This window comes from Archaeoglobus neptunius, assembly GCF_016757965.1.
In the GTDB taxonomy this organism is placed as follows: Archaea; Halobacteriota; Archaeoglobi; order Archaeoglobales; family Archaeoglobaceae; genus Archaeoglobus; species Archaeoglobus neptunius.
In genome coordinates this window covers 1-52,958 of record NZ_JAEKIW010000017.1, presented here as the reverse complement: position 1 = coordinate 52,958, position 52,958 = coordinate 1, and the positions used below count along the sequence as shown (strand labels likewise).

The window sequence follows — 52,958 nt, the reverse complement described above, 5'->3', positions numbered from 1 at the left end:
ACAGCGGCTATTTCCTTTACTGGAGTCCCCTTGTCGAGTTGTCTGATTATCCATCTGATCTTCTTGTTCGTTAGCTTTCTCACAAGAGTTGGATGTTGGGTTGTGAAATAATTTTGGGATACTACAATTATGAAATGCCAGACAAAAACTTAAAAAGATTCAGTTTTAGACTTTGAATCGATGGACAGAGACGAAATTAGGGTGGCGGTTTTAAGGATGGAAGGTACCAACTGTGAGGATGAAACTGTTAAAGCCTTCAGGAATGTGGGGGTTGAATGCGAACCCGTTCACATCAAGCAGTTTTACAGCGACATGATACGGTGGGAGGAACAGAGGAGCATATTTGACTATCACTGTCTGGTGTTTCCCGGAGGATTCTCGGCAGGAGATTATATAAGGGCAGGAGCAATTTTTTCTGCAAGAGTAAAAAGTGTTCTGAGAAGGGATCTTGAAGAGTTCATAAAAATGGGTTTTCCGGTGCTCGGAATATGCAACGGTTTTCAGGTTCTTGCTGAACTTGGTGCATTGCCGGGTTTCGATGAGGACAGGCCGATTTCGGATAAACCGGAGATGGCCCTCAGCATCAACGACTCAAACAGATTTGAATGCAGACCAACCCTGCTGAAAAAAGAGAGCGAAAAATGTATCTTTGTAAGGAGAGTGAACAGGGATATCGTCATGTTTCCTGTCGCCCATGCTGAGGGAAAGGTGGTATTTCCCGCCGGTAGGGAGGATGAGTACGTTGAAATGCTGAAAGAAAACGAGCAAATAGTCTTCAGATACGTGGATGATGCAGGGGAATATGCAGGATATCCGTGGAATCCAAATGGGAGTTACTACAACATTGCCGGTATATGCAATGCTACCCACACAGTATTCGGTCTTATGCCACATCCCGAAAGGGCATTTTTTGGATATCATGTTGGGGAGAAGAAGGGATATGGCGATGGCTACTGCATTTTCAGGAGTGTGGTTGACTATCTCGAAAAACTTTAGCAAAGATTTTTAGCTCTCCCTGTCTTTTCCTTTTCAATGAACATTAAGGTTAAGGAGTACATGACCAGAAACGTTTACACACTCAAACCTGAAAACACAGTTGAAGAAGCCATCCAGCTTGTTAAAGAGACCGGTCATGATAGCTTTCCTGTTGTGGATGACAATATGAGGGTTGTTGGCTATGTTTCGGCTGTTGATCTGCTGGGAAGGGACGGAAAGGTTAGAATCAGAGACATAATGTCAAAGGAACTTTACGTTGCGAGGGATTTTATGGATTTGAGGGATGCTGCGAGAGTCATGTTCAGGACGGGACATTCAAAACTCCCGGTTGTTGATGAGGACAACAGACTAGTGGGGATAATTTCAAACGCAGATGTTATCAGGAGTCAGATTGAGAAGGTTGATCCGGATAAGGTTGAAAAGCTGAAAAACACGATAGAGAAGGTCCATGGTGTCAAGACGACGGTAAGCAGGGGTAAGGTTGAGACTGCCCTGCTTATCCCAACTCAAACCAGAATTTACGCTGACGAGCTTAAGGGGAGGATACACGAGCTGAAAAGGGGACTGGCGGAGCCAATAGTCGTGATCAAAAAGGATTCGAGATACTATCTTGTGGACGGTCATCACAGAGTTGTGGCCGCTGCAAAACTGGGAGTGAAGGAACTGGATGCCTACATTATAGAGGTGCCCCACGAAGTTGAACTGGGTATAGAAAAGCTTGTAAGAAAGAAGGGGCTAAAATCCGTGAAAGACGTGGAGATAATAGAGGACGTTCCTCACCCTCTGGTTGAGATAACATTCAGAAACATGAGGTGAAACGTGAAGGAGTGTGTTATCTGGACGGTAAATCTGGACAGCAAAAAATCAAGGGCTGAAGGGAGGAGAATACCGAAGAGATTTGCCATCCCCAATGTGAAGTTGAACGAGCTGGTTGAGGCTTGCAGTGAGCTGGGCATCAGGTTCAGGGTGGAGGAGAAAAAATATCCCAAGTGGTGGTGGGAAGAAGGAGGACGGGTTGTGGTTGAGAAGACTGACACAAAGACCAGCATAATGATTGAGCTGGCGAAGAAAATTGCTGAAATCAGGTCCAGGAAACGAGAGCAGAAACAAAAGAAAAAGAAGAAATGAAGTTTCTGTTTTATCTATCTGCCGACAATCTCCCGCTGGCCCGAATGGAGATTACAAGGCTGGCAGAGAGTTACGGGAAGGTCAGGAGTATTCTCCATGAAGGCAGAATAACCACTGTCGACTATGATGGAAAGGAGTTCTTTGAGAGACTTGCATACACAAACGAAGTATCACAGCTTGTTGGGGTATCCAGTGTGGAAGAGATTGAAACATTCTTCAGGAGTGTGCCGGTTTTCAGGGGAAAATGCTGCGTGAGGGTTGGAGGATTGAAGAAGGGTGCAAACGAGCTTGAAAAGAGGCTTGGTGCGGTGCTGTGGAAAAGAGGGGCTAAAATCAGTGTTTCCACACCCGAAGTGGTTTATAAGGTCTATGTCCAGGGAGAGAAGTGCTACACGGGAATTCTGAAGTATGTCAGGGACAGGAAGCAGTTTTACCTGAGGAGACCAGACAGGAGACCATTTTTGATGCCGTTCGCAATAAAGCCCAAACTCGCCAGGGCCCTCGTAAATCTCACCGGCAGCAGAGAAGAGGAAAACTTTCTCGATCCCATGTGCGGGACGGGGTCTTTTTTAATCGAGGCCGGGTTGATGGGGTTAAACGTCATGGGTATCGAGTTCTTTAAGAAAATTGCGGATGGATGCAGATTGAATCTCGATCACTACAGGATTGCGGGGGATGTAATTCGTGGAGATGCAAGAAGGATGCCCTTTAAAGATGAAACTATAGATGGAATTGCCACTGACTATCCCTATCTTCGATCGACAAAATCTGCAGTGAGTCTTGAAAACCTTTACATCGAGAGTGGGGAGGAGCTGTACAGAGTGTTGAAGAAAGGCGGGTACGTTACGGTGGTTACAAACATTGATGCGGAAATGTACTTCGACAGCTTTGACATAGTATTCAGGACCAGCGAGAGGGTGCACGGCAGCCTTACGAGAAGGATATACCTGATGAGGAAAGCATGAAGTAAAATTTATATTTTTTAAAATGAAGTGGGGTAGGGGTATCATGGAAAGGAATTTGAAGCCACGCATATTGGTGGTTGAGGACGATCTGGCTGTTCTAGAAGCTCTGAAGCTTATGCTTGAAGAGCGTTATGAAGTGGTTGTTGCTGTAAATGGAAAAGAAGCAGTAGCTCTTTTTGAGAGGTTCAAGCCTGACATAATCCTGATGGACATTGCGATGCCCGAGATGGATGGGGTGGCGGCCACGAAGGAGATACTGAAAAGGGATCCCGATGCGATTGTGCTCTGCATAACTGCCTTTAAGGCCCACAGGGGGAAAGAAATGCTTGAAGCAGGGGCTAAAGAGATAATCGAAAAACCCTTCACAAGAAGGCAACTCATAGAAAAAATAGAGCATTACCTCCAAAAACAGAAAGTTTAATTAATTCCCTGATAAGTAAAACGCCAGTATGAAACATCTTCTCTCAATCTCCGACCTCACCAGGGATGAGCTCTTCGAAATACTCAAACTTGCTGAAAAGCTAAAGGAAGAGAGGTACAGGGGGATAGTCACGGATTATTTAAAAAATAAGAGCCTTGCAATGATTTTTGAGCTGCCATCGACGAGAACGAGGGTATCGTTCGAAGTTGCAATGAGCGATCTCGGTGGGCATGCGCTGTATCTGGGATGGAACGAGCTGCAACTTGGCAGAGGTGAGCCCATTAAAGATACAGCAAGGGTTCTCAGCAGGTATGTTCATGCGATCATGCTGAGAGTCAGAGATCACAGCACGATTGAGGAGTTCGCCAGATATTCATCCATACCGGTGATAAACGGTTTGAGTAACCTCGAGCATCCCTGTCAGGTTATTGCGGATTTGCTCACGATATATGAGTACAGGGGAGACTTCAGGGATGTAACCCTTGCATGGGTTGGTGACGGTAACAACGTTTGCAACTCGCTGATTCTGGCATCGGCCCTCACAGGAATGAGGATGATCGTTTCCACACCTGAAAACTACGAACCTGATAGCGGGATAATGCAGAAGGCCAGAGAGCTTGGTGGAGAGATAATCTTTGAAAGAGATCCGGTAAAGGCTGTAGGTGAGGCAGACGTGATTTACACAGATGTGTGGACGTCAATGGGTCAGGAAGGTGAAAAAGAGGAAAGATTGACAGCGTTTAAGGGATATCAGATTTCTGATGAGCTGCTTAGCAGATCAAAGGATGATGTTGTGGTGATGCACTGCCTTCCTGCCCACAGAGGTGAGGAGATCACCGATGAGGTTATCGAGGGAAAGCACTCAATAGTCTTCGACCAGGCAGAAAACAGGCTTCATGCTCAGAAAGCCATCCTTCTCAAGCTCATCGGAAAGGAAAACGAGGTTTACTGATCTTCCTCTTTTAATGGCAGGTACATGTCACACTCATAGTAGGGAGCCACTATTTTGAACCCCAGCTTTTTGTAAACGTGTATCGCCCTTGCATTGGTTCTTTCAGTTACGAGCATGATTCCATCAAATCCCGCTTTTCTGCAGTAGTCTATAATCAGTTTCATCATCAACTGCCCCAGTCCGCGATTCTGATAGTCCTGATGGATGAAAATGGTGAGGTCGACCTTATTGTCTTCAGTCGGTACAATCACGAGATGACCGACTATCCTGCCATTCTTTTCGGCGACAATTGCAAAGCCGTACTCAGCGAGGTAATCCACCCAGTTCTCTATCGCCCTCCTGCTTATAGGGGGCAATCCGAGACATCTGTATTCTGGATCGAACGTTTCGTACATCTCTATCAGTTTTTCTCTGTCGTTTTTGTGGTCATACTGCCTGATCAGGATTTTCTCTCCGGTTTTGTCCTCAACATAAACAGAATCAAAGTCCGGGAACTCGAAGTGCACCGGTTTTTCACTGGCCATGACCATCTCTCACACCTGATTTTAATTAGGAGATGGAAGTATTTATTATTTTCTGAAGAATATTAATCATTTATATAATGATAAATCCCTACTCGATCTCGACCTTTTTTATCTCTTTTCTTGCTCTGGCTATCTCCTCCACCGCCTCAACCTTGTCAAGTCCCGAATCTATCAGGCCCCTCAGAGCGAGCAGAATCTCTTTTGTGGCTTTCAGCATGTGTTCCACAAATTCATCAGAGAGCACATCTTCAAGCTCGGGCACAACCAACTTTACCTCCCGCATCTCGATCACCATGATACCATACGCCCAAGCATAAATAACCTTTTCCTGTTTTCAAATGAAAAAGTTTTTTTATTAAGGTTATCAACCAGCAGCATGACCAGAATCAAAATTGTAGACCTTACTCTCAGAGATGGGCACCAGTCATTGCTCGCAACGAGGATGAGGACAAGAGATATGCTTCCAATTCTCGAAACTTTTGACAGCAGCGGGATTTACTCCTTCGAAGTGTGGGGAGGGGCCACATTCGACTCCTGCCACAGATTTCTTAACGAGAACCCCTGGGAGAGGTTGAGGGAGATAAGGAAGAGGGTTAAAAATGCGCAGCTTCAGATGCTTTTAAGGGGGCAGAATCTCGTAGGCTACAGGCATTATCCCGACGACGTGGTTGAAAAATTCGTTCAGAAAACGATTGAAAATGGTCTGGACATATTCAGGATTTTCGATGCTCTCAATGATGTAAGGAACCTGGTCTCGTCAATTAAGGCAGCCAAAAAGTACGATGCCAATCACATACAGGGTTCCATCTGCTACACGATTTCTCCGGTTCATACGATTGAGAAATACGTTGAGATCGCCAACGAGCTGGCAGAACTTGAGGTGGACTCCATATGCATCAAGGATATGGCGGGACTGCTATCACCAAAGGTTGCCTATGAGCTTGTAAGAACTCTTAAGAAGGAAGTCGGATTGCCGATAAACGTGCATTCCCACTATACGAGCGGTATGGCTTCAATGGCTCTGCTGAAGAGTGTTGAGGCTGGCGCTGAGATGATAGACACCTGCATGTCCCCGCTGAGCGGCGGAACATCCCATCCTCCAACTGAAAGCATGGTCTACGCTCTGAACGAGCTGGGTTATGATACAGGTGTGGATCTCGATGTGCTGCTTGAGGTCAGGAACTACTTCATGAAACTCAGAGATAAGTACTCCGGCTACCTCAACCCCCTGTCAACGATACCCGACACAAGGGTCCTCGTCTATCAGATACCGGGTGGAATGTTTTCCAACCTTATCGCACAGCTTCAGGAGCAGAATGCTCTGGACAAACTGGAAGATGTCCTTCGGGAGGTGCCGAGAGTAAGGGAAGACCTCGGCTATCCACCCCTCGTAACACCAACCAGTCAGATCGTGGGTGTGCAGGCCGTCATTAACGTTCTCGTTGGAGAGAGGTACAAGGTGGTTACAAGGGAGACAAAGGACCTCGTTAAGGGTATGTACGGCAGAACACCCGCACCGATAAGGGAGGAGATAATCAGGAAGATACTTGGTAATGAAAGGCCAATAGACTGCAGACCTGCAGATCTGCTTGAGCCTGAGTTTGAGAAAAGGAAAAAAGAGCTTGAGGAAATGGGTGTCGAGCCAAGCGATGAAAACGTCCTGCTTTACACACTATTCCCCCAGACTGGGTTGCAGTTCCTGAAGGGCGAGCTGAAGGAGGAACCATTCCCTGTTGGTGGTGGCAGGATAGAGGGCAGCTTTGAAGTCGAAATTGATGGATCGAAGTACGTTGTAACGGTCAGGCCAGAAAGCTGATATACAACCATTCACATAATTTTTTCATGGAGCTTGAAACCGAGATAGTTGTAGACAGGGTGGACGTTGAAAATCCGGTTCTGATAACGAGCTTTCCAGGCATAGGTCTTGTGGGTACAATCGCAACGGCCCACTTCATCCTGGAACTGGATCTGGAAACCATAGGGGTTGTGGACTCCAGAATGTTACCTCCTGTAGCGTCCCTCTTTGAGGGGGTGGTTTTACCGCCGATAAGGGTTTATCAGAGCCGTGATATGGGCTTTGTGCTTATCCATTCTGATGTGCCGGTCATTCCACAGGCTGCCGTTGATATGAGCAAGAGGATAGTTCAGTGGGCAGCGGAGATAAACGCCAACCGAATTTACTCTTTTGCCGGAGTCGCAACGTTTGAGGACAGAAAGAGGGTTTTTGGAGCTGCAACAAGAAAGGAACTGCTTGATGAGATAAAGGATCACATTGAGATCTTTAAAACTGGCACAATCTCTGGAATTGCTGGCAGCATAATGAACGAGTGCGTTGCTGCAAAGATGCCGGGCATTGTCCTGCTTGGGGAGACTGTTGGGTTTAACCCTGATCCGAGAGCGGCTGCAAGCCTGATAGATGCCTTTAACAAAATCATGGGCTGGAATGTAAGTGTGGAAAAACTCATAAAGGAGGCAGAGATGATAGAGGCTCAGATGCAGAGACTGGCTGAACAGGCGAGGATGCAGGAGGCGAAAAAAGAGGAATTTCCGATGTACGGGTGATAGCATGAGGTGTTATGTCCTTACCGGCATATCGAGGAATGTTATTGAAGAGCTTTTGAGGAGAAACATCCGGACAGTGGAGTTGAGAAGTGCCCACAATGTTGCAACAGCCCTGAGAGCCGAGATTGGAGATTGCGTGTTTCTTACCCCTGCGAGGGTTAACGATCTGGGGAGGGGTGTGAGCGGGCTTATTGCGGAGATAACGGGCAAGGAGATAATGAGTCAGTCCCTGTTCTACTCCTCGCCTGGCTATATGGAGGAGTGTGAGCTCACAGTGGTCAGGCTGAGGCTGAAGCCGAAGGGGGTGGGCAGGATGGTTCAGGTTAGCAGAGGAGATGTGCTGGACACCACTGAGGCTGATGTGGTGGAAACTTCGTATTTTGATGCGAGGTGATTGCTGAGGAAAGCAGAAATGGATTTCGAGTTCCATGAGGGTGAGTGGGATTGCGAGTCTTTAGGGTGTCAAAAATTTTATGCAAGTCAGGCTACATTTTCCAATGAAAATCGGAATCTTTATCTCAACGCCCGCTCAGTATCACTTTTACAAAAATATTGTGATGAAGTTAGTCGAGAGAGGAAATGAGGTTAAGATTCTATACAGGGACTACGGAGAAACCCTTGAGGTTTCAGAGGTTAAGGGTGAGGTGTTCTCAAGGGTTAAGACGAACTGGGACAGGATAATCAAACTTCCGGCTGACATTCTGAGGGCGAGAAAGCTGCTCAAAAACTTCAGGCCTGAGGTCATAACGGGGTTCGAGATATACGCCCCGTACACCGCAAAAGTTCTCGGGACGAAAAGTTTTGTTTTCTACGACTCAGAGCCGAGAACGAGCAAATTTCTCGCCCTTCAGATGAGGGCATACATGCCCTTTGTCGATGCGATTTTAACCCCCTACTGCTATCTTGATGATCTCGGGGGGAAGCATCTCAGAATTGACTCCTTTAAAGAACTTGCCTACCTCCATCCAAAGTACTTCCAGCCTGATAAAGGTGTTCTCGAGGAACTGGGAGTTGAGGAGGGGGAATATGCGGTTTTGAGATTCAATGCTTTTGATGCTGCTCATGACATAGGCGTTGGCGGGTTCAGCTATGAGGATAAGGTTGAGATGGTTAAAAAATTGAATAAGAACCTTACAGTGTTCGTTTCGGCTGAAGGCGAGGTTCCCAAAGGTATTGAGAATTACCTGCTACCTGTGTCCAAAAAAAAGATTCATCATGTTCTCTATTTTGCAAGACTGCTGGTTACGGATACGCAGACCATGGCTACAGAGGCGGCGATTCTTGGGACACCAACAATCAGATCAAATAGGTTTGTGAACAGCAAGAGGGAGATGGGCAACTTTATCGAACTCCAGAGGCTTGGTCTTCTCATGAATTTCGAAAACACAAGAGAGGCTATGGAAAGGGCGTTTGAGATTTCAGTGGACGATAGCTATAAGCGAGAGTGGAAAAAGAAAAGAATGAAATTAATCGAAAATAAGGTGGATATCTCGGAATTTATGTGCTGGTTTATAGAAAGCTATCCGGAAAGCCTTGATAGGTTTAGAGAGAAACCTGAGATACAGTACAGGTTCAGGTGATCTCATGAAGGTCGTCTCTATCGTAGGAGCGAGACCAAATTTCATAAAGCTGGCTCCACTGTCAAAAGAGATTAGAAAGGAATTTGATGAGGTGGTTGTGCACACAGGTCAGCACTATGATTACGAGATGGACAGGGTGTTTTTCGAGCAGCTCGAAATTCCAGATCCCGATTACCATCTGGGGGTTGGTTCTGGAACTCATGGATACCAGACGGGTGAGATGGTCAAAAAAATCGAGGAAGTTCTGTTTAAGGAGGAGCCAGATCTGGTAATTGTATTTGGCGACACCAACTCCACTCTTGCAGGAGCTCTGGCAGCGGTGAAGCTCCACATCAAAGTCGCGCATGTCGAGGCAGGATTGAGGTCTTTTGATAGAAAGATGCCAGAGGAGATAAACAGAGTGCTGACCGACCACTGCTCCGATCTGCTTTTCTGTCCAACTGAACGGGCGGTTGAGAATTTAAAGAGGGAGGGTATAGTTAGGGGCGTGCACCTGACCGGAGACGTTATGGTTGATGCTGTAAAGCAGAACATTAAGATAGCAGAGGAAAAGTCAAGAATTCTCGATCAACTCGGTTTAGAACCGGAGGAATACTTTTTGGCGACTGTCCACAGGGCGGAAAACACTGACAATGCTGAAAGACTGAAACACATAGTAGAAGCCTTTTGCGAAACAGAGAATCTCGTGTTTCCATGCCATCCAAGAACCGAGAACAGGCTGAAGAATTTCGGCCTCTGGGAAACGGTCGTAAAGAATGTTAACGTTATAAGGCCTGTTGGTTACCTCGATATGCTTGTTCTGGAAAAGAACGCTAGGAAGGTAATCACTGACAGCGGTGGTGTGCAGAAGGAGGCATACATACTCAGAGTGCCGTGCATCACGCTGAGAGAGACAACTGAATGGGTAGAAACTGTAGAGGATGGGTGGAACGTTCTTGTGGGGGCAGACAAGAGCAGGATACTGAACGCAGTTGAAAACTTCGAGCCGGAAAGAAGACACTACAGCCAGAGGTTTGGGGATGGTAAGGCGAGCAGAAGGGTGGTGGAAATTTTGAAAGAACTGAATGGTAAACCAGAATGAGAAATGGGGGTTAGTATGGATATCCTGGTAATATCTCCACATTATCACACTTTTGTGAAAGGATTGGTCGATGCAACAGCCAAATACGTTTCCAGTATTTCAATTTTTGTCCATCATAATTTTTTATCTGAATTGGCACGATACTTGCCATTTTCGTATTTTAAAAATATAAAAAAATTTTCAAGAAAAGAATTAATATATTTAGAAAACAGTCCAGAGAACGTCAGGGTCAACACTGTCTCCACACTTTATTTTATCCCGGATGGAAAAAACACGGGTTTGGGGGATATGTTATTTAAAAAATTCAGTAGGTATATTATTGAACATGAAATTGAATTCAGTTTGATTCATGCCCATTTCATCTGGCCTTGTGGGTATGCTGCTGTGAAACTCGGGGAAGAGTTCGGGGTTCCTGTTGTGGTTACCGCTCATGGTTACGATGTTTATGATCTTCCGTTCAGAAGCAGAAAATGGTTTAATAAGGTAAAATTCACTCTTGAAAATGCCAGCCATATCATCACAGTAAGTAGGAGAAATTACGAAATTATAGTTCATAAAATCGGAATTCCGGAAATGAATGTGTCCGTGGTTCCCAATGGCGTGGATCTTAAACTATTTAGACCAGTAGAAAAACACGTTGCAAGGAATAGGCTGGGAATTCCTCAAAATAAAAAAGTTATCCTGAATGTGGCAAATCTTGTTCCAGTAAAGGGTCATAAATATCTTGTAAAAGCCATGCGAAAAATATCCGAAAACAGTGATGATGTTATTCTATATATTGTGGGTGATGGTAACCTAAAAAAAGAACTACAGAAAGAGGTTAAAAAGTTGAATCTCGAAGGAGTGGTCAAGCTCGTTGGTGCTAAGCCCCATAGCGAGATACCGCTGTGGATGAATGCTGCAGACATTTTCGTTTTGCCGAGTCTGAACGAGGGGAACCCAACAGTAATGTTCGAAGCTTTAGGTGTTGGTTTGCCGTTTGTGGGGACTAAGGTGGGGGGAATTCCTGAAATAATAACTTCGGAAGATTATGGATTCCTCAGCGAACCGGGTAATGCAGATGATCTGGCAGAGAAAATTTTAATTGCAATTAAGAAGGAGTGGGACAGAGGGAGGATAAGAAGATATGGGGAGCAGTTTAGCTGGGAGAATATTGCAAAATGTATTGTGCAGATTTACGAAAGAATAGTTTGACTGTTGTTTTAAAGGTGGAAGAAATGTACACTATCTATATCACCGCACCGAATGTGTTGGATCCATACTTAGGCCCTTCAGTTGTAGCACACAACACACTTAAAGGATTTCTCACCATTAAAAATGAGCTTGAAAGAGAGAATATTGCTCTAACCTTTATCTCCATACCGTCCTGTGATAGGAGAGGGGTTGTGCAACTGGACGAGTGTATAAAAGTCATTAACATGAAACTTTATCCACCCGTCACTTTTACGGGGGAATTACAAGCTTTCTTGAAAATGCACAGGCTGAATAACCCGAACTTGGTACATTCTCACGATATATATAGTATTTTTCCGTGGATTAACAAGACTAAAACTGTGTTTACCCTGCATGGGATTTTATGGAAAGAGAGAATGTATAAGGGGCCGTATATGAGAACGTCACTGTGGTTAAATGAGAGAAGGTTTAGGAGCTTTTACAATCTTTTGACAAGGTTTACTGCAATTTCTCCGTATGTTTTGAAAGAACTTTCTCAGAAAGGTTTTGATCTGTCTAAAACGGTAATCATTGAAAACCCCATATCAGATGAATTCTTTAATGTCGAGAAAAGCGAAGATAGTGTTATACTATATCCTGCTACGATAACTGCACGGAAAAATCAGCTCGGTTTTTTAAGGAGTGTGGCAGTAGCCAAACCTGAACTGTCAGATTTCGAGATTTGGATTGTTGGGGGAATTGGCGATAAGAGCTATTTCGAAACTCTTACGGAATTCGTCAGGAAGGAGGATTTACGAAACGTTAAGTTCCTCGGGAAAGTCCCGTACGAAAAATTGCTTGAACTCTACTCCAAGTCATCAATAGTGGCTCTGACATCTTTTCAGGAGACGACCCCAATGGTAATTGCTGAGGCAATGGCTACAGAAACTCCGGTGATTGCTTCGAGAGCTGGTGGAATGCCATACATGGTAAAACATTGCAAAACTGGCCACATAGTAAGCCCGAGCAATCCAGAGGAGATTGCCGAATCTCTACTAATTCTGGCATCTGATGTTAGGCTCAGAAAGAGGATGGGTAAATTGGCTAAGAAAGAGGCTTTAAGGAGGTGGAGGGCGGAAGTAATTTGTAAAAAACTTATACGACTGTACGTTTCAACAATTCAGGGTACTGACAGTCAGTTAGAGGTGTGTTAATGATGGCAAAAAGAGTCTCGGTGATAATACCGACCTACAAGAGATATGAGGATCCACTCTTAACGCTTCAGTCACTGAACACCCAAACGATTCTACCTGATGAGGTTATAATATTTGATGAATCTCCTGATGACAGGTTACGTCAAATTTTAAAGGTTGTAAATATGGGCTATCCTGTGAGGTATGTTTGGGCCCCCTCAAAGTTCCCGTCTTTAGCCCGTGTGAGAAATAAGTCTACAAGGTTGGCTAAAGGGGACATAATAGTATTCCTCGATGATGATGTAATTCTCCATTCAGAGTATCTGAAGAACATGCTGAGTTTTTTAGAAGACCATCCCGAAGTTCTTGGAGTTACCGGATGTATAACAAATATTAGGCTCCCCAGGTTATATCGGATGTTCAGTTCATTGTTTTTACTTTTTCGCCAGACTAAAAGACCTAAGGTGCAGCGCTCTTTCATACCAACAATGTCTAGTTGTAAAGAACATGTTCCGACACAGTGGCTTTCTGGATGCAATATGGCGTATAGGCGAAAGGTCCTTGAAAAATTTGATTTTGATTGGAAACTATTGAAATACAGTTATTCAGAAGATGTTGATTTTTCTTACCAGATATACAAGAAATATGGTAGCAATAGTCTTTATCTCGTTAGAGGATCTCTGCTGATCCACAAAAAATCACCATCTGGAAGGTTGCTTGGATATTCCCTCGAAGCCCATAGATGTGTAACGAATCTTTATATGCTGTATAAACATTTTGGAGATACTAAGCTTAATATTCTGGTGTTTTTATGGCGAAACTCAGGAGAAATACTAACTCATTTTGTAAGCGGCATAATTCATAAAGACCTAAAAACAGAAATAAGAAATATATTGACAATACTTCGCGCCATAAAATTTGCTCTAAAGAACTTAACACGGATAAAGAAAGGTGATATAATTGAGTTGCAAAAATACCATTAGAGTTGCTGCTGTGGTCGTCACGTTTAACCGGAAGAAACTTCTGCTTGAGTGCCTAAAGGCCCTTAGAACTCAGACAAGACCTCCTGATGCGATTTTTATTATTGACGGCCCATCTACCGATGGTACCCCAGAAGCTCTCAGAGATCAGGGATATATTAAAAAAATTCCTCCACATGAGTCCAAATCCCATTCTTGGACAACTGGACACATCATCGTTTCAGATTCTGGAAAGCCAATTAGGGTGATTTATGTGCGTCTTTACGAAGATGTAGGTGGTGCAGGTGGATTTCATGAAGGAATCAAGCGAGCATATTCAGAAGGTTATGACTGGATATGGGTGATGGATGATGATGCGGAGCCCAAAAAAGATGCTTTGGAACAGTTGTTAAATTATGTTGATTTACCTAATGCAGTTGTTGTCACGCCTTTAAAATTAAATGTTAATGGTAAATTTGTAGGTCACAGAGGTACTTTTGTCGATGGAAATTTTTTGAAATTCAGAGTTGCGCTATGGAGCCAAGCTCAAAAATATATTAGTATACATCACTCCTCTTTTGTCGGCCCGTTAATAAAAAAAGATGCGATAGATAGTATAGGCTTTCCACTACGTGAATTCTTTATATGGTATGATGATGTTGAGTACTTTTTACGATTAATAAAAATTGGTGCTGTGTATATGATTCCGTCATCGGTAATAGTCCATAAAGAAGAGACTAAAATTTCTGAGGTTAAGCAAATAGGTCCCTTAAAACGGAGAGTTATTCCTTATGGGAAATTCTGGAAATTATATTTCGAGTATAGAAACTGGGCGTATCTCGGATATAGGTACGCTCCAAGAATACAATTTTTCAAAAAACTGATTACTAATTACCTATTAATAATTGGTGGAATTCTTCTTTTTGACGATCACAAGCTGAGTAGGATTTTTTTCGTAACATCAGCTTATCTGGATGGCCTGAGAGGTATTTTTGATAACGATAAGCCTAAGAGAATACTGTATGGGGGGAACAAGAATGGGTGACCGTCCCAACATCATCTGGATTGTATTGGATACTCTTAGAGATGACTACTCTGGGCCTATCTGGGACGTATTAAAGAAATACGGATTTGTCAGGTATGAGAACGTTATAGCTCCTGCTCCGTGGACAATACCCAGTCATGTATCTATGTTTACTGGAATGTATCCTAGTGAGCATGGAGTTCACGAGCCTTTTTTTGCATACCAAGAGCCAATTGAATTTAAAATATATCCTTGTAAAATACAAAAGATTAATAAAAAAACAATTTTTAAGACACTCTCAGGATATAAAATGGTTCTTGTTTCTGCAAATCAGTGGATATCTCCGGAAATGGGATTTAATTTTTTCAATGAATATTACAACATATTACCTATCGGAAAAGTGTTTTGTCAACGATTAAAATTTAATGTTATTTCGAAAGGCACTACCCATTTATATAGAAAATTTTTTGTTAGATTTAAAAAATGGCCTCTTAATAAAGGAGTTGATGAGTATCTTAAGGCTAGTGTACGTGTATTTAAGGATATAAATGAACCAATTTTCATGTTTGTCAACCTGATGGAAACTCACGAACCGTACAGAGGTGTTGATTTCGCAACATTAAGATTAAGAGTTTTAAAACAAAATACGAAAATTCCTTCAAAATTAGCCATAAAGCTCCAAAATGAATACCAAAATGAAATAATGTATCTTATACCTAGACTCGAAAAAACTCTAAAATGGCTTGTAGATAAAGGATTAATTTTAAAAAGTATCGTTATAATAACTAGTGATCATGGCCAATTACTGGGAGAACACAATCAAATAGGTCATGGGGTTTTTTTGCACGATGAATTAATTAAGGTCCCACTTTACGTTAGAGTGCCAAAAGATGGTAGATTTGAGCGAGATTCTAGTTCTTATTGTTGGATCTCACTGAAAGATGTTTTTTACACACTTAAAGCTTTTATAAACTCAAATGTATGGAAATTTCAATATTCATACGGTCCGGTCTATTCTGAAGTATTCAGTCCAGGATATGTTGGAAAAGTTAACACGGAAGAAGAACGCCGCAACATTGAGCATCTCGAAAAGCACCGCATAGCTGTATACCACGGCCCATACAAAGGCATATACAACGTCAGAGATGGTGTTCTTGAATACGTAAAATCTTACGATCCAGAGATTGAGATCGCAGAAGATGTCAAGGAACTTTTAATTCGTGATGTCAAAAAATACCTAAAACAGGTAAAACTCAAAAGTACTGTTAGAAAGATTAGTTCCAAACTTTAATTTTCCCTTTAATTAAGTTGTAAGTTCAAATTGTCATAAAGTCCTTTATGAAACTCGCTAACTCTGTCTTTGGCTCGAATCCCAACGCTCTGGTCTTAGAAATGTCTGCACAGCTCCTCATTATGTCCCCCTCCCTTTCCTTATCGAACACCGGTTCCTCATCAATTCTGAAAGCTTCCATGACCATTTTCGCCAGCTCCAGAATTGATGTCTCCTTTCCCGTTCCGATATTGTAGACCTCTCCGTTTCTCCCCTCATCCAACACAGCTTTAATTGCCATCGCCACATCCCTTGCATGTATGAAATCTCTCGTCTGCTCTCCATCTCCGTAGATCACCGGAGGCAGCCCCTTCTTCGCTCTTTCGATGAATTTGGCTATAACGCCGGAGTATGGGTTTCTCGGATCCATTCTTTCTGAATAGACATTAAAGGGTCTGACGATGTTCACGTGCATTTTTTCAATGTAAATTTTCACGTAGTGTTCTCCTGCCAGTTTACTCACACCGTATGGAGAAATTGGATTTGTTGGATGGTTCTCATCAATCGGCACATACAGTGGATTGCCGTAAACTGCTGCTGATGAAATGTAGATGAATTTTTTCACTTTGCTTTCAGAACTCGCTTTAAGGAGGTTTATCGTCGAAATTATATTGTTTTTAGCATCATAAACCGGATCCATCCAGCTTCTCTCAACAGAAACCTGCGCAGCCAGGTGAATCACAGCATCCACCTTTTCGACCATTTCTCTGACAGTAAAGTAACTCCTCAAATCCCCCGTAACCACCATATCCACAAACTCCTCTCCAAATGGATAGTGCTTCAGATCCACACCCACCACGTTGTGCTCCTCTGAAAGCAGTTCCAGGACATACGAACCTATCTGTCCTGATGCTCCTGTGACCAGCACATTCATCTTTCAAAGTTTAAATATGCAGCATTTAAAAGGATATTGCCTCTCATTTCTCTCTCTTCGCTACCCCATTTCTCATCTGAAAACATCTTTTAAGAACTCAACATCCTCTTTGCTCACACCTTTGATAAGAAAAATCACCGCAGTATACACGCATACCGCTAAAGCAATCTCTACCAGCCCGTATATCAGCGTCTCAGGTTTCGGAAATGCGTACAGCACAGCGAACATAACAGATGCAGCAAACAGAGGCTTTAGGGTTGCCCTGAAATTCGGGACAATCCTGAACACTGTGTGGAGTAGGAAAATGGTGGCAAGCAGAACAAAGAACCTCGAAACAACTGTTGCAATCGCCGCTCCGGCGATACCTATTGCAGTTATCAGAACATAGTTCAGGATGACGTTGAGCACCATGCTTACCGTAATCAGCGTGGCAGGAATCTCGGGCCTTTCTTTGGCGCTGAATATGGACCCGAGATAACTGAAGGCGCCCGGAATTAGTGCAAGAGCCAGTATTTTCATCGGCAGATCGGCGGGAAGGTAATCAACACCATAGACGACTGTTACAATCTGTTCGGATAGATAGGCAATTGTGACCATCAGGGGAAAGGCGATGATGGATGTATACCTCAAAATCCTGCTGAAAGATGCTCTTATCTCCTCAAGTCCCATCTGGGTGTAAGTTGGAAACATGACACCCCCAAAAGATGAGATCATTCCAACAACAGCAAAAACCGGAACGTAAGCTGCCCGGTAGTAGCCCACATCCGTTGTACCCAGAAAGTATCCTATCATGATGCTGTCCACATATGCGTAAATCATTCCGGATATATTCGCCAGAGTCATAAAACCCATGAAAACGTTGACTCTTTCATCCCTGACGGCAGTTTCACCGCAAACGTATTCTCTGTATCTGGAACTCAAAACATAGAGCAGAAATATAAACGCCATGGCATATGCCATGGAAAATCCGGCTAAAGCTCCGGCAGCAAGATAGGCAATGCCCAGTGGTAAAACAAACGCCCATCTGGAAATCTCATAAACCACCTGTCTCAGAAAGCTGTATTTGAATTCCTGCAGACCCATAAAAAAAGCGTTCAGAATATTCGTAAACGAGGCAAAAAGGACGATCACTCCTGCAAAGGCAATTGGTAGAGTCAGACTCTCATTTCCGAAGAATGAGGCGATCTGCCCGGAAAGAGCGGCCAGTAATGCAGAAATTGAAAAGGCCAGAACGGTCTTGATCTTGAGAAAGTACCTGAAGTTCCCCCTGATTTTGGCCAGATCCCCTCTACCTGCGTGATATGCAGTATACCTGACAACACCCGCATCAACACCGAGGTTTGCAAGGGCGATTGAAACCATGGCGATGGACAGTGCAAGGCTGTAAATACCAAACTGTTCGGGTTTCATAACCCTTGCAAGAATGATGGTGAGGAAAAGGCCCGAGACACTCCCAACTATCAAGGCTGAAGTGTTGTATATTGCGTTTCTTGCCACCTTTCTCGCAAGTTTCACAAAAACGGTAAATACAGTATGTTATAAAGCATTGCTGTCCAGAACGGTTATCATGTCGGTCGGGTAGCATTAAATCAAATTAGAAAAACCTTTATTAATTCCCCTCACGAAACGCCATGCATGAGCGAGAGAACAATCAGCATACCCGAAGACGTTTACACCAGAATCGAAGAGAGGATAAAGGACACGGACTTCGGCTCCGTGGACGAATACGTAACCTACGTTTTGAGAGAGGTTCTGGCGAGTCTGGAGGAAGAGGAGGAAGAGGAGGTTTTCAGTGAGGAAGAGGAAGAGAAGGTTAAGGAGAGGCTGAGAGCTCTGGGATATCTCGATTGACATGAAGCTTTTCATCATCGGTCTCGATTCTGCACCACCGGAACTTCTCTTTCACGAGTTTATTGATGACCTGCCAAACCTGAAAAGGCTGCTCTCTGGATCAATCATGGGTCCGATGAAAAGCTGCATACCTGCCATAACCATCCCGGCCTGGATGTGCATGGCTACCGGAAAAACACCGGGTGAGCTCGGTCTGTATGGTTTCAGGCATAGGAAGAAGAACAGCTACAGGGATATCTGGATTGCTCACAGCCTGATGGTCAGGGAAAGGGCTGTGTGGGATTATCTTGCAGAGAAAGGGTTGAAGTCTTTTTTGCTGGGAATACCTCCATCCTACCCACCCAGGAAGGTAAATGGCTGGATGGTCGGCTGCTTCATTACTCCTGACTCTTCCGTAAATTACACCTATCCATCAAGTCTCAAGTCCGAGATCGAGAAGGTTGTGGGGGAGTATATCTTTGACGTTGTTTTTCGCAAGGAGAACAGGGGAGAGGTTAGAGACAGGATATGGGAGATGACCGAGAAAAGATTTGAAGTGGTAAGGCACATGATCGAAACCAAGGACTGGGATCTGTTCTGGTTCGTCGAAATAGGTCTTGACAGGATTCATCACGCCTTCTGGAAGTATTTTGACGAGAACCATCATCTGTACGAGCCTAACAGTTCCTACAAAAACGTTATTCGCAATTACTACAGGCTGCTGGACAGGGAGATTGGCAGAACTCTGAAGCTGCTTGATGAAGAGACGGCAGTAATGGTGGTCTCCGATCACGGTGTAAAAAGGATGAAGGGTGCCTTTGCCGTGAACCAGTGGCTAATTCAGGAGGGCATGCTCAAAGCCAGCTACGAGAATGGCAGGATCGTAAGATTCGAACAGCTCGAAGTGGACTGGAAAAACACCACTGCCTGGGCATGGGGTGGATACTATGCCAGAATTTTCCTGAACGTCAGGGGCAGAGAGTCCAGGGGTGTTGTGAGCTCTTCAGAGTATGACATGGTTAGGGATGAGGTGGCTGAGGCAGTAAAGTCGATCAGGGGGCCGGATGGGGAAAAATGGGAAACGAGGGTTTACTATCCCGAGGAAATTTACCCGGTTACAAATGGGGATAAGCCGGATATGATGGTGTACTTTGATAATCTGTACTGGAGGGCTGCGGGAACACTCGGATGGGAGAGCAACTACCTGCTGGAGAATGACACCGGCCCGGATGACGCTGTCCACTCCGAATACGGAGTTTTTGCCCTGCACACGCCGGAAATGAAAGGGAGCAGGATTGTTGAGTGCAGCATATACGATGTCGCCCCCACGATTCTTTCCCTGTTTGGTCTGAGCGCAGAAGGTTTAAGAGGCCGAAGTTTGATAGTGTAGTGATGTTCGTGGTGTGGCTTACCGGCCCGAGCGGGGCTGGGAAAACGACCCTTGCAAAGGCTCTGGCGGAGGAATTTCAGTCGCTGGGTTATGCAGTGGAGGTTCTGGATGGAGATGGGATAAGGAGCAGGCTTTATCCCGACCTGGGATTCAGCAAAGAGGAAAGGGAGATGCACAACAGAGTGGTTGTGGAGATGGCGAAACTGCTGGCCAAGAACGGCGTCATAACCATAGTGGCAGTAATTGCCCCTTACAGGAGATGGAGGGAATATGCAAGGAAAGAGATAGGAAAATTTGTTGAAGTTTACCTTAGATGTTCTCTGGAGGAGAGGATAAGAAGGGACCCCAAAGGTCTGTACAGAAGAGCTCTTAATGGGGAAATAAAGGGCTTGACCGGGCTTGATGGCGAGTACGAGGAGCCCGAAAATCCTGAGCTTGTTCTGGATACGGACAGACTGAGTGTTGAGGAAGAAGTGGGGGCAGTTATTGAGAAAGTTAGGGAGATGGGGTTAATCTAGCATCGGTTTTCAAATGCAATTTTAAAGCCTGATGTCCTTTTTTATAATCTCACAGATTTTCAGATTTTTGACAGCCTGCTCTGCAGTAACCGGAAAGTCCTGTTTGCCCTCAACAGCATCCACGAAAGCTTTAAGCTCAACCTTAAGGGGTTCAATCTTGTTGATAAGAACTTTCTCAATCACATTTTCCTGCAGATACTTCTCGTTGATTGTTTTGTAAACTGCCGGTCTTCTGTATATGTACATCTCCTGGGTCATGAGGTCCCCCTCAACTGTGAAATTCTCGTTCTCGATGTACAGTCTTCTGATTTTCTTTGAAGAAATTCTGCTTGCCGAGAGAGATGCAACAGAATCTCCAGAGTTGATTAAAACCTGCACGACGCTCCTGGTTCCGGCAGAGGATATTCTGAAATCCTCGACATCCGGGAAGAGAACGTTAAAGAGAATATCTATATCGTGTATCATCAGGTCCTCCACAACCGTGGAGTCCTCCATTCTTATCGAGGCGGGATTGTGCCTTTTCATCTCCACATAAACAGCATCAACCCCAACTCTGACCAGCTCAGAAACCACAGGATTGAACCTCTCAATATGCCCAACACCGAAAACAAAGTCTTTTCCTTCAACCATTTCCAGAACTTTCCGGGCCTCATCATAGCTGGAAGTTATCGGCTTCTCAACCAGTACGTGCTTTCCCGAATCAACGGCTCTTTTTATGTGGTGAAAGTGTAGGCTCGTGGGGGAACAAATGCTTACAGCATCGACCTCCCTGAGGAGCGAGTCCATAGACTCGGCAGTGCTGACCTCGTAGGCATCTGCAACCTCCTTTGCCCGGGTGGGATTGGCATCGTATACTACAACCTCCTCAACCTTTTTTATCTCCGTAAGGACCCTTACATGGTTTTTACCCATGTTTCCAACACCTATCACCCCGAAGATCATGATTTCACCCCTTTACTGACCCTTCAGGATGGATGAATCCCGTACCGATTTCGGAGATTCCTGTTCGTTGGCAGCGGGAATCATTCGCTCACCTCTATTCTGAATGTTACTTTCCCCTCTCCGTGAGGTTTACCGGGGTCCGGACAGGACAGGAATATCTCCCCCTCAGTCCTGAATTTACCGGCATGGGTCAGGGTATACGCCACATGACCGACAGAGTAAATCGCATGGATGCAGACAGGAATATCCGCCTCGATCAGAAAATCCCTCAGGTAGAAGGTATCACCGACCTTGTATCCCGCCGCACATTTTCCAGAAACTTCAACGACCTCTATCTTTGCCCTCACAAAACAGTCTTGATGTCCGGACTATTTATTAATTGTTCTACGTTAATTTTTTAACTGAGTAAGTAAAGACTATCTCCGTGCAGGCTGTAATCCTTGCAGCAGGAGAAGGAACAAGAATGAGGCCCCTAACTTACACAAAACCGAAGGTGATGCTGCCCGTAGCCAACAGGCCAATCCTTCAGCACCTGCTTGAGAATCTCATCAACACCGGAATTGACGACGTTGTTATGGTTGTTGGATACCGGGACGAGACTGTGAGAAATCATTTTGGCGGGGAGTTTGAGGGTGTGAGGATAAGATATGTCCGGCAGACAAGACAGCTCGGCACGGCAAATGCCCTGCTCTCAGCAGAACATCTTTTGGAGGAAGAATTCATCATGCTTAACGGCGATGCCATCGTTTTTGAAGATGATTTGAGGAAAATAGTCGAACAGAAGAATTCCGTGGCTGTTGTGGAGGTTTCCAATCCATCCAGTTTCGGTGTTGTTGAGCTGGAGAATGGGTTCATCAGGAGAATTATTGAAAAACCCGAAAGTCCCCCTACAAATCTGATAAACGCTGGAATCTACCATTTCGACAGCAGGATCGTGGATTGTCTCAGAAAAACGCCCCTTTCCGAAAGGGGTGAGTATGAAATAACGGACACGATAACGATGGCAATTAATGGCGGAATGAAGTTCAGAGCGGTGAAAGTCGAAAGCTGGATAGACGTTGGCTACCCATGGGATTTGCTGAAGGCGAATAAGGCTTTATTGGCCAGAATAAAGAGGAGAGTTGATGGGGAGGTTGAGGAGGGGGCGGTGATTAAGGGCAACGTCATTATCGGGGAGAATACAGTTGTGATGGCTGGCAGCTACATCGTTGGCCCTGCGATCATCGGAGAGAACTGCAGAATAGGTCCGAATTGCTACATTAGGCCGTACACGGCAATTGGTGATGGCTGTCATATTGGCAATGCTGTGGAAATTAAAAATTCGATCATCATGTCCGGAACCAAGGTTCCTCACCTGAACTACGTTGGCGATTCCGTTGTAGGGGAGAACTGCAACCTTGGGGCCGGGACTAAAATTGCCAATCTCAGGCTGGATGAGAGGAATATTGTCGTGAGCGTCAGGGGGAAAAAAGAGGACACCGGATTGAAGAAGTTCGGGGCTGTAATCGGCGATAACGTCAAAACCGGGATAAACGTTTCGATAAACGTCGGGACGATGATAGGCAATGACGTTCTGATCGGTCCGGGAAGGGTTGTTGGTGGTTTTGTTGAGCCATTCTCGAGAGTTATGTGAGGTGTGGTTATGAAAGCTGTAATCCTGGCTGCGGGGGAGGGGCAGAGGTTAAGACCCTTCACCGTGAACAAGCCGAAGGTTATGATTAAGGTTGGAAATAAACCCATTCTTGAATATGTTGTTGAATCACTTTCCAGAGCTGGAATAAGGGATCTTATTATCGTTGTTGGTTACAGAAAGAGCAGGGTGATGGATTACTTTGGTGATGGAAGCAAATGGGGTGTAAAAATAAAATACGCCATTCAGGAGAGGCAGATCGGCACAGCAAACGCTTTGAAGCAGGCAGAGAAATTCGTTGATGGGGACTTTGTTGTTGTCTCGGGAGACAACATAATCGATCCTGGAACAATAAAGAGGCTGGAGAAATGGAGTGTTGCCTACAGGGTGTCCGAGGAATTTTCAAAATACGGAGTTCTTGAGCTTGAAGGTGAGAGGATTAGGAGGATTGTGGAAAAGCCGAAAGAGGCAATATCCAACCTTCTCAACACCGGTATTTACATGTTCGGAAGTGAAATCTTCGAATATATTCGCCATAACGACATACCGGATGTTATAAATGAGATGATTGATGATGGATACGAGTTCAGGGCTGTTGAGTCCGGAAAGTGGCTGGATATAGTTTATCCGTGGGACATCATCAGGGTTAATGAGCTGGCAATGAATGTAAACGGAACGATAACGGCAGGGAGGGTGGAGAAGGCGGAAATTGTCAGTTCAGTTGTTGGCAGAAACTCGGTGGTTAGGTTTGGAGCCTACGTTGAAAAGTCCATGGTCGGTGAGAACTGCGATATCGGACAGAATGCGGTGATAAAGAGTTTTTCGTCAATCGGCGATAATGTTAGAATCGGCGCATTTGCGTACATAGAGAATTCGGTGATTGGGGATAATGTTATCATAGGCCCCCACTCCTGTATAAAGGACTCGGTGATAGACAGTGGTTGTGTGATAAAGGCAGGGTTTACGGCGGTGAGCGATGAGACTGAGGTCGTTATGGGTGATGAGGTGCATAGAATCAGAGCTGGGGCCTTCATAGGAGAGAACTGCATGATAGGGGCGAACGTTGTAGCGGAGGGAGGGGCTATAGTCGGTAACAACAGCAAAGTCGCATCAAACAGGGTGCTGAGTGGAAAGATACCTGACGATTCCACAGTACTCTAAGGTGGGAGCATGTGCGGAATTGTTGGTTACATCGGCTTCAGGAGGGCTGACAGAGTTATAGTGTCATCATTGAAGAGGCTAGAATATCGTGGCTACGACTCGTGGGGTCTGGCGATCAGTGATGGGGGGGAACTGAAGGTCTTCAAGAGAGTGGGGGGGATAGGGAGCGTGGATGACATCAATCTGGCGGATTCAGGTATCGGTGTGGGGCATACAAGGTGGGCAACGCACGGCAAGCCCTCGGAGGTCAATGCCCATCCCCACATGGACTGCAGCGGGAAGATTGCAGTTGTGCATAACGGGATAATCTCGAACTTTCAGATCCTGAGGGAGGAGCTGGAAAGGAATGGCCATGAGTTCAGGTCCGAGACCGACACGGAGGTAATTCCACATCTGATCGAGGAGTATATGAAGAGCCGTGATTTCGAGAAGGCTGTTTTTAAGGTTGTGGATGAACTTGAAGGTTCCTACGCCTTTGTCGCCGTACATGCCGGGGAGGACAAACTTGTTGCATGCAGGTACAAGAGTCCGCTAATTCTCGGAGTTGGGGATGGGGAGATCTTTCTTGCTTCAGACGTTCCGGCAGTACTGGAGTACACGAACAGGGTCGTTTATCTCGAGGACGGGGATGTGGTCATCGTTGACAAAAACGGCTTTGAGATCTACAGTAATGGAAAAAGGGTTGAGAGAAAAGCTGAACTCGTACCGTGGAGCATTGAGGATGCGGAGAAAGGTGGATACGAGCACTTCATGCTCAAGGAGATCCATGAGAATCCGAGAGTTGTTGAGGATACGCTGATTGAGTATCTGAGGGATGACATTGAGATAGATGCCGGATTTTTCGCTGGAATCTCGGACATTCTCATTGTGGCGTGTGGCACCTCATACCATGCGGGTCTTGTGGGCAAGTACCTGATTGAGAAGTTTGCCGGAATTCCGGTAAGGGTTGAGTACGCTTCAGAGTTCAACTACCACCCGCCTCCACTCTCAAGAACCCTTGTGATCGGCATAACGCAATCCGGAGAGACTGCAGACACTCTCGAAGCGATGAGGAGGGGCAAAAAGCTCGGAATGAAGATACTGGCAATCACAAATGTTCTGGGCAGCACAGCGACAAGGGTTGCGGACTACACCGTATACACAAGAGCCGGACCGGAAATAGGCGTTGCAGCCACAAAGACATTCATAGCACAGCTCATTGTGCTCTACCTGATAGCTCTGAAGCTCTCGGCAGTACCGAAAAGGGAGCTCGAAGAAATACTGGATCAGTTGAGGCTAATGCCGCAAAAGATAAGGCAGATTCTTGACAGAGAGGATGAAATACTGTCTCTCGCAAGACGTTATGCAGGTTACGAGAACATCATGTACGTTGGAAGAGGTATAGGCTATCCTGTTGCTCTGGAAGGAGCTTTGAAGCTCAAGGAGATCTCCTACATACACGCCGAAGGTTATCCGGCGGGTGAGCTGAAACATGGCCCTTTTGCTCTTCTCGGAGAGAAAACCCCTGTTGTAGCATGCGTTGTTAAAGATGAAACGTTTGAATCCATGCTGGGAAACCTGAAGGAGATAAAGGCGAGAGACTCGAAAATTATTGCCGTTTGCGACGAAGATGTCGAGATAGAAGCCTTTGCCGATGATGTAATAAGAACTCCCGCAATAGATCCGATTCTGGCACCCATAACCCACTCAGTTGCTTTACAGCTCTTCGCATACCACGTTGCGAGACTCAGAGGTTGCGAGATCGACAAGCCAAGAAATCTTGCGAAGAGTGTGACTGTTGAGTAACTTAAAAGAATGTGTCACATTACCGCAAACTTATTAAGCCCAGACTATAAGGGGCTGTATGGTGACAAAAAGAAGCCTGATAAAGGTATACCTGCTGGGCATTGTGACGCTCGGCATATATTTTATATACTGGACTGTGGCGACGAAGAGGGAGCTGAACAGCCTCGGTGCGGACATACCTACATGCTGGCTTATGATAATCCCGATAGCGAACATATACTGGCTTTACAGATATGCAAAGGGATTTGCAGAGGTTTTGAAAAACGGAGAGAGTCCACTGCTGTACTTTCTGGTTTTCTGGCTTGTGAGTATCATCATGCCGGCTATAGTGCAGTCCGAATTGAACAAAATAGCCGAGGGACAAAGTTATTAAATTTCATCCCAACAGACTGGAATGATACTCGGAACACTCATCAACGCTGCGACGGTGGTTCTCGCATCTCTGGCGGGGATACTTGCCGGCTCCCGCCTCAGTGAGGGTACGAGAAATGCCCTTATGAATGTTCTGGGTCTGCCGGTACTGCTCATAGGAATCACCATGGCATTAAAAACTGAAAATGTGCTTGTTCCGACACTCAGCGTAGTCACTGGCACAGTTTTGGGGGAGTTTGCTGACATAGAGGGAGTACTTGAGAGTTTCGGGAGGAGGGTGGAGAGGAGGTTAGGGAAGGGAAAATTTTCGGAGGGATTTGTTGCTGCAACCCTCCTCTACTGCGTGGGTCCGATGGCAATACTTGGCCCGATTCAGGAAGGTCTGACAGGGGATATATCGATTCTTCTTGCAAAATCCATGCTCGACGGGATAGCATCGATCGCCCTTGCATCAGCTTTGGGTGCTGGTGTGGTCTTCTCAAGTCTCAGCATTCTGGTCTATCAGGGGTTTTTTGCACTGATGGCGGTGAAGATAAGCGGAATGGTTACGGAAAGCATCATCAACGAGTTCACAGCGACCGGAGGTCTGCTGATCATGGGAATAGGAATCAACCTGCTGGAGATAAAGAAGCTGAAAGTCGGAAATATGCTACCGGCACTTATAGTTGCCCCGATCATTGTTTACTTTCTGCAGGTCTTCCCTTTAAGTAGTTGAACCTGCAATCGGTTATCTCGACATCCCTGAATTCTCCCACATTACCCTGCGTTATCACCGCTCTGTACGAGTTCGTTCTTGCCAGAACCGTGTTATCCTTACCCTTTTTCGTCACCAGAACCTTCAGCCTTTTTCCCAGAAACCTCCTGTTGTTCTCAAGGCCTATTTCCCTCACCAGTTCCGTGAGCTTCCGTGATCTCTCCTTCTTTATCCATCCTGGAATATCCCTACACTTTGCTGCAGGAGTCCCCTTTCTGGGTGAGAACCTGGTTATATTGACTATGTCCGGCCTCGTTTCCCTTAAAAGTTCGTAGCTTTTCCAGAAGGCGTCTTCGGTTTCTGCAGGATAGCCCACTATTATGTCGGTAGAAACCAGGACATCATCGAAGCTCTTCCTGAACGCCTCAACAACCTCCACGTAGTCTTCAACCGTATGTCCCCTGTTCATGTGCTGCAGTACGGAGTTGTCTCCACTCTGTACCGGGATGTGCAGGAACTTGTATATCTTCTCGCTGCTGAAGGCGTTGATCAGATCGTCCAGTATTTTCACGGCATGCTGCGGGTTCATCATCCCCACTCTAACTCTGAAGTCCCCTTTCACGCTGGAAATCCTCTCCAGCAACTCAGGAAGCATGAATTTACCTTTGTCAAGCCCGTAAGCTCCTGTATCCTGAGATGTGAGCTGAATTTCTCTGTAACCCTCCTTCACGATCCTCTCGACCTCTTCCACTATGCCGTCCAGTGAAAAGCTCCTCAACCTCCCTCTTGCAAATTTTGTAGCGCAGAAACTGCAGGCACCTGTACAGCCTTCTGAGATGGATATTATGGCGATTGCATTCTCCTTTTTCCTTTTCTTTACTCTGCAGAACCGGGACTTGTCCACCACTCTTCTGTCTATAAACGAACATCCACCGTCCAGCGAGGCAAATACGGCATCGACAACCCTGTCAATGTTGTCCGGAGAGATTGCAGAGTCCGAAAGTTTAACAGCCATATCGCTTATTCTCGTCAGACAACCCGCAAGTACAACCTTCTTTCCCGAATTTTTCAGGTCAAGGATTCTTCTGATGATCTTTCTCTCGGTTATATCAACAACACCGCACGAGTTTACGACAACCACGTCCGCCTCCTCAACACCAGACAGCTCAAAGTACCTCGACAGAAGTCCCCTCATTATGTCCGAATCGGCCTGATTTGTGGTGCATCCGTACGTCTCAATTGCGACCTTCAACCCGAGATGTTTCAGAGGGGCTGTTAAAAAGCATTGTCGTGGGGCCCAGTCGATCGCATGCAGAGATGCCAGCAACGGAATTACTGACCCTTAAAATAGCAGCCTGATGGATCAGCAAAACCCTAAATTTTGACTGCCCCTCCCAGAACTCCAAAGAGCTCCACCACACCACCAATCACAATGACGGCAGGTGCTTTTATTTTTTCTTCTTTCACCTTATTGGGAAGCTTTTCAAGTGTTACGATCAAAACTCGCTGTTTATCGGATAAACCTCTCTCAATCACAGCTACAGGCGTATTCGGATCCTTTCCATGCTTGATCAGCAGTCTCGATATCTCTCCGACTCTCCCAACACCCATAAGAACGACTATTGTTGCGTTTAGCCTTGCCAGAGCCTCCCAGTTCAACCTCTCTCTGCTCTCCCGTCCGGTTATGAACACGACTGCCGGATCGTAGCGGCGGTGGGTTACCGGAATTCCGACAGACTCTGGAACGGCGACGGCAGAAGTAATTCCGGGAACGAACTCAAATGGAATACCGTTTATCGCGAGAACCTCAGCCTCCTCACCTCCCCTTCCAAAAACACATGGGTCACCTCCCTTCAGCCTCACCACGATCTTGCCCTGCTTTGCGTACTCCACGAGCATCTGGTTGATCTCTTCCTGCGTTTTTCTGTGCTTTCCACTTCTCTTCCCGACGTTGATGATCTCAGCTCTGCTCTCCCGGAGAATATCGGCAACATCTCCTATCAGTGCATCGTGAAGAATCACGTCAGCCTTTTTTATCAGCTCGTATGCCCTCAGGGTAAGCAGATCCTTCCTTCCTGGGCCAGCACCGACGATGTAAACCTTACCCGTCATAAATATCTCTTTTCAGCATCCTTCCGATTTCTGCTGCCTCCTCAACCGCTGCGGATTTTGAAAGCTCCTCCTCAACCCTCGTGTATTTTCTGTCAAGAATCTCGCAAACCAGCCTCACTCTGCTTCCCACCTCAGCGTAAACCCCAACAGGGACGGCGCAGCCAACTCCGAGCTCCTTTATTACAGCCCTTTCCACCATTGCTTCAAGCCACGTTCTATTGTCATTAAGATGTGAAACAAGCTTTTCCTCACCCTCTCTCGTTGCTATGGCGATAATCCCCTGATTTGCCGGAGGAACGACAACGTGTGGATCAAATCTCTGGTATTCCAATTCTTCATCCAGTCCGAGTCTTTTCAAACCGGCCTCTGCCACGACTATTGCATCGTAGTTCTCCTCCTTCAGCTTCCTCAGCCTTGTATCCAGATTCCCCCTGAGATTCTCGAACTTCAGGTCTCCTCTAAGTCTTTTGAGCTGTGCTCTCCTTCTGAGGCTCGAAGTACCAACGATTGCTCCCTTTTTCAGCTCCTCAAGTCTCTCTCCGTTTTTGGAAATCAGAACATCGCATGGTGAGTCGCGCCTGAGAACCGCTGCCACAACCGTCCCACTGACTCTCTGGCTGGGCACATCCTTGAAGCTGTGAACCGCCAGATCAATTTCACCCTCCGCCAGAGCCATGTCCAACGCTCTAACGAATGCCCCTACACCTTTGAACTCGTAGAGGGGTTTATCCTTCATTATGTCCCCTGACGTTCTGATCACTCTGACCTCAACCTCGTACCGGTCTTTAAGTTGCTCGACAACCTTGTTCGTCTGGGCCAGAGCCAGCTTGCTTCCTCTGGTACCAACGATCAACTTCATATGGATCTGCTCACCGCTTCAACGGTCTTTTGAACGTCCTCATCACTGTGGGCGTAGCTCACAAAGCACGTCTCATACTGGGAGGGTGGCAGAAAAACACCATTTTTCAGCATCTTCCAGAAGAACTCCATGTACCTGTCTCTGTCCAGCCGTAATGCCTCTTCGTAATTTTTCGGCCGATCGCCGAAGTAGATGCAGAACATCGAGGCTATGCTGGCAATCTCGCAGTCTTCGCCCCTGTCTTTCAGCACGTCTTCTATTCCTGCAGCCAGTTTTTCGGTCATTCTGTTAACGCTTTCAAGTACACCCTTCTTTTCCAGAATCTTGACCGTGGTGTAACCGGCGATCAGACTTAACGGGTTTCCACTGAATGTTCCGGCCTGATAAACATCCCCTGAAGGAGCGACTCTCTCCATAATTTCTTTCCTGCCTCCAAAAATTCCTATTGGCAATCCACCACCTGCAATTTTGCCCAGAGTTGTTAAATCCGGCTTAATGCCGTAGTACTGCTGCGCTCCACCCATCGAAACCCTGAAGCCCGTTATGACTTCATCGAAGATGAGGAGAACGTCATTTTCTGCTGTAATTTTTCTTATTTCTTTGAGATACCCCTTTTCCGGAAGTATCAGGGATGAGTTACCCATTACAGGCTCCAGAATCAGGGCTGCAACATCCCTGTTTTTCTCCAGAACATCAACCAGTGATTCTACATTGTTAAAGGGGACCTGCAGTGTGTTTCTGACGAACTCGGCGGGAACCCCTGCTGAATTGGGAACACCGTGGGTTGTGGCCCCACTCCCCGCCTTAACGAGAACCGCATCGTGCGCCCCGTGAAAGCTTCCATCAATTTTCACGATCTTGTCTCTACCGGTAAAACCTCTCGCAGCCCTCAGAGCCGCCATCGTAGCTTCGCTACCGGTATTCACGAATCTGAGCATCTCGATTGAGGGATAGTACTTCCGGATGAGCTTTGCATACTTTATCTCCAGTTCTACCGGCGTTCCGTACAGCCACCCGCTTTTGAGCTGGTCTATTATCCTCTCTCTTACCTCCTGATTACCGTGACCTAGAATCAGCGGGCCATAGGCCATGCAGTAGTCTATAAAGGTGTTGCCATCAACATCGTAGATTTTCGATCCCTCAGCCCTCGCAGTGTAAAACGGATGAGGTTTGAAAGCCCTCACAGGACTGCTGACCCCGCCTGGAAGGAGATTTAATGCCTCCTCATAGAGTTTTTTTGATCTGTCAAGGTTCATAAATACGCAACATTTAGTCGCTTTAAAAATCTTAATGAGAAAATAAAATGAGCTACTTTCTGACCTTTCCCATCAAACTCCTGGCTATGACTATTCTCTGTGCCTCACTCGTTCCCTCGTATATAGTCCCCACTCTGGCATCCCTGTAGTACCTCTCTATGTCGTACTCCTTGCTGTAGCCGTAGCCACCGAATATCTGCAAAGCTTCGTATGTTATTCTCACCGCAGCCTCACTTGCAAAGAGCTTCGCCGCAGAACTAAGCGGTGGAGATGGTTTTTCTTTATCTATCATCCATGCAGCTCTGTATACGAGAAGTCTTGCAGCCTCTATGTCCTTCCACATGTCTGCAAGCTTGAACTGAATTGCCTGATGCTCGATCAGAGGTTTTCCGAACGCTTTTCGCTGTTTGGCATATTCCAGTGCCCTTTCGTACGCTCCAACAGCCATTCCGAGGTGCAGAGCGGCAATCTTGACTCTGCTTTCGTTGAAAAACTCCATAAGCTGATAGAATCCTCTGTTCTCCTTTCCCAGCAGGTTTTCAGCAGGAACTCTGACGTTTTTCAGAGTTAACTCCGCCGTATCATGGCAGTTCAGCCCCATTTTCTCGATTCTCCTCGCCTCGTAACCCTCACTGCTGGTCTCGACTATGAAAGCGGATATTCCCCTGTGGGGGGGATCGGTCTCTGCGGTTTTTGCCACTACAATTGTGTGCCCGGCAACACTGCCGTTGGTTATGAAGGTCTTGGATCCGTTGATAACCCACCATCCCCCATCTCTTACAGCTCTTGTTCTCATCGCAGCCACGTCCGTCCCGCAGTCGGGTTCAGTTATTGCGATTGCAGAGGGTCTCTCACCCTTCACAACAGGAGGTACGTACCTTTCCTTCTGCTCTTCAGTACCAAATCTCAGAATCATCGGAACACCAAGTACGGCGAGGTCTATGGCTGATCCTATGCTGCTGTCAGCCCTCGTAAGCTCCTCACTGATTATTGCCTCTGCCAGACACCCCATCCCCGCTCCGCCATACTCTTCAGGTACACTTGCCCCTACATAGCCAAGCTTGGCGGCCTTCCTGAAAATGTCCAGCGGGTACTCCTTTTTCTCATCGTACTCCTGACCGTAGGGCATTATTTCCTTCTCAGCAAACTCCCTCACCGCCTGCTGGAGAATTCTGTAATCTTCATCCAGCTCAAAGTCCACGAAATCACCTCTCTATTCTGAACATTGGAACAACTCTCCTCTCCTTGTTTGGATAGAACGGCTCGGTGGCATATTCCTTACCGTAAACGGATACTCTGGCTCCTATCAGTTCCTGTCCAGCCCTCTCTACCTCATCCGCCGGCAAGTCGATTCTCCCCACAATCCATGGACCTTCATCGAGCTCCACCATGGCAACCGTGTAGGGTGCCTCATCGGTGTATCCGGATGGAGCGACGTAGGTGGTTGTGAAGGTTGCTATTCTGCCCTTGCCACTCAGCACAACCTCCTCGAGATTTCTGCTCCCGCAGTTATCGCACGTCGCTTTGGGAGGGCAGGTATAGCTGCCACAATCCCTGCACTTCTGTCCGATTAGCTTTCCTTCAAGAAGAGCGTTGAAGAAATCAACAAACCTCATGAAATCACCTCCTGTGTATACTCAGGATTATATTGACCAGAGTTCCAAAATCTCCACCCAGTGTATCGGTCATTCCGGTTTCAGCGTTCTTCACGGGGTTTTCTTTGAACTCACCTCTGAGCTGCTTCACAACCGAGTAAACCTGCGAAACTCCAGTAGCTCCTACCGGATGACCCTTTCCGATCAGTCCACCGTCAGGGTTTACCGGCAGCTCTCCGTCAATGCCCGTCACACCATCTCTAACTGCGTAGCATCCCTGCCCGTATTCAAAGAACCCCATGGCTTCGGTTGCGATTATTTCTGCTATGGTGAAGCAGTCGTGTATCTCAACGAAGTCTATATCCTTTGGAGTCATCCCGGCCTCCCTGAAGGCCATCTGTGAAGCTTTCCTTCTGGGTACAGCCTTGATTATATCTTCTTTCTGCCTGAAAAGTCCTCCGGCGGATGATTGCCCTGTTCCTCTCACATAGATCGGCGTATCAACCAGATCTTCTGCAATGTCCGCTGCGGCAATAATGGCTGCACTCCCGCCGTCAGTCATCGGGCAGCAGTCAAGGAGGGTGAGAGGGGAGCTTATCATTCTGGAGTTAAGCACGTCTTCGACCTTGAGATCACCCAGCTTTCCGAAGAACTGGGCTTTTGGGTTTATCGCACCGTATCGGTGGTTTTTCACCGAGACCATTGCCATCATCTCTCTAAGCTCCTGAAGCGGTATCTCGTAGGTTTTGGAGTACAGCCTTGCTGCCAGAGCAAAAACTCCGGGAAACGTCAGGCCGGCGGTTATCTCGTAAACCCCATCAACTGCAGTTGCCAGAGCCCTCGTGCCGATTTCAGTTCCGGCGGTATAAAGTCTCTCACTTCCACCCACAACCACTATGTCGTAGTATCCGGCGGCCACAGCCCTTACAGCCTCTCTGAAGGCAACACTCGAAGAAGCACACGCCCCCTCGTACCTTATCGCCGGAATACCCCTGAGCCCTATTTCATCGGCCATGAAACCTGAGAGGTTTCCAGATCCGTCGGTCATCTCACCAACAAAGTTTCCGTAGTACAGAGCCTGAATATCTTTGAGCTCGATGTTGGAGTCCTCAAAAGCCTCAAAAAATGCCTCTGCAAACAGATCAACAAGAGATCTGTCAGGATGCTTACCAAACTTTGTCATCCCAACTCCCAAAACCGCAACGTCCCTCAAGGTAACACCTCCTCAAATTTTCTCAAATTCTCCACCTTCTCTCAGAATCATGAGGTAAAGCAGGTAATTGAGCTTGTTAAGCCACTCAACGGTGTTAATACCTATCAGCCCCTCTCTGTACAGCCTTACGGCTATCCTTTCTGCCCTTCTAACAACTGTCCGGGCTACGCTGAGAAATGCTGTGCACTCATCTTTTTCGAGTATGACGAAGCTTTTTGGCATTTCAACAGTTTTTTCAAATTCTTCAACCTTCTTCAGGAGCCACTCGTAGTCTTCTTTGTCCAAACCCTTTTTGGCGTACTCTGCACCAACAACAAACATCCTTCTCTGTATCTCTTCCAGAAGCTCTTTCACGTCTCCGGATCTTGAAAAAACCTTGGCGAGACCGATGAATGCATTGACCTCATCGATCGTCCCGACATACCAGGCAAGATTCGAATCCTTGCTCACGACTCTGCCATCAGCCGTAACTGTCTTGCTGTCATCCTTTTTTCGCACTGCAAAGCACCTCCTCAACTATTTTGCCTGCAGCCGTGTAAGGATCGAGTTCGTTTTTCAAAAGAGAGTTTATGACGTCCCTGTAGTTTGTCCTCTCTTTGACGAGCTTTAATATATCACCCGTAACGATCTCGAACAGTTCCCTTTTGATTCTCTCCTTTCTTCTCTTCTCTATAAGGCCGGTATTTTTCATATAGTCAAAATGCTTTTCAATGGCATCTGCAAGCTCCGCTATTCCTTCTCCCTTGTCAGCCACGGTTTTTATGACAGGAGGAGTCCACCCCTTCCTCCTTTCAAAGAACTCCCCGCTTGCAACTCTGGCCTCGTCTGCATGTGTCATCTGCGAGAGCATCTGAACACTCTCCTCATCCAGAGACAGCATGTACTTGAGCCACCTTTCCACCTTTTCCGCCCCTCCGAGGTCTGCTTTATTCACAACGTAAACATCACCGATCTCAAGAATTCCGGCCTTGTTCACCTGAATTTCATCGCCGGTTTCTGGCATCATAACAACAACTGATGTATCTGCAACCTCTATAATGTCAACCTCACTCTGTCCAGCACCCACGGTTTCGACAAGAATCACATCAAAGCCGAATGCGTCGAGAAGCCTGACGACATCTCCCGTCTTTGCAGCAAGCCCTCCAGCTCTGCCTCTCGAGCTCATGCTCCTGAAGAAAACTCCGGGATCGGTCCAGAGGGGCTTTCTTGAGTCCATTCCGTCAAGTCTGAGCCTGTCCCCAAGTAGTGCTCCGCCTGTGAAGGGAGAACCGGGGTCTATGGCTATTATCCCGACCTTTTTTCCTCTTCTCCTGAACTCCTCGGTAAGCTTGCTCACGAGGGTACTCTTGCCAACACCGGGGAATCCGGTGAGCCCAACGATCTGGGCTCTGCCGGTATTTGCGAAAATCTTTTTCATTATCTCCTTTGATTCCGGATACTCGTTCTCAACGTATGTTATCGCTCTTGCCAGAGCTCTTCTGTTACCGGAGAGTATACCCTCAACAAGCTCGTCAACTCTCATTTTTCATCCTCTTCTTGGGCAATTCTGTTTTTATGAATTCAACAATCTGGGATATGGGGGTGCCGGGGATGAAAACCTCATCAACACCCATTTTCTTGAGTTCCCCAATGTCGTCCGTTGGTATCACCCCACCCACAAGAATCAGCATCTCGTCAGGATTGCCTCCGTATTCACGTATGTATCTGATAACCTTGGGCACCAGGGCGAGGTGAGCTCCGCTGTGCAGACTAATCCCGATAACATCAACGTCCTCATCCACTGCGGCCATCGCAACCTCTTGAGGGGTTCGATGCAGCCCGGTGTAGATCACCTCAAAACCCGAGTCCCTCAGAAATCTCGCCAGAACCTTCGCCCCCCTGTCGTGCCCATCAAGCCCTACCTTCGCAACCAGAACCCTGATCTTCTTTTCCATTGAATCACCTCAGATTATTATTGGCTTCTTGTAGGTGCCGTACACGTCCTTAAGCACACCCATTATTTCTCCAATTGTTGCGTATGATTTTACAGCCTCCATTATAGGGAACATCACGTTCTCATTATTCTCTGCGGCACTTCTCAGCCACTCAAGGGCCTCCCTGACTGCTTCATTGTCCCTCTCTGCCTTAACTTTCCTCAATCTTTCAATCTGCCTCCTCTGAACTTCCGGATCGACCTTCAGAATGGGAATTTTGAGCTCTTCATCAATCGTGAATTTGTTAACGCCCACGACCACTCTCTTTCCTTCCTCAATTTCTCTCTGGTATCTCGCTGCAGCATCCGAAATCTCCCTCACGAAAAATCCGTTCTCGATTCCTCTTAGCACTCCTCTTAGCATGCTGCCGTCACCCATTTTTCTTATGTCCTCGATGTACTTCCAGGCAAGCCTCTCCATCTTGTCCGTGAGCCATTCGACATAGTAGCTGCCCGCAAGCGGATCAACAACGTTTGGAATGCCGCTTTCGTAAGCGATTATCTGCTGAGTTCTCAAAGCCACCCTCACCGCCTCCTCGCTCGGTAAAGCCCAGGCCTCATCAAAGCTGTTCGTATGAAGGGATTGTGTGCCACCAAGAACCGCAGCCATGGCCTGTATTGTTGTCCTTACAACGTTGTTCAGTGGTTGTTGAGCTGTAAGCGAACATCCAGCGGTTTGGGTGTGGAACTTCAGCCACCATGATCTCGGATTCTTCGCTCCGTATTCGTCCCTCATTATCTTCGCCCACATTCTTCTTGCCGCCCTGAACTTTGCGATCTCCTCGAAAAAGTCATTGTGCGAGTTGAAAAAGAAGCTGAGCTGTGGGGCAAGGCGATCCACATCAATTCCCCTCTCCATTGCTGCCTCAACGTAGGCCATTCCGTCTGCAATCGTGAATGCGAGCTCCTGTACCGCTGTTGACCCAGCTTCCCTTATATGGTATCCCGAAATGCTTATTAGGTTGAATTTGGGGACGTTCTCGATACCCCATTCAAAAATATCCACAATTATCTTTATTGAAGGTTCGGGTGGTAACACCAGTGTGTTCTGGGCATGAAACTCCTTGAGCATGTCGTTCTGAATCGTACCTCTTATTTTCTCCTTTGGCACTCCCTGCTTCTCTGCAATGGCAACGTACATGGCCAGAATAATTCCTGCAGGTGGGTTGATTGTGAAAGATGTCGAAACCTGATCCAGAGGGATACCATCAAACAGAATTTCGAAGTCCTTGAGGGTATCAATCGCAACGCCAACCTTGCCCACCTCGCCATCTGCAAGCGGGTCATCACTGTCAACACCCATCAGTGTTGGAAAATCGAAGGCTGTACTCAGACCTGTTTCGCCCTCCTCAAGAAGCATCTTCCATCTTCTGTTCGTATCTTCAGCAGTTCCAAAGCCTGAGAACTGTCTCATCGTCCAGAACCTTCCCCTGTACATGTTTGGATACACTCCGCGGGTGTAGGGAAACTCTCCGGGATAGGCAATGTCCCTGATAAAATCTATATGCTCAATGTCCGCAGGATCGTAGACAGTTTTTACCTCAATTCCAGACAGAGTTTCGAACTTCTCTTCCCTCTGTCCGGCCTTCTGGAGCCATGGTTTAAGGCATTTTTCCTCCCACTCCTTCCTCTTTTCATCGATCGTCGTCATTGATAGTTGGTTCATTCTAAAGACTTAAAACTTTTCCATTAATCCATTTCATTTCAAAATTCTTAAATACCACGCAAAACAATAGTGATTAAACGTTGTGTACAGGTTGGTGTCGTTATGGGGCTGGAAAATATATATAGGGAATTTATAGAGAACACAAAATTGCCAGACGATGAGACGAAGGAAAATGCGATGAAACAATTTTTTGATAAGCTGAATACCATGCAGCTTCCAGAGTACTTTAACTGGGCTGAGGAGGTGTTTGAGGGAATACATGTAAAGGAAAGAGGAGATCAGAAGGCGCTGATATGGTCCAACATTGAAACTGGAGAGAAGAAGGAGTTTACCTACAGCCAGTTTGCGGCTGAGGGGAATAAAATCGTTAACTTCCTGAGAGGACATGGGGTGAATAAGGGAGACAGCTTCTACATGATGATTCCGCTGTTTCCGGAAATCTGGTTTGCCACCTACGCAACGGTAAAGGGCGGATTTATCGGCGTTCCAACCGCAACTACGATGACTGTTAGAGATCTTGAGTACAGATTTAAGGTTTATCCACCTGTTGCAGTGATGGCAGATGAAAAGTCTGCACAGTCAATTGACGAGGCTTTGAACAACGTTGGAGTTGAGCCAAAGGTAAAGATCGTTATCGGCGACAGGGATGGATGGGAGAGTTACGACTCACTGAGCAGGGAGTCGTCCGATGCTGAGGCTGCGAAAACGAAATATGATGATGTGATTTTCAGCTTCTTCACTTCCGGTACAACCGGATTGCCGAAGAGAGTTGCTCACACGGCCACGTCCTATCCGGTTGGACACCTCATTACAGCCAGCATAATCAACGTTCAGCCGGGAGATGTGCATCACAACTTGAGTGCTCCCGGATGGGCAAAGTATGCGTGGAGTTCGTTCTTCCCTCCGCTGACCGTTGGCGCAACGGCAACAGGATTCTACTACACGAGACTTGATGGAGATCTGTACCTGCAGGCCGTCTCAGAGTTCAGGGTCAACACCCTGTGCGCACCACCGACAGCCTGGAGGCTTTTCATGTTTGCCGACATCGGAAAATACGATTATTCAGCTTTGAGAGATGTTGTAAGTGCCGGGGAACCGCTCAATCCAGAGCTCTACGACCAGTGGATGAAGTACACCGAAACCGAGATCAGAGACTTCTACGGGCAGACCGAAAGCACTGCGATGATAGGGAACCCGCCGTGGTATAAGGGTGGAAAGGTAATTCCCGGGTCTTTTGGCAGGCCGACGTTTATGTATGACATAACCCTTGTCGATGACGAGGGGAATGAGATAACAAAGCCGAATGAGGTTGGACACATCGTCGTTAAGCTTGACAGGTGGAGGCCCATCGGGCTGTTCAAGGAGTACATGGGCGATCCTGAGAAGACGGCAAAGGTCTTTGTTGGCAAGTACTACTACACAGGAGATAAAGCATTCTTCGATGAGAAAGGATACTGGTGGTTCGTTGGAAGGGCTGATGATGTTATCAAGACCTCTGACTACCGTGTTGGACCATTCGAGGTTGAAAGCGCTTTGATTGAGCACCCTGCTGTAGCAGAGGCTGCTGTCGTCGGAAGCCCGCATCCGATAAGGTATCAGCTTGTCAAGGCCTTTGTAATACTGGCACCGGGCTATGAGCCATCAAGAGACCTGGCACTGGAGCTGTTCCAGCACTGCAAGAAGATTCTGGCAAGATACAAGATACCCAGAATTATAGAGTTTGTTCCGGAGCTTCCAAAGACAATCAGCGGTAAAATCAGGAGAATTGAGCTGAGACAGATCGAAGAGGAAAAGAGGAAGAAGGAGGAGAGAGGCGAGCACGAGTACTTCTATGAGGACTTCCCCGAGCTGAAGTCTTCTTAAATTTTTATGCTAACGGGTGTTTTTTATCACCCCTCTTTTAGCAGAAGAAGCTATCTGACTGCTGGAACCAGACTTAAGGATTTTCCGGGGGCTTTTGAAGAGATCAGGCATCCAAACTTCAGGCTTTTTGAATCACCACGGGTTGATGAGAAACTGGTTCTGAAGGTTCACACGGATGGGCATGTCAGAGAAGTGGAGAACGACCCTCTTTGCTCCACTGCCTGGCATTCGGCGGGCGGTGTTGTAAAGGCTGCGGAGATGGTCTATACTGGAAGGTTGAGGAACGCCTTCTGCTACATAGGTGCCGGGGGACATCATGCCGGAAGGGATTACTTTTGGGGATACTGCTGCTTCAACGATGTAATTCTGGCCATACAGAACCTTTACGATGGATTTGGAGAGGTGAAAGTTGCGGTTATCGATACCGACGCTCACCATGGTGATGGTACAAGGCAGCTACTGGAAACTATGGGTCTCAACGTCCTGCATTTCTGCATCTGCAGCAGTGATTGCCGTTCAGACGATGGGCTGAAGATCGATATGAGCTATTTCTCCCGTACTTACCACGAGGCGGTGGATGTATTTTGCGATATGGCTGCTACATTTGAACCTGAGCTGATATTCTGGTACTTCGGCCATGATACGCATGTCGGTGAGTATGGAGATGTGGGTCTGACCGTGGAGGATTACCGGAAAACGGCGGTTAAGCTGAAAAAACTCGCTGAACTCTGCAATGATAAACTCGTAGTTGTCCTTGGAGGTGGCAGTGTACCGGACATTGCCAGAGAATCAACGATTGCGATTATCAGAATTTTACTGGAGTAGCCAGTTTTTCGATTTTTTTCCTGAATATGCAAAACATTAATATAGTCCTGAAAAAGAGTGCTGGAAATTAAAAAAGGTGATTTGAATGTTGGATGAAGGTGTGAAAACCAAGGCAATTGAGCTGGCTGAAAGCATAAGAGAGCTTGGAGAGTATAAGGAGTTTGTTGAAATGGAGCAGCTTCTAAAGGAGGATGAAGTTGCTCAGGAGCTGCTTGTTGAGTTTCAGCAGAAACAGCAGGATTTTGTAACAAAGCAGCTTTCGGGTGAGTATGATCAGGATCTGCTGGGTGAGTTGACAGAGTTGCAGTCAAAGCTTAATGCGAGAGAAAGCGTTGTCAGATTTATAGAGTCTTATAACAGGTTACTCGCTGTCATCGGGGAAGTTGTGGATCTGATAAGTGAGAAAATCGAGCTTGACATTGGAGAAGTTTACAGGCGCTGAAGTTTTAAATTCCAGCCTCCTTTTCTATTTTTATGTTTGAACTTGTAATGGCCTTCGCCTTGGGCGTGGTGTCTGTATTCTCACCGTGCGTACTTCCCATAATCCCGCTTATTTTTGCAGGATCGAGGGGAAAACCGCTCAATGCAGCTCTTATAGTTATTGGTTTAACTCTGAGCATGGTACTGGCAGGAATGGTATTCTCTGCTGTTTCTGGCTTGAGAGTTGTGGCCTATGTTTTCATGCTTCTGTTTGCCGTTTCTCTGTTGAGCGAGGATGTTGAACTGAAATTATCGTCTCTTGTTTCAAGGCTAACATCGAAATTTTCGAAAAATCTCTCTACTGTTCCATCCTTTCTTTTTGGATTTCTACTCGCATTTGTATGGCTTCCCTGCATACTTCCGTTTGCCGGTATTGCGCTATCTCAGGCTCTGATTTCGGGAAACCCGTACGTAATGCTCTCATATGGCCTCGGCATGTCTCTCACAATTTCGATCATTTTCAAGGCAGGAGAAAGATTTGTCGTCTCGAATTTCAGAACGGTGAAGAGGGTTGCTGGCATCTTGGTTCTGCTCTACCTTGCATATTTCATTCTGGTGGGGTGAAGTATGAAAAGGGCGTTTCTCGTCGTCGGAAACAGGGCGTGGACAAAACCCTTCAGCCTGAACGACATTCCCGGGGCTGGAAGAATGGATGTACTCTGCAGATGCGTTTCTCAGTCCCTGTTCATCTCTCACGGCATAAGGAGGAATGTAAACGTGTTTTTGCTGCTTCTAGGTGAGCCGGATCCACCAAAAGTCGTGAGGATTGATGGTGGGAGTGTTAAAAGAATGTCACCGGATGAGAGAAACGTGGCGGGGCATCTGAGGAAGGCCCTTGGCGTTGAATGCGGTGAGGAATGGGTTAAGGTGCATTCAGGTGTGTACGTGGCAAGGAAAAGTCCTGCTGAGTTGCTCCGTGAACTTTCAGGAGATTATTCGGTGTACTACCTGAGAGAGGATGGGGAGGATATACGGGAAGTGGTTCCGTCACTGAAAAACCCCCTTTTTGTTCTGGGGGACCACACCGGACTTCATGAAGACATCGAAAGGATTGTTATGGAGATGTCAGCTAAAACTGTGAAAGTTTCGCCCCTCTCTTTGATGGCGGAGCAGTGCATAACCATTGTCCACTACGAGCTTGACAGGTTGCATTTTTGAAATTTCATAAAGGAAATTTCAACTTAGAAAAAAGAAATTTCAACATATAGAAAAACGTTTAAATATTGTCTATCTATCAGGAAATTTTGAGGAAGTGTGGGGTGATGGCATGAGGAGAGGAGTTTTGAAAATAAGAAGTGACGAAAAGGGTTTCACCGGACTTGAAGCAGCGATCGTGCTGATAGCGTTCGTTGTGGTAGCAGCGGTGTTCAGCTACGTCATGCTGGGAGCCGGTTTCTACACCACACAGAAGTCAAAGAAGGTCGTTGACACCGGAGTAAAACAGGCTTCAAGCAGTCTTACACTGGACGGGCAGTACATCTATCTGGACTGTACCAGTGCAAAAGGGGGAAGCACCGGGTCTAATGGACAGGTGGGTGAGGTTTACTTCTACGTAACGCAGACGGCTGGTGGATCTCCGGTTGACCTCAACAAGACGTCAATAGCAATAACCACAAGCAGCGGATACAAGCAGATATTTTACAATGAAACTGCATGCACACCCGGTTCGGGTGGCGCAAACTGTCCGTGGTGGTATGTCAATACAATTGGTGATGGTGACAACGTTGTTGAGCCGAATGAAAAGTACAAGATAGTGATAAACGTTACCCTGACGGACTGGAGCAACGATATTGGCACCCTCAATCCGAATGACCAGGTTACGATTGAAGTCCGCCCGCCCATCGGTGCACCGCTGGCGATAACCAAGACTCTGCCACCAAGCTTCACAAACTTAACCTATATCTGAGGTGATGCGCATGGTGTGGAAGAGATTTGGTAAGGACATGAAGGGTTTCACGGGCCTTGAGGCGGCAATCGTGCTGATAGCCTTCGTCACAGTTGCGGCGGTGTTCAGCTACGTGCTGCTTGGGGCAGGATTCTTCGCAACCCAGAAGGGTCAGGAGACTGTGCATACTGGAGTCAAGCAGGCCACGAGCAGCATGGAGCTTGTGGGCAGTGTTGTTGCAACAGGCAACACCACACAGAACAAGCTTACGAGCGTCACGTTCACACTGCAGCTTGCTGCCGGTGGACAGCCAATCGATCTGAACAAAACTGTTATAACGGTTCTCGTGCCGGCAGATGGAAGCTATCAGGAGTTCAAGTACAGCACTACCACTGCAGATTCCAGCCACTACAAGGTGACCTGGATCTACAGCCTGCAGGGAAGCAATCCTGACAACTACCTTGAGGAGTTTGAGAAGGCAGAAGTTAAGGTTGATCTCAGCAGCTTCAATATCAACCCCAATGATGACTTTGTGGTTGAAGTTAAACCACCCATAGGTGCAAGCTATCCGATCGAGCTCAAGGCTCCACCGAGCATCGACAGTGTGATGGTGCTGATCAGGTAGTTTCGAATTTTTTTAATTTTATTTTTTAGAGGTGATCCCATGGAGGTCGATCAGGCAGCGATTGATGAGATTCTTGCAAGTGCGGAAGCCGACACACCAGAGAGCAGAATAGACAAGCTGGAAAAGGAACTCGACGTTCTTAAGGGATCTGTAAAGAAGTTACTGCTTGATTTGAGAGAGACACTGAACAACATCGAAAACCCGTTTCAGAATCTCCAGAACCTTGCAGAAGGTGCGTTACCCACAATGCACCAGCCACCTGTACAGCAGGTTCAGGTCATTCCTGCTCAAATTCCCGAGCCCCCTCATGAGGAGAAGGCAGAACAGGAGGAGAATGAGGGGGTTGAAGGAGTTGTGGAAGAGGAGGATTTTGATAAAAGTGTGGAGGTGATGCCCGAAGAAGAGGGTGATATTGTGGCAGAACAGGTATATAGCGTTAAAGAAAAGGCACAGCCTCTGGGGGAGAAAGCAGTTGCGAAAAGGGAGATGGTATTCACAAAATATGACATTGTTACACTGTTCAATCTCATGCAGTGGGTTAAGGGGATGCTTGAGAAGTACACTGTGGATTCGCTGCGACTGATGCTCGAGATCTTCGAGTCTGCAGGATATATCTCTGAAGAATCAAGGGATTTTGTGACGAAGGTTGCGGAGCTCATAGCACTGAACGATGGATTCGAGGACATTATCCTGGAACTTTACAGACTTCACAAGCTGATGAATCCCGAAGATACAAGCATGGATTCAAAGCTGCTGAGCCTGATACTGGATAAGAGGCTGTGAGGCCGTGAGAGCGGCTGCGCTGAGGTATAACAATGGCAAGGGAGGTGATATCCACATCGATTCTGATGATAGCAACAGTAATAGCGGTTACCGCTGCCGTTATGGTTATTTTGCCCGCTGTTAAGGATTTAGCTCACTCCTACACATCCGTCTCCGGGAATCTCAACGAGAGAGTTGAGACGGACATGGATATAATTTTCGTTAAGGTTACCAACACATCAACGACCGTAAACGTTTACTTCTGGGTGAAAAATACCGGCAACACGAAGCTTGACACAGACCTGATTCGGATGAGCGACATATTCTTAACCTCGAATTCGGCTTACCTGCACTTTACACCATCGGATCCCGGAGTATCGTTTGCAATAGAGAACGGTGATGGAGACAACTACTGGGAAAAGGGTGAGACCCTGAGGTTTTCCATTGAAAACATAAATGCAAGCCAGATGCCACAGGACGAGTACCTTCTGACCTTCGTTCTTTACAACGGGGTTAAAGCCACCGATTACTTCTCGTGGTGATGCAGATGGGCTTTGACACGGTCGTTGCGGCCATAATGGCCACAGCAATAATCGTGGCAGTGGCGTACACTTTCCTTGCCGGATCCACAACCATTGCTGAGTATTCAATTGAGAGTTACAAGGAGGCGGTACAGATGGCAGTCAAGAAGCTCAGAAGTGATATGAGCATCCTCAACGTAACCTACGACAGTTCAACAGGAACCGTTACAGCGTACTTCAAGAACACGGGAGAGGTGAAATATCCGAACTTCCTGGAATTTGATGCAATACTCTACGGTAAAACCGATACTGGCGAGATGGTGGCGTTTTACCTCAATTCTACCAGCTATACTGTGGTCAAGGAGCTGATCAATCCGGGCATATTTGATCCACATGAGATCGCCAGGATGGAATCCACCCTCACGCAGCCGCTTGCAAACGGCAGTTACGTCCTGCTGATCTGCACACCAAATGCCGTTTGTGACAGTTTTGATTTTGCAGTTCCATAAGGAGGTGATTGGATGGTTGAAAGTCTGATGGAACTGGAGGAGGAAAAGAAAAAGAGCATTCTTTCAAGTGGAAACACGGAGATAGATAAGAGACTTGGTGGGGGAATTCCCCTCGGTTCGCTGACACTTATTGAGGGTGAGAACGATACAGGCAAGAGCGTTCTCTGCCAGCAGTTCGTTTATGGAGGGCTGGTAAACGGGCATAACATCGCATATTACACCACGGAAAACACGATAAAGAGCTTTCTGAGACAGATGGAGTCTCTCAGTCTTGACGTTTCGGATTTCTACGCCTGGGGATATCTCAGAGTTTTTCCCGTTCATCTTGAGGGTATGGACTGGAGCACCGAGCAGATGAGGAGTATACTGAATCTTGTTGCGAATCACATCAGAAGCATCAGGGAAAATATCGCCATTATCGACTCTCTGACGATGTTCACAACCTACTCTACCGAGGATGACGTTCTGGAGTTTCTGACCAAGCTCAAAAATCTATGCGACAACGGAAAGACCATCCTGATTACACTGCACCAGCATGCGTTCAAGGAAGACACCCTTGTCAGGATAAGGTCAGCATGCGACTGTCACCTCTTTCTCAGAAAGGAGCAGGTGGGGGATAGATACGTGAGCGTGCTCGAAGTTTCCAAGATAAGAGGGGCAAGAAAGACTACAGGCAATATTGTCAGCTTTGAGGTCCATCCGGGATTCGGGCTTAAGATAATACCTGTCTCGGAGGCGAGAGCGTAGTAAAGTATATCAAAGGTGAGCCGGTAAGTAAGTTAATAGTAGTAATTGTAATTATGAGGAGGGGGAGAATATGGCCGTCGATAAGCTGGAGTTCAGCTTTAAGCCGAAGGGGATGAAACAGGGAGTTGTGGCCAACTTTCCCTTCAAACCAAGGGCACTGGAGGAAGAACATGACCATTCCAACATTGCAACCTGTGGTATCTACAAACTGCTTCCCGACAGGATGAAAAAGGAAGTCGAGAAGAATCTCCATCTTCTTGAGTACCTCCATATTCTCCCCCTCGACAAAATCGGAATACCAAAATTTGCCCCGAAGCTTGACAGGAAGAAACATGGCGATCTGGACAGACCGAATCTGATCTACCCGGCGGATGAGCAGATATACATCCACGTCTACCCGGACAAGAACGATATGAGGAACTTCTACATCCCCATCGAGCCAACACTATTGACTGGAGTTGACGAGCTGATGAAGGAAGTCGAGATAAGGCTCGTTGACTACATTACGGACATTGACTTTGATCCGGAGGACAATGAGGAGAAGATAAGGATTCTTAAAGAGGCTTTGAAAGAGGTCTGTGAGATCACTGATGGCAGCGAATCTTTCATGGAGGACAGCAGGGGCGAACTGAGGCTACTGCCCAGGCTAAAACTGGGATTCTTCAGGAACAGTAAAAATGGATTCAGAGACAAGATAAAGGTAACAGCGCAGCAGTACAAGGCGCTGGAGTATGCCTTGATCAGGGACAAGGTTGGACTGGGTGTCCTTGAGCCCTATATTAGAGACAAGTACATCGAGGACATTTCCTGCAGCGGTTTGGGTCCGATTTTTGTTGAGCACAAGATATTCAAGGGGTTGAAGAGCGTTATAGAGTTCAGGGATGAGGAAACTCTCAACAAGTTCATAATAAGGCTGGCGGAGAGAATAGGAAAGCCCGTGACTTACAAGGATCCAATAGTTGATGCCACCCTGCCGGACGGAAGCAGAATTAACATCGTCTTTGGAAACGACATAAGCAAGAACGGTAGCAACTTCACAATCAGAAAGTTCAACGAAACACCGTTCAGCGTTCTGCAACTGATAGAGTTTGGTTCTCTGGACTACATGATCGCCGGCTATCTCTGGCTGCTGATCAGCGAAGGCATGAGCGGGTTCATCTGTGGTGAGACAGCAAGTGGTAAAACCACACTTCTCAATGCGATTACGGCATTCATCAGGCCGGAGGCGAAGGTGGTTTCTATTGAGGACACACCTGAACTGCAGGTTCCGCACAGGAACTGGACGAGAGAAGTTACAAGGGGTTCCACAAGAGCTGGCGGGATTGGTGAGGGGGGAGGGAGTGATGTTACAATGTTCGATCTGCTGAAGGCTGCATTGAGACAGAGGCCGAACTACATCCTGGTTGGTGAGATCAGAGGTGTTGAGGGCAACATTGCGTTTCAGGCCATGCAGACGGGCCACCCTGTGATGTCTACATTCCATGCAGCAACCGTTGAGAAGCTAATTCAGAGATTGACAACCGAACCGATAAGTGTGCCAAAGACATTCATAGACAACCTGAACTTCGTTGTCATTCAGAGTGCAGTGAGGAGACCCGACGGTAAGCTCGTCAGGAGAGTTCTCAGTGTTAGCGAAATCGTCGGTTATAACCCGCAAAAGGGAGGAGTATCATTCATCGAGGTTTTTCAGTGGGATCCTGTTACAGATACGCATGTATTCACTGGATTCGGGAGCTCATATCTTTTGGAGCAGAAGATCGCAACGAGACTTGGTATCCCACCAAACAAGAAGAGGTTAATCTACGAGGAGGTTGAAAAAAGGGCCAGAATACTCAAAAAGCTCCATGAACAGGGGGTCACGGATTTCTATGAGTTATTCAAGTCGATATCGAAGATATACAAGAGTGGGTTGCTGAGCATTAAGGTTTAGGTGATTGAGATGGAGTTCAAAACTGCAAGGGCACCGAAGATCTCCGTTGGTTTCGGAAAGCTTGGTAGAATTTCTGACGCATTAAAAAGCAGGGGAAAAGAGCTGTTAATGGACAATGACCTTCTTTTTACTCTTACCTACATGGCCTCGCTGTCAACAGCGAATCTCAGCAGAGACAAGATATTTGAGATGGTTTCCGAGAAGGAAGAGTACGCCCCCAGCGAGTATTTCAGAAAGGTCAAGGACCTGACTCAGAAATGGCATTACGACTATGCCACAGCCTGTGAGCTGGTTGCAGAGAAGATCAGGCATGAGAGACTGAAAAAGCTGTTCAACAGGCTTTCAAATGCAATAGCAGCAGGAGAACCGGATGATGAGTTTCTCGAAAGGGAGTGGAAAACATTCAAAACAGTAAGAAAGGATGAATACGAGCGAAACCTTGAAAGTCTGAGAAAGTGGAGTGACGCTTACACATCCCTTCTTGTCTCGGCATCGCTGATATCTGTTGTGGTTTTGCTCTCCGTCGTCATCTACAGTGTCGGGGATCCATCTGCAACACTGATCACTTCTGCATTCGGAAACTTCGTGATAGCCCTGTTTGGAGTTTTCATGCTCTTCAAAGCCGTTCCCAAGGACAGAAAGGTTCATGACATGAAAATCAAATCAAAAGAGCAGGTGGCAATCTCCCGATTAGCTCCTGTACTGCTTCCAATCGCTGTAATGATGGTTGCTTTCATTTCAATCCTGCCAACAGTGTTTAATCTCAAAACGGGAATTCTGAATCTCGGATTGCTGCCCGGAGGTGATTACAGAGGACTGGGATTCATTCTAGCGGGGATTTTAATCCTGCCGATTGGCTATCTGGCGAGGGTTGACGATGTGAAGATCAGCAAAAGGGATGAGGCTTTCACAGCATTCATCCGAAGTCTGGGTGCGATAAAAGCTGGTGCCGGGGTTTCCGTGGCCGAGGCGTTGAGCAGAATAGATCAGAAGAATCTCGGCGAGCTTAAAGAACTCGTGTTGCAGCTTTACAGGAGGCTTTCAATGGGTCTGGATCCAAGAATTTCCTGGGAGAGGTTCGTCGGTGAAAGCGGGAGTTACCTGATCTCCAAGCTGACGGCAATATTTGTGGATGCTACCGATCTGGGTGGTGATGCTGACGTTGTTGGAGAGATAGTATCATCATCAAACCTGGAGATGGTTCTGCTGAGGTTGAAGAGGGATCTAATATCCTCGGGATTCGTGAATCTAATAATTCCGCTCCATCTCGCTATGGTTTCCCTTATCCTGTTCATAACTCAGATACTTGCCATATTCTCGGACTACATCTCAAATCTTTTCACAACCCAGCTTGGAGGTGTGGATACAGGGGAGGTGTTCAACAAAATACCCGGTGGATTGCAGGGATTGAACATAGGGATATTCTCGGGAATACCCGTCGATCTTCTCAACCAGTACTCGCTTATGATAATTGTTTCCCTGACCATCGCCAACACCCTTTCCGCAAACATCGTTAAGGGTGGAGGAAAATACCTTTACCTTTACTATGCAGCAATTTTCCTGATTTTATCCGGAATTTTAATGCTTGTTGTTCCGCCAGTTGTCAAATGGGCGTTTAGTTTGCCCTCTTTTGTGGAGACGTGAGGAGGTGAGGATATGATTGAGCTGGTGATCGGTATTGTTTTTGCAGCAATCGTTCTGGCACTGCCGTATCTCAACGATAGGGTGGGAGGTGACATGCTGAAGAGATTGAAAGTGCCGAAGATAGCGAGAAAGAAGGAGATTGAGGAGAAAATAAAGGAGGTTGATAGAGAACTCGAAGAGGTTGTTGGTGCGGGCGTGAGCAAGAGGGAGGGTCAGGCTGAGGAAAAGGTTGTTCCGCTGGACGATGCCGTTAAAACGGTGCAGATCGATGACAATCTTCTCGAGGAGATGGAGACTGCAAGCACGATAAAGCCAGTGGAAAATAGCGAAGAAAAGCTTCCAGATGTACCCGACCTTCCAGATCTGAATTCGGACCTGGATATGGATTTTGAGGATATTGGTGAGGAGGTGAAACTCGAAGACACCGATGAAGATGATGATTTCGAGCAGGAGGAGGTTGATGAGGTTGAGTTTGATGAGGAAGATGATCTTATCTCGAGCATTGCAAAGGAAGTTGAGGTCAAGGAAGAGGAGGAAATCGATCTTCTGAGGGACCTTAAGGGACAGAAGTTCTCGGCCGAGGAGCTTGAAAGGGAACTTCAGGAGACAATACAGAGGTTTAAGGCTCTAGCAGGTGGGAGAGGATGAGTGATGAAGAGCTAAGGCGGATCAACGAACTTCTTTTTAATGCGTTTACGTTCTCGAGCAACGTCTGGATGTTCAGAAACCGGGAAAAGATGATAAAGTATTTCTGTGATCTTGTAATTGAAAGTGACGAATGCACCGGCGTCATCGTCACGGATGAAAGCGGAGAACATTACAGGATGAACGAAAACGTGCTGAAATGCAGGTATCTGAATTACACCCCCAAGGTTTTCAGCGTCGTGAATGCCGAGCACTGCGAATGTGAGGATGTGGATCATAAACTTCTTCTATCCATTCCAGTCTCGAACAAAGCTGCTGCTTACATCTTCCTAAAGGATGCAAATGAGGAAACAATTCAAATTCTGAAGGATATGGTTACAGTTCTTTCAAGGGCTATTGAGAATCTTGAAATTACGGTCGAGATGGACGTAATGCTTTCGAGACTTAAAGCCAACCTGGAACACTTCCAGTATCTTTCGGATCGTCTGAGAAATCCCTTGTCCATCATACTTGGTGTATCCGAACTCAAAGATGAAATCGACACCGATAAGGCATTTGAAATGGTAAAGAAGAGTGCAGAGAAAATTAAGATTGTACTGGACAGCCTATCGGAAGCTGAACTGAAATCGAAAGAAATGTTTGAAAAATTATACTACGATAATATTTAATTTTGTGTTAAGTATATATTATCCTGTCATTTCACTTTTGCAGTTTCTCATCAGAAATTTTACTTTATAGAGAAAATTTTATTTTTTATTTTCGACCATCAACTAATGGTGGTGGTATGAATGAGGAGCTGAATCAGCTTTTATCTACTCTGGGGAATGAAGAGGTGGTTCAAAGATTGAGGATGCTCATGGAAAACACGGCAAAGAGGGGGGATTGCAGGGAGGAGAAGAGTGAGATAGAGAGGTTGAAGGCACTGCTGGCGGAAAAAGAAAGAGAGCTTGAGAGAACAAGGAAATTTATAAGCGAGCTGATAAGGCAGATTCCCAGACCGGCGTTTGTACTGTTTCTGAACAGGGATGGCGTCATAGAATACATTAACGAGTACGCTGCTGAGATCTATGGGGGAGACGTTTCCGATCTGATAGGAAGGAGGCCCTCTGAGGTTGCCAGAAATCTTGCTGCGGGAGGGAAAACCTTTGTAGAGCTGGCGTTTGAAAATAAAATGAAAATTGAAGGAAAAGAGGGGTTTCTGGAGGTCAAGACGGGCAAATCGATGCCGATACTTACATCCTGCGCACCGATCTATGTTGATGGAGAGTTCGCAGGAATGGTCGACTTCTTTATCGATATAACCGAGCAGAAGAGGAAGGAAGAGGAGGCGAAGAGGGCGTATGAGCTTGTAAAGGAGGTTTTCAAGAATCTGCCAACCTATGTGATCTTCGTTGGAGAGGATGGACTGATTAAATTCGGCAACAACAACGCCGCAAAACTTGCAGGGCTGGAGAGCGCTGACGAGATAGTCGGGTTGAGGCCAACAGACATTGCAGTAATACACGAGGATTACATGGAAAATGCCAGAAAGCTTGTGGATGCGATAAAGAACAGGAAACGGATCGAGAACGTTGAACTCAGGCTAGTGGCGAAGGATGGCAGAGATTTTGTTGCGTCAACGTCAGTCTATCCTGTTTACGTTGGAGATGATTTTGCTGGCTACATTGAGGTGTTTTACGACATAAGCGAACTTAAAGAGAAAGAAAAGGCGTTGAAGAATACGGTGTCGGAGATCGAGGCAATAATGGCGGGAATGCCGGACGCCTTCTACGTCATCGATAACGAGAGGAGGATCGTGGCATGGAGCAAGCAGGCTGAAAAGCTCACGGGATATACTGAGGAGTTTGCTCTTGGAAAGAGAGCGAAGGAGCTTTTCAAGCTTGAAGAGGAATGTCAGGTCTGCAGAGCCACAGTTGAGGCAATGGAAGCAGGGGAGGCTGTACTTGATGTGGAGGCCACGATCAGAACTGCAAATGGCAAAAAACCGGTTCTCGTCAGCGTTTCACCCAGGTGGATAGATGGAAAACTCGACGGTGCGGTGGTTTTCCTGAAGGATGTCAGCGAAGTGAAGAGGAAGGAGAAGGAGCTTCAGGAGATTATCAACAGGCTTCCGGTTGGGACATTCGTAATCGATGCCAGCCACAGAGTGAGGTACTGGAACAGAGCCTGTGAGGAATTGAGCGGGGTGAAGGCTGAGGAGGTAATAGGGACAAACAAGCAGTGGTATCCGTTCTACGATGAAGAAAGACCTGTACTTGCGGATCTCGTTCTCGACAATCCGGACAATGCCCACGGACTATACGATACGGTTGAGAAGTCGGATGTCATTGATGGTGCCTACGTTGTGACGACATGGGTGAAGTTCAGGAACGGAAGAAATGCCTACGTCAGGGCGACAGCAGCACCGCTGCGCGATGAAAACGGAGAGGTTCTGGGAGTGGTTGAAACAATAGAAGACCTCACGGAAATCAAGGAGAAGGAGAAAGAAATAGAAGAAATGCTTGCATATACCAGCAAGTGTCTCAACATACTGAGTAGCGGTATTAAAGAGTTGCAGGGCGGCAATTTGAGCGTCAGGCTTGAGAAGTTAAGGGATGATGAGTTTGGAGAAACCTTCGACATTTTCAACGAGTTTGCTGAGAGACTGAACGAGATAGTTAGAAGACTGGCGGAGGATATGAAAGAAACCGCAGAGCAGGTCAGAGAAGCGAATGAGGCCGTAAATCAGATGAATGCCGGCATGCAGCAGATTTCATCAGCTTCACAGCAGATCGCCACGGGAAGTG

The 52,958-nt window shown here is 46.6% G+C and carries 57 protein-coding genes; 40 read left to right on the top strand and 17 right to left on the bottom strand.

Going from position 1 to position 52,958, the window contains the following annotated elements; all coding sequences use genetic code 11:
* Window positions 1–180: 180 nt before the first annotated feature.
* From purQ to argF, 6 genes are read left to right on the top strand one after another with little or no spacing between them, the layout of a single operon-like run.
* Window positions 181–996 (top strand): phosphoribosylformylglycinamidine synthase subunit PurQ, encoded by an 816-nt coding sequence (gene purQ / locus JFQ59_RS12055; RefSeq protein WP_202320756.1) that lies wholly within the window; start codon window positions 181–183, stop codon window positions 994–996.
* A gap of 36 nt (window positions 997–1,032) precedes the next feature.
* The gene (locus JFQ59_RS12050) at window positions 1,033–1,812 is read left to right on the top strand and encodes a CBS domain-containing ParB/RepB/Spo0J family partition protein (protein ID WP_202320755.1); all 780 of its coding nucleotides are present in this window, start codon (window positions 1,033–1,035) and stop codon (window positions 1,810–1,812) included.
* A 3-nt stretch (window positions 1,813–1,815) separates the two neighbouring features.
* Window positions 1,816–2,124 (top strand): signal recognition particle subunit SRP19/SEC65 family protein, encoded by a 309-nt coding sequence (locus JFQ59_RS12045; RefSeq protein ID WP_202320754.1) that lies wholly within the window; start codon window positions 1,816–1,818, stop codon window positions 2,122–2,124.
* Complete coding sequence (locus tag JFQ59_RS12040) at window positions 2,121–3,089, top strand: TIGR01177 family methyltransferase (RefSeq protein ID WP_202320753.1); 969 nt, start codon at window positions 2,121–2,123, stop codon at window positions 3,087–3,089. Before JFQ59_RS12045 ends, JFQ59_RS12040 begins: the two co-directional genes overlap by 4 nt.
* Before the next feature lie 22 nt (window positions 3,090–3,111).
* On the top strand, window positions 3,112–3,510 hold the full coding sequence (locus JFQ59_RS12035) for a response regulator (protein WP_202320752.1): 399 nt from the start codon (window positions 3,112–3,114) through the stop codon (window positions 3,508–3,510).
* 28 nt (window positions 3,511–3,538) lie between these two features.
* Window positions 3,539–4,462 (top strand): ornithine carbamoyltransferase, encoded by a 924-nt coding sequence (gene argF / locus JFQ59_RS12030; protein ID WP_202320751.1) that lies wholly within the window; start codon window positions 3,539–3,541, stop codon window positions 4,460–4,462.
* Here the strand turns inward: argF and JFQ59_RS12025 are convergent.
* Window positions 4,456–4,992: a GNAT family N-acetyltransferase gene (locus JFQ59_RS12025; RefSeq protein WP_202320750.1), complete on the bottom strand. Its 537-nt coding sequence runs from the start codon at window positions 4,990–4,992 to the stop codon at window positions 4,456–4,458. The genes argF and JFQ59_RS12025 overlap by 7 nt on opposite strands.
* An 82-nt stretch (window positions 4,993–5,074) precedes the next feature.
* On the bottom strand, window positions 5,075–5,281 hold the full coding sequence (locus JFQ59_RS12020; protein WP_230972506.1) for a hypothetical protein: 207 nt from the start codon (window positions 5,279–5,281) through the stop codon (window positions 5,075–5,077).
* A gap of 81 nt (window positions 5,282–5,362) precedes the next feature.
* Here JFQ59_RS12020 and JFQ59_RS12015 point away from each other — a divergent pair, with 81 nt between their 5' ends.
* The 10 genes from JFQ59_RS12015 (at window position 5,363) to JFQ59_RS11970 (ending at window position 15,828) form a co-directional block, all read left to right on the top strand.
* Window positions 5,363–6,802 carry a pyruvate carboxylase subunit B gene (locus JFQ59_RS12015; protein WP_202320749.1) on the top strand — a complete coding sequence of 480 codons (1,440 nt, stop codon included), beginning with the start codon at window positions 5,363–5,365 and terminating at the stop codon, window positions 6,800–6,802.
* Between the two features lie 26 nt (window positions 6,803–6,828).
* On the top strand, window positions 6,829–7,548 hold the full coding sequence (locus JFQ59_RS12010; RefSeq protein WP_202320748.1) for a proteasome assembly chaperone family protein: 720 nt from the start codon (window positions 6,829–6,831) through the stop codon (window positions 7,546–7,548).
* A gap of 4 nt (window positions 7,549–7,552) precedes the next feature.
* Entirely contained in the window at window positions 7,553–7,942 is a 390-nt protein-coding gene (locus JFQ59_RS12005; RefSeq protein ID WP_202320747.1) for a DUF473 domain-containing protein, read from the top strand.
* Window positions 7,943–8,045: 103 nt separating this feature from the next.
* Window positions 8,046–9,128, top strand: coding sequence for a DUF354 domain-containing protein (locus tag JFQ59_RS12000; RefSeq protein WP_202320746.1), 1,083 nt, complete (start codon window positions 8,046–8,048; stop codon window positions 9,126–9,128).
* 4 nt (window positions 9,129–9,132) lie between these two features.
* Window positions 9,133–10,209, top strand: coding sequence for a non-hydrolyzing UDP-N-acetylglucosamine 2-epimerase (gene wecB / locus JFQ59_RS11995; protein WP_202320745.1), 1,077 nt, complete (start codon window positions 9,133–9,135; stop codon window positions 10,207–10,209).
* A 15-nt stretch (window positions 10,210–10,224) separates the two neighbouring features.
* A complete protein-coding gene (locus JFQ59_RS11990) occupies window positions 10,225–11,403 on the top strand; it encodes a glycosyltransferase family 4 protein (protein WP_202320744.1) in 1,179 nt (392 codons plus the stop codon).
* Between the two features lie 23 nt (window positions 11,404–11,426).
* Window positions 11,427–12,575, top strand: coding sequence for a glycosyltransferase family 4 protein (locus tag JFQ59_RS11985; protein WP_202320743.1), 1,149 nt, complete (start codon window positions 11,427–11,429; stop codon window positions 12,573–12,575).
* Window positions 12,575–13,537, top strand: coding sequence for a glycosyltransferase family 2 protein (locus JFQ59_RS11980; RefSeq protein ID WP_202320742.1), 963 nt, complete (start codon window positions 12,575–12,577; stop codon window positions 13,535–13,537). Before JFQ59_RS11985 ends, JFQ59_RS11980 begins: the two co-directional genes overlap by 1 nt.
* A 10-nt stretch (window positions 13,538–13,547) precedes the next feature.
* Entirely contained in the window at window positions 13,548–14,558 is a 1,011-nt protein-coding gene (locus JFQ59_RS11975) for a glycosyltransferase family 2 protein (RefSeq protein ID WP_202320741.1), read from the top strand.
* A complete protein-coding gene (locus tag JFQ59_RS11970) occupies window positions 14,551–15,828 on the top strand; it encodes a sulfatase-like hydrolase/transferase (protein ID WP_202320740.1) in 1,278 nt (425 codons plus the stop codon). Before JFQ59_RS11975 ends, JFQ59_RS11970 begins: the two co-directional genes overlap by 8 nt.
* Window positions 15,829–15,853: 25 nt before the next feature.
* Here the strand turns inward: JFQ59_RS11970 and JFQ59_RS11965 are convergent, their stop codons facing one another.
* Window positions 15,854–16,741 carry an NAD-dependent epimerase/dehydratase family protein gene (locus JFQ59_RS11965; protein ID WP_202320739.1) on the bottom strand — a complete coding sequence of 296 codons (888 nt, stop codon included), beginning with the start codon at window positions 16,739–16,741 and terminating at the stop codon, window positions 15,854–15,856.
* A gap of 72 nt (window positions 16,742–16,813) precedes the next feature.
* Entirely contained in the window at window positions 16,814–18,256 is a 1,443-nt protein-coding gene (locus JFQ59_RS12705) for an oligosaccharide flippase family protein (protein WP_202320738.1), read from the bottom strand.
* A 120-nt stretch (window positions 18,257–18,376) separates the two neighbouring features.
* Between JFQ59_RS12705 and JFQ59_RS11955 the strand changes: the two genes are divergently transcribed.
* From JFQ59_RS11955 to cysC, 3 genes are read left to right on the top strand one after another with little or no spacing between them, the layout of a single operon-like run.
* Window positions 18,377–18,592: a CopG family transcriptional regulator gene (locus JFQ59_RS11955; protein WP_202320737.1), complete on the top strand. Its 216-nt coding sequence runs from the start codon at window positions 18,377–18,379 to the stop codon at window positions 18,590–18,592.
* A gap of 1 nt (window position 18,593) precedes the next feature.
* Window positions 18,594–19,961, top strand: a complete 1,368-nt coding sequence (locus JFQ59_RS11950) for an alkaline phosphatase family protein (protein WP_202320736.1) — start codon at window positions 18,594–18,596, stop codon at window positions 19,959–19,961.
* Between the two features lie 2 nt (window positions 19,962–19,963).
* Window positions 19,964–20,479: an adenylyl-sulfate kinase gene (gene cysC / locus JFQ59_RS11945; protein WP_230972504.1), complete on the top strand. Its 516-nt coding sequence runs from the start codon at window positions 19,964–19,966 to the stop codon at window positions 20,477–20,479.
* A gap of 21 nt (window positions 20,480–20,500) precedes the next feature.
* Here cysC and JFQ59_RS11940 read toward each other — a convergent pair whose 3' ends face one another.
* Both JFQ59_RS11940 and JFQ59_RS11935 read right to left on the bottom strand, forming a co-directional pair.
* On the bottom strand, window positions 20,501–21,421 hold the full coding sequence (locus JFQ59_RS11940) for a Gfo/Idh/MocA family protein (protein ID WP_202320734.1): 921 nt from the start codon (window positions 21,419–21,421) through the stop codon (window positions 20,501–20,503).
* A gap of 80 nt (window positions 21,422–21,501) precedes the next feature.
* Window positions 21,502–21,768, bottom strand: coding sequence for a TIGR04076 family protein (locus tag JFQ59_RS11935; RefSeq protein ID WP_202320733.1), 267 nt, complete (start codon window positions 21,766–21,768; stop codon window positions 21,502–21,504).
* Between the two features lie 77 nt (window positions 21,769–21,845).
* On the opposite strand from JFQ59_RS11935, the gene glmU (JFQ59_RS11930) reads away from it, so the two are divergent.
* Genes glmU (JFQ59_RS11930) through JFQ59_RS11910 form a run of 5 tightly spaced genes read left to right on the top strand, consistent with a single transcriptional unit; the run spans window position 21,846 to window position 27,084 of the window.
* Window positions 21,846–23,054: a bifunctional sugar-1-phosphate nucleotidylyltransferase/acetyltransferase gene (gene glmU, locus JFQ59_RS11930; RefSeq protein WP_202320732.1), complete on the top strand. Its 1,209-nt coding sequence runs from the start codon at window positions 21,846–21,848 to the stop codon at window positions 23,052–23,054.
* Window positions 23,055–23,063: 9 nt separating this feature from the next.
* On the top strand, window positions 23,064–24,212 hold the full coding sequence (glmU, locus tag JFQ59_RS11925) for a bifunctional sugar-1-phosphate nucleotidylyltransferase/acetyltransferase (RefSeq protein ID WP_202320731.1): 1,149 nt from the start codon (window positions 23,064–23,066) through the stop codon (window positions 24,210–24,212).
* 9 nt (window positions 24,213–24,221) lie between these two features.
* Window positions 24,222–25,997, top strand: coding sequence for a glutamine--fructose-6-phosphate transaminase (isomerizing) (gene glmS / locus JFQ59_RS11920; protein ID WP_202320730.1), 1,776 nt, complete (start codon window positions 24,222–24,224; stop codon window positions 25,995–25,997).
* Window positions 25,998–26,055: 58 nt separating this feature from the next.
* Window positions 26,056–26,370 carry a DUF4234 domain-containing protein gene (locus tag JFQ59_RS11915; protein ID WP_202320729.1) on the top strand — a complete coding sequence of 105 codons (315 nt, stop codon included), beginning with the start codon at window positions 26,056–26,058 and terminating at the stop codon, window positions 26,368–26,370.
* 21 nt (window positions 26,371–26,391) lie between these two features.
* A complete protein-coding gene (locus JFQ59_RS11910) occupies window positions 26,392–27,084 on the top strand; it encodes a DUF554 domain-containing protein (protein ID WP_202320728.1) in 693 nt (230 codons plus the stop codon).
* On the opposite strand, the gene JFQ59_RS11905 is transcribed toward JFQ59_RS11910, so the two are convergent.
* The 11 genes from JFQ59_RS11905 to JFQ59_RS11855 all read right to left on the bottom strand — a co-directional run bounded on the left by JFQ59_RS11905 (window position 27,044) and on the right by JFQ59_RS11855 (window position 37,721).
* Window positions 27,044–28,315, bottom strand: coding sequence for a tRNA (N(6)-L-threonylcarbamoyladenosine(37)-C(2))-methylthiotransferase (locus tag JFQ59_RS11905; RefSeq protein ID WP_202320727.1), 1,272 nt, complete (start codon window positions 28,313–28,315; stop codon window positions 27,044–27,046). The genes JFQ59_RS11910 and JFQ59_RS11905 overlap by 41 nt on opposite strands.
* Window positions 28,316–28,437: 122 nt before the next feature.
* A complete protein-coding gene (gene cobA, locus JFQ59_RS11900; RefSeq protein ID WP_202320726.1) occupies window positions 28,438–29,175 on the bottom strand; it encodes a uroporphyrinogen-III C-methyltransferase in 738 nt (245 codons plus the stop codon).
* Window positions 29,165–30,034 (bottom strand): hydroxymethylbilane synthase, encoded by an 870-nt coding sequence (gene hemC / locus JFQ59_RS11895; protein WP_202320725.1) that lies wholly within the window; start codon window positions 30,032–30,034, stop codon window positions 29,165–29,167. The genes cobA and hemC overlap by 11 nt, the downstream gene beginning before the upstream one ends.
* The gene (hemL, locus tag JFQ59_RS11890; RefSeq protein ID WP_202320724.1) at window positions 30,031–31,290 is read right to left on the bottom strand and encodes a glutamate-1-semialdehyde 2,1-aminomutase; all 1,260 of its coding nucleotides are present in this window, start codon (window positions 31,288–31,290) and stop codon (window positions 30,031–30,033) included. Before hemL ends, hemC begins: the two co-directional genes overlap by 4 nt.
* A gap of 52 nt (window positions 31,291–31,342) precedes the next feature.
* The gene (locus JFQ59_RS11885; RefSeq protein WP_202320723.1) at window positions 31,343–32,491 is read right to left on the bottom strand and encodes an acyl-CoA dehydrogenase family protein; all 1,149 of its coding nucleotides are present in this window, start codon (window positions 32,489–32,491) and stop codon (window positions 31,343–31,345) included.
* Between the two features lie 4 nt (window positions 32,492–32,495).
* On the bottom strand, window positions 32,496–32,906 hold the full coding sequence (locus JFQ59_RS11880; RefSeq protein WP_202320722.1) for a Zn-ribbon domain-containing OB-fold protein: 411 nt from the start codon (window positions 32,904–32,906) through the stop codon (window positions 32,496–32,498).
* 4 nt (window positions 32,907–32,910) lie between these two features.
* A complete protein-coding gene (locus JFQ59_RS11875) occupies window positions 32,911–34,098 on the bottom strand; it encodes a thiolase C-terminal domain-containing protein (RefSeq protein WP_230972503.1) in 1,188 nt (395 codons plus the stop codon).
* Between the two features lie 12 nt (window positions 34,099–34,110).
* Window positions 34,111–34,596 carry an ATP:cob(I)alamin adenosyltransferase gene (locus tag JFQ59_RS11870; protein ID WP_202320721.1) on the bottom strand — a complete coding sequence of 162 codons (486 nt, stop codon included), beginning with the start codon at window positions 34,594–34,596 and terminating at the stop codon, window positions 34,111–34,113.
* Window positions 34,580–35,620, bottom strand: a complete 1,041-nt coding sequence (meaB, locus tag JFQ59_RS11865) for a methylmalonyl Co-A mutase-associated GTPase MeaB (protein WP_202320720.1) — start codon at window positions 35,618–35,620, stop codon at window positions 34,580–34,582. The genes JFQ59_RS11870 and meaB overlap by 17 nt, the downstream gene beginning before the upstream one ends.
* Window positions 35,610–36,032 carry a cobalamin B12-binding domain-containing protein gene (locus tag JFQ59_RS11860; RefSeq protein ID WP_202320719.1) on the bottom strand — a complete coding sequence of 141 codons (423 nt, stop codon included), beginning with the start codon at window positions 36,030–36,032 and terminating at the stop codon, window positions 35,610–35,612. Before JFQ59_RS11860 ends, meaB begins: the two co-directional genes overlap by 11 nt.
* Before the next feature lie 9 nt (window positions 36,033–36,041).
* Window positions 36,042–37,721, bottom strand: coding sequence for a methylmalonyl-CoA mutase family protein (locus tag JFQ59_RS11855; protein WP_230972501.1), 1,680 nt, complete (start codon window positions 37,719–37,721; stop codon window positions 36,042–36,044).
* A gap of 117 nt (window positions 37,722–37,838) precedes the next feature.
* On the opposite strand from JFQ59_RS11855, the gene JFQ59_RS11850 reads away from it, so the two are divergent.
* The 16 genes from JFQ59_RS11850 to JFQ59_RS11775 form a co-directional block, all read left to right on the top strand.
* Window positions 37,839–39,599 carry an acyl-CoA synthetase gene (locus JFQ59_RS11850; RefSeq protein ID WP_202320758.1) on the top strand — a complete coding sequence of 587 codons (1,761 nt, stop codon included), beginning with the start codon at window positions 37,839–37,841 and terminating at the stop codon, window positions 39,597–39,599.
* Between the two features lie 6 nt (window positions 39,600–39,605).
* Window positions 39,606–40,424, top strand: a complete 819-nt coding sequence (locus JFQ59_RS11845) for an arginase family protein (RefSeq protein ID WP_202320717.1) — start codon at window positions 39,606–39,608, stop codon at window positions 40,422–40,424.
* Window positions 40,425–40,509: 85 nt separating this feature from the next.
* Window positions 40,510–40,866, top strand: a complete 357-nt coding sequence (locus JFQ59_RS11840) for a YlbF family regulator (RefSeq protein WP_202320716.1) — start codon at window positions 40,510–40,512, stop codon at window positions 40,864–40,866.
* 32 nt (window positions 40,867–40,898) lie between these two features.
* Window positions 40,899–41,468: a cytochrome c biogenesis CcdA family protein gene (locus JFQ59_RS11835; protein ID WP_202320715.1), complete on the top strand. Its 570-nt coding sequence runs from the start codon at window positions 40,899–40,901 to the stop codon at window positions 41,466–41,468.
* A 3-nt stretch (window positions 41,469–41,471) separates the two neighbouring features.
* A complete protein-coding gene (gene trmY / locus JFQ59_RS11830) occupies window positions 41,472–42,062 on the top strand; it encodes a tRNA (pseudouridine(54)-N(1))-methyltransferase TrmY (RefSeq protein WP_202320714.1) in 591 nt (196 codons plus the stop codon).
* Window positions 42,063–42,171: 109 nt separating this feature from the next.
* Window positions 42,172–42,810 (top strand): archaellin/type IV pilin N-terminal domain-containing protein, encoded by a 639-nt coding sequence (locus JFQ59_RS11825; protein ID WP_202320713.1) that lies wholly within the window; start codon window positions 42,172–42,174, stop codon window positions 42,808–42,810.
* Between the two features lie 10 nt (window positions 42,811–42,820).
* Entirely contained in the window at window positions 42,821–43,414 is a 594-nt protein-coding gene (locus JFQ59_RS11820; protein ID WP_230972499.1) for an archaellin/type IV pilin N-terminal domain-containing protein, read from the top strand.
* 39 nt (window positions 43,415–43,453) lie between these two features.
* On the top strand, window positions 43,454–44,197 hold the full coding sequence (locus JFQ59_RS11815; protein WP_202320712.1) for a hypothetical protein: 744 nt from the start codon (window positions 43,454–43,456) through the stop codon (window positions 44,195–44,197).
* A 32-nt stretch (window positions 44,198–44,229) separates the two neighbouring features.
* The gene (locus tag JFQ59_RS11810; RefSeq protein WP_202320711.1) at window positions 44,230–44,718 is read left to right on the top strand and encodes a flagellin; all 489 of its coding nucleotides are present in this window, start codon (window positions 44,230–44,232) and stop codon (window positions 44,716–44,718) included.
* A 5-nt stretch (window positions 44,719–44,723) separates the two neighbouring features.
* Window positions 44,724–45,206, top strand: a complete 483-nt coding sequence (locus tag JFQ59_RS11805) for a hypothetical protein (RefSeq protein WP_230972498.1) — start codon at window positions 44,724–44,726, stop codon at window positions 45,204–45,206.
* Between the two features lie 12 nt (window positions 45,207–45,218).
* The gene (locus JFQ59_RS11800) at window positions 45,219–45,953 is read left to right on the top strand and encodes an ATPase domain-containing protein (protein ID WP_202320709.1); all 735 of its coding nucleotides are present in this window, start codon (window positions 45,219–45,221) and stop codon (window positions 45,951–45,953) included.
* A gap of 70 nt (window positions 45,954–46,023) precedes the next feature.
* Complete coding sequence (locus tag JFQ59_RS11795) at window positions 46,024–47,883, top strand: type II/IV secretion system ATPase subunit (RefSeq protein WP_202320708.1); 1,860 nt, start codon at window positions 46,024–46,026, stop codon at window positions 47,881–47,883.
* Between the two features lie 9 nt (window positions 47,884–47,892).
* Window positions 47,893–49,527: an archaellar assembly protein FlaJ gene (gene flaJ, locus JFQ59_RS11790; protein ID WP_202320707.1), complete on the top strand. Its 1,635-nt coding sequence runs from the start codon at window positions 47,893–47,895 to the stop codon at window positions 49,525–49,527.
* Between the two features lie 12 nt (window positions 49,528–49,539).
* Window positions 49,540–50,175 (top strand): hypothetical protein, encoded by a 636-nt coding sequence (locus JFQ59_RS11785; protein WP_202320706.1) that lies wholly within the window; start codon window positions 49,540–49,542, stop codon window positions 50,173–50,175.
* Window positions 50,172–50,840 (top strand): hypothetical protein, encoded by a 669-nt coding sequence (locus JFQ59_RS11780; protein WP_202320705.1) that lies wholly within the window; start codon window positions 50,172–50,174, stop codon window positions 50,838–50,840. Before JFQ59_RS11785 ends, JFQ59_RS11780 begins: the two co-directional genes overlap by 4 nt.
* Window positions 50,841–50,956: 116 nt before the next feature.
* On the top strand, window positions 50,957–52,958 hold a 2,002-nt coding region (locus tag JFQ59_RS11775), incomplete at its 3' end, for a methyl-accepting chemotaxis protein (protein ID WP_202320704.1).

Coding starts and splice junctions, on each gene's coding strand:
- JFQ59_RS11785 (WP_202320706.1), top strand. CDS start 49,540: ATGATTGAGCTGGTGATCGGTATTGTTTTTGCAGCAATCGTTCTGGCA.
- JFQ59_RS11910 (WP_202320728.1), top strand. CDS start 26,392: ATGATACTCGGAACACTCATCAACGCTGCGACGGTGGTTCTCGCATCT.
- wecB (WP_202320745.1), top strand. CDS start 9,133: ATGAAGGTCGTCTCTATCGTAGGAGCGAGACCAAATTTCATAAAGCTG.
- JFQ59_RS12000 (WP_202320746.1), top strand. CDS start 8,046: ATGAAAATCGGAATCTTTATCTCAACGCCCGCTCAGTATCACTTTTAC.
- JFQ59_RS11980 (WP_202320742.1), top strand. CDS start 12,575: ATGATGGCAAAAAGAGTCTCGGTGATAATACCGACCTACAAGAGATAT.
- cobA (WP_202320726.1), bottom strand. CDS start 29,175: ATGACGGGTAAGGTTTACATCGTCGGTGCTGGCCCAGGAAGGAAGGAT.
- glmU (WP_202320731.1), top strand. CDS start 23,064: ATGAAAGCTGTAATCCTGGCTGCGGGGGAGGGGCAGAGGTTAAGACCC.
- argF (WP_202320751.1), top strand. CDS start 3,539: ATGAAACATCTTCTCTCAATCTCCGACCTCACCAGGGATGAGCTCTTC.
- JFQ59_RS12035 (WP_202320752.1), top strand. CDS start 3,112: ATGAAGTGGGGTAGGGGTATCATGGAAAGGAATTTGAAGCCACGCATA.
- JFQ59_RS11965 (WP_202320739.1), bottom strand. CDS start 16,741: ATGAATGTGCTGGTCACAGGAGCATCAGGACAGATAGGTTCGTATGTC.
- purQ (WP_202320756.1), top strand. CDS start 181: ATGGACAGAGACGAAATTAGGGTGGCGGTTTTAAGGATGGAAGGTACC.
- JFQ59_RS12025 (WP_202320750.1), bottom strand. CDS start 4,992: ATGGTCATGGCCAGTGAAAAACCGGTGCACTTCGAGTTCCCGGACTTT.
- JFQ59_RS12015 (WP_202320749.1), top strand. CDS start 5,363: ATGACCAGAATCAAAATTGTAGACCTTACTCTCAGAGATGGGCACCAG.
- JFQ59_RS11820 (WP_230972499.1), top strand. CDS start 42,821: ATGGTGTGGAAGAGATTTGGTAAGGACATGAAGGGTTTCACGGGCCTT.
- JFQ59_RS11850 (WP_202320758.1), top strand. CDS start 37,839: ATGGGGCTGGAAAATATATATAGGGAATTTATAGAGAACACAAAATTG.
- JFQ59_RS11805 (WP_230972498.1), top strand. CDS start 44,724: ATGGGCTTTGACACGGTCGTTGCGGCCATAATGGCCACAGCAATAATC.
- JFQ59_RS11795 (WP_202320708.1), top strand. CDS start 46,024: ATGGCCGTCGATAAGCTGGAGTTCAGCTTTAAGCCGAAGGGGATGAAA.
- JFQ59_RS11950 (WP_202320736.1), top strand. CDS start 18,594: ATGAAGCTTTTCATCATCGGTCTCGATTCTGCACCACCGGAACTTCTC.
- JFQ59_RS12020 (WP_230972506.1), bottom strand. CDS start 5,281: ATGGTGATCGAGATGCGGGAGGTAAAGTTGGTTGTGCCCGAGCTTGAA.
- JFQ59_RS12005 (WP_202320747.1), top strand. CDS start 7,553: ATGAGGTGTTATGTCCTTACCGGCATATCGAGGAATGTTATTGAAGAG.
- JFQ59_RS11840 (WP_202320716.1), top strand. CDS start 40,510: ATGTTGGATGAAGGTGTGAAAACCAAGGCAATTGAGCTGGCTGAAAGC.
- JFQ59_RS11855 (WP_230972501.1), bottom strand. CDS start 37,721: ATGACGACGATCGATGAAAAGAGGAAGGAGTGGGAGGAAAAATGCCTT.
- hemC (WP_202320725.1), bottom strand. CDS start 30,034: ATGAAGTTGATCGTTGGTACCAGAGGAAGCAAGCTGGCTCTGGCCCAG.
- JFQ59_RS11860 (WP_202320719.1), bottom strand. CDS start 36,032: ATGGAAAAGAAGATCAGGGTTCTGGTTGCGAAGGTAGGGCTTGATGGG.
- JFQ59_RS11845 (WP_202320717.1), top strand. CDS start 39,606: ATGCTAACGGGTGTTTTTTATCACCCCTCTTTTAGCAGAAGAAGCTAT.
- JFQ59_RS11915 (WP_202320729.1), top strand. CDS start 26,056: ATGGTGACAAAAAGAAGCCTGATAAAGGTATACCTGCTGGGCATTGTG.
- JFQ59_RS11985 (WP_202320743.1), top strand. CDS start 11,427: ATGTACACTATCTATATCACCGCACCGAATGTGTTGGATCCATACTTA.
- trmY (WP_202320714.1), top strand. CDS start 41,472: ATGAAAAGGGCGTTTCTCGTCGTCGGAAACAGGGCGTGGACAAAACCC.
- JFQ59_RS11970 (WP_202320740.1), top strand. CDS start 14,551: ATGGGTGACCGTCCCAACATCATCTGGATTGTATTGGATACTCTTAGA.
- JFQ59_RS11800 (WP_202320709.1), top strand. CDS start 45,219: ATGGTTGAAAGTCTGATGGAACTGGAGGAGGAAAAGAAAAAGAGCATT.
- JFQ59_RS12040 (WP_202320753.1), top strand. CDS start 2,121: ATGAAGTTTCTGTTTTATCTATCTGCCGACAATCTCCCGCTGGCCCGA.
- hemL (WP_202320724.1), bottom strand. CDS start 31,290: ATGAACCTTGACAGATCAAAAAAACTCTATGAGGAGGCATTAAATCTC.
- flaJ (WP_202320707.1), top strand. CDS start 47,893: ATGGAGTTCAAAACTGCAAGGGCACCGAAGATCTCCGTTGGTTTCGGA.
- JFQ59_RS11825 (WP_202320713.1), top strand. CDS start 42,172: ATGAGGAGAGGAGTTTTGAAAATAAGAAGTGACGAAAAGGGTTTCACC.
- JFQ59_RS11990 (WP_202320744.1), top strand. CDS start 10,225: ATGGATATCCTGGTAATATCTCCACATTATCACACTTTTGTGAAAGGA.
- JFQ59_RS12050 (WP_202320755.1), top strand. CDS start 1,033: ATGAACATTAAGGTTAAGGAGTACATGACCAGAAACGTTTACACACTC.
- JFQ59_RS11955 (WP_202320737.1), top strand. CDS start 18,377: ATGAGCGAGAGAACAATCAGCATACCCGAAGACGTTTACACCAGAATC.
- cysC (WP_230972504.1), top strand. CDS start 19,964: ATGTTCGTGGTGTGGCTTACCGGCCCGAGCGGGGCTGGGAAAACGACC.
- JFQ59_RS11835 (WP_202320715.1), top strand. CDS start 40,899: ATGTTTGAACTTGTAATGGCCTTCGCCTTGGGCGTGGTGTCTGTATTC.
- meaB (WP_202320720.1), bottom strand. CDS start 35,620: ATGAGAGTTGACGAGCTTGTTGAGGGTATACTCTCCGGTAACAGAAGA.
- glmS (WP_202320730.1), top strand. CDS start 24,222: ATGTGCGGAATTGTTGGTTACATCGGCTTCAGGAGGGCTGACAGAGTT.
- JFQ59_RS11940 (WP_202320734.1), bottom strand. CDS start 21,421: ATGATCTTCGGGGTGATAGGTGTTGGAAACATGGGTAAAAACCATGTA.
- JFQ59_RS12010 (WP_202320748.1), top strand. CDS start 6,829: ATGGAGCTTGAAACCGAGATAGTTGTAGACAGGGTGGACGTTGAAAAT.
- JFQ59_RS11815 (WP_202320712.1), top strand. CDS start 43,454: ATGGAGGTCGATCAGGCAGCGATTGATGAGATTCTTGCAAGTGCGGAA.
- JFQ59_RS11810 (WP_202320711.1), top strand. CDS start 44,230: ATGGCAAGGGAGGTGATATCCACATCGATTCTGATGATAGCAACAGTA.
- JFQ59_RS11780 (WP_202320705.1), top strand. CDS start 50,172: ATGAGTGATGAAGAGCTAAGGCGGATCAACGAACTTCTTTTTAATGCG.
- JFQ59_RS11880 (WP_202320722.1), bottom strand. CDS start 32,906: ATGAGGTTTGTTGATTTCTTCAACGCTCTTCTTGAAGGAAAGCTAATC.